The sequence below is a fragment of the Kitasatospora sp. NPDC059673 genome (assembly GCF_042734215.1).
Taxonomy (GTDB): Bacteria; Actinomycetota; Actinomycetes; order Streptomycetales; family Streptomycetaceae; genus Kitasatospora.
On record NZ_JBHWEN010000029.1, the window covers coordinates 1 to 56,062 of the forward strand.

Annotated in this window: 53 protein-coding genes (1 of these 53 cut by a window edge); 30 read left to right on the top strand and 23 right to left on the bottom strand. The window is 72.5% G+C overall.

Annotated features, from left to right (window positions below):
• Positions 1-180: 180 nt before the first annotated feature.
• Entirely contained in the window at positions 181-1,185 is a 1,005-nt protein-coding gene (locus tag ACFV18_RS27475; protein WP_380487676.1) for a GlxA family transcriptional regulator, read from the bottom strand.
• Between the two features lie 57 nt (positions 1,186-1,242).
• Here ACFV18_RS27475 and ACFV18_RS27480 point away from each other — a divergent pair, with 57 nt between their 5' ends.
• Positions 1,243-2,187: an NADP-dependent oxidoreductase gene (locus ACFV18_RS27480; RefSeq protein ID WP_380487678.1), complete on the top strand. Its 945-nt coding sequence runs from the start codon at positions 1,243-1,245 to the stop codon at positions 2,185-2,187.
• A gap of 52 nt (positions 2,188-2,239) precedes the next feature.
• On the opposite strand, the gene ACFV18_RS27485 is transcribed toward ACFV18_RS27480, so the two are convergent.
• Both ACFV18_RS27485 and ACFV18_RS27490 read right to left on the bottom strand, forming a co-directional pair.
• Entirely contained in the window at positions 2,240-2,896 is a 657-nt protein-coding gene (locus tag ACFV18_RS27485) for a TetR family transcriptional regulator (protein WP_380487680.1), read from the bottom strand.
• Complete coding sequence (locus ACFV18_RS27490) at positions 2,893-4,446, bottom strand: MFS transporter (protein WP_380487682.1); 1,554 nt, start codon at positions 4,444-4,446, stop codon at positions 2,893-2,895. Before ACFV18_RS27490 ends, ACFV18_RS27485 begins: the two co-directional genes overlap by 4 nt.
• A gap of 213 nt (positions 4,447-4,659) precedes the next feature.
• Here ACFV18_RS27490 and ACFV18_RS27495 point away from each other — a divergent pair, with 213 nt between their 5' ends.
• Positions 4,660-4,932: a hypothetical protein gene (locus ACFV18_RS27495; protein ID WP_380487684.1), complete on the top strand. Its 273-nt coding sequence runs from the start codon at positions 4,660-4,662 to the stop codon at positions 4,930-4,932.
• A gap of 30 nt (positions 4,933-4,962) precedes the next feature.
• On the opposite strand, the gene ACFV18_RS27500 is transcribed toward ACFV18_RS27495, so the two are convergent.
• Complete coding sequence (locus tag ACFV18_RS27500) at positions 4,963-5,631, bottom strand: hemolysin III family protein (RefSeq protein WP_380487686.1); 669 nt, start codon at positions 5,629-5,631, stop codon at positions 4,963-4,965.
• A 264-nt stretch (positions 5,632-5,895) separates the two neighbouring features.
• Between ACFV18_RS27500 and ACFV18_RS27505 the strand changes: the two genes are divergently transcribed.
• Entirely contained in the window at positions 5,896-7,725 is a 1,830-nt protein-coding gene (locus ACFV18_RS27505; RefSeq protein ID WP_380487688.1) for a phosphoenolpyruvate carboxykinase (GTP), read from the top strand.
• Between the two features lie 90 nt (positions 7,726-7,815).
• On the opposite strand, the gene ACFV18_RS27510 is transcribed toward ACFV18_RS27505, so the two are convergent.
• On the bottom strand, positions 7,816-9,030 hold the full coding sequence (locus ACFV18_RS27510) for a pyridoxal phosphate-dependent aminotransferase (RefSeq protein WP_380487690.1): 1,215 nt from the start codon (positions 9,028-9,030) through the stop codon (positions 7,816-7,818).
• A gap of 119 nt (positions 9,031-9,149) precedes the next feature.
• Between ACFV18_RS27510 and ACFV18_RS27515 the strand changes: the two genes are divergently transcribed.
• Positions 9,150-9,815: a prepilin peptidase gene (locus ACFV18_RS27515; RefSeq protein ID WP_380487691.1), complete on the top strand. Its 666-nt coding sequence runs from the start codon at positions 9,150-9,152 to the stop codon at positions 9,813-9,815.
• A gap of 90 nt (positions 9,816-9,905) precedes the next feature.
• Here ACFV18_RS27515 and ACFV18_RS27520 read toward each other — a convergent pair whose 3' ends face one another.
• On the bottom strand, positions 9,906-11,507 hold the full coding sequence (locus ACFV18_RS27520; RefSeq protein WP_380487693.1) for a chitinase: 1,602 nt from the start codon (positions 11,505-11,507) through the stop codon (positions 9,906-9,908).
• Positions 11,508-11,843: 336 nt separating this feature from the next.
• Here ACFV18_RS27520 and ACFV18_RS27525 point away from each other — a divergent pair, with 336 nt between their 5' ends.
• From ACFV18_RS27525 to ACFV18_RS27540, 4 genes are all read left to right on the top strand, one after another.
• Entirely contained in the window at positions 11,844-12,638 is a 795-nt protein-coding gene (locus ACFV18_RS27525; protein ID WP_380487695.1) for an isoprenyl transferase, read from the top strand.
• Between the two features lie 279 nt (positions 12,639-12,917).
• Positions 12,918-14,249: a PhoH family protein gene (locus ACFV18_RS27530; protein ID WP_380487697.1), complete on the top strand. Its 1,332-nt coding sequence runs from the start codon at positions 12,918-12,920 to the stop codon at positions 14,247-14,249.
• 405 nt (positions 14,250-14,654) lie between these two features.
• A complete protein-coding gene (locus tag ACFV18_RS27535) occupies positions 14,655-15,329 on the top strand; it encodes a transglycosylase SLT domain-containing protein (RefSeq protein ID WP_380487699.1) in 675 nt (224 codons plus the stop codon).
• A gap of 408 nt (positions 15,330-15,737) precedes the next feature.
• Complete coding sequence (locus tag ACFV18_RS27540; RefSeq protein ID WP_380487701.1) at positions 15,738-17,165, top strand: AI-2E family transporter; 1,428 nt, start codon at positions 15,738-15,740, stop codon at positions 17,163-17,165.
• Positions 17,166-17,240: 75 nt separating this feature from the next.
• Here ACFV18_RS27540 and ACFV18_RS27545 read toward each other — a convergent pair whose 3' ends face one another.
• Positions 17,241-17,771, bottom strand: coding sequence for an alkyl hydroperoxide reductase (locus tag ACFV18_RS27545; RefSeq protein ID WP_380487703.1), 531 nt, complete (start codon positions 17,769-17,771; stop codon positions 17,241-17,243).
• A gap of 5 nt (positions 17,772-17,776) precedes the next feature.
• On the bottom strand, positions 17,777-18,328 hold the full coding sequence (locus ACFV18_RS27550) for a peroxiredoxin (protein WP_380487704.1): 552 nt from the start codon (positions 18,326-18,328) through the stop codon (positions 17,777-17,779).
• 167 nt (positions 18,329-18,495) lie between these two features.
• Here ACFV18_RS27550 and ACFV18_RS27555 point away from each other — a divergent pair, with 167 nt between their 5' ends.
• The 3 genes from ACFV18_RS27555 (at position 18,496) to ACFV18_RS27565 (ending at position 21,171) form a co-directional block, all read left to right on the top strand.
• Positions 18,496-19,437, top strand: coding sequence for a LysR substrate-binding domain-containing protein (locus ACFV18_RS27555; protein WP_380487706.1), 942 nt, complete (start codon positions 18,496-18,498; stop codon positions 19,435-19,437).
• 91 nt (positions 19,438-19,528) lie between these two features.
• Positions 19,529-20,449, top strand: a complete 921-nt coding sequence (locus ACFV18_RS27560) for an AAA family ATPase (protein WP_380487708.1) — start codon at positions 19,529-19,531, stop codon at positions 20,447-20,449.
• Positions 20,446-21,171, top strand: a complete 726-nt coding sequence (locus tag ACFV18_RS27565; protein WP_380487710.1) for an HNH endonuclease — start codon at positions 20,446-20,448, stop codon at positions 21,169-21,171. The genes ACFV18_RS27560 and ACFV18_RS27565 overlap by 4 nt, the downstream gene beginning before the upstream one ends.
• A gap of 609 nt (positions 21,172-21,780) precedes the next feature.
• Here ACFV18_RS27565 and ACFV18_RS27570 read toward each other — a convergent pair.
• The 3 genes from ACFV18_RS27570 to ACFV18_RS27580 form a co-directional block, all read right to left on the bottom strand.
• Positions 21,781-23,499 carry a SpoIIE family protein phosphatase gene (locus ACFV18_RS27570; protein ID WP_380487712.1) on the bottom strand — a complete coding sequence of 573 codons (1,719 nt, stop codon included), beginning with the start codon at positions 23,497-23,499 and terminating at the stop codon, positions 21,781-21,783.
• A 57-nt stretch (positions 23,500-23,556) separates the two neighbouring features.
• Positions 23,557-24,294, bottom strand: a complete 738-nt coding sequence (locus ACFV18_RS27575) for a class I SAM-dependent methyltransferase (protein WP_380487714.1) — start codon at positions 24,292-24,294, stop codon at positions 23,557-23,559.
• A 427-nt stretch (positions 24,295-24,721) separates the two neighbouring features.
• Positions 24,722-27,694 carry a BTAD domain-containing putative transcriptional regulator gene (locus ACFV18_RS27580; RefSeq protein WP_380487716.1) on the bottom strand — a complete coding sequence of 991 codons (2,973 nt, stop codon included), beginning with the start codon at positions 27,692-27,694 and terminating at the stop codon, positions 24,722-24,724.
• Between the two features lie 211 nt (positions 27,695-27,905).
• Here ACFV18_RS27580 and ACFV18_RS27585 point away from each other — a divergent pair, with 211 nt between their 5' ends.
• On the top strand, positions 27,906-28,124 hold the full coding sequence (locus ACFV18_RS27585; protein ID WP_380487718.1) for a hypothetical protein: 219 nt from the start codon (positions 27,906-27,908) through the stop codon (positions 28,122-28,124).
• A 72-nt stretch (positions 28,125-28,196) separates the two neighbouring features.
• On the opposite strand, the gene ACFV18_RS27590 is transcribed toward ACFV18_RS27585, so the two are convergent.
• Positions 28,197-29,858 (bottom strand): fumarate hydratase, encoded by a 1,662-nt coding sequence (locus ACFV18_RS27590; RefSeq protein WP_380487720.1) that lies wholly within the window; start codon positions 29,856-29,858, stop codon positions 28,197-28,199.
• Positions 29,859-30,045: 187 nt separating this feature from the next.
• On the opposite strand from ACFV18_RS27590, the gene ACFV18_RS27595 reads away from it, so the two are divergent.
• Together ACFV18_RS27595 and ACFV18_RS27600 are read left to right on the top strand one after the other, a co-directional pair.
• Positions 30,046-30,789, top strand: a complete 744-nt coding sequence (locus ACFV18_RS27595; protein ID WP_380487722.1) for a DUF1707 domain-containing protein — start codon at positions 30,046-30,048, stop codon at positions 30,787-30,789.
• Positions 30,790-31,033: 244 nt separating this feature from the next.
• The gene (locus tag ACFV18_RS27600) at positions 31,034-31,387 is read left to right on the top strand and encodes a WhiB family transcriptional regulator (protein WP_380487819.1); all 354 of its coding nucleotides are present in this window, start codon (positions 31,034-31,036) and stop codon (positions 31,385-31,387) included.
• A gap of 64 nt (positions 31,388-31,451) precedes the next feature.
• On the opposite strand, the gene glpX is transcribed toward ACFV18_RS27600, so the two are convergent.
• The gene (gene glpX, locus ACFV18_RS27605) at positions 31,452-32,492 is read right to left on the bottom strand and encodes a class II fructose-bisphosphatase (protein ID WP_380487724.1); all 1,041 of its coding nucleotides are present in this window, start codon (positions 32,490-32,492) and stop codon (positions 31,452-31,454) included.
• Positions 32,493-32,675: 183 nt separating this feature from the next.
• Between glpX and ACFV18_RS27610 the strand changes: the two genes are divergently transcribed.
• The gene (locus ACFV18_RS27610; protein ID WP_380487726.1) at positions 32,676-33,203 is read left to right on the top strand and encodes a DUF4245 domain-containing protein; all 528 of its coding nucleotides are present in this window, start codon (positions 32,676-32,678) and stop codon (positions 33,201-33,203) included.
• Positions 33,204-33,275: 72 nt separating this feature from the next.
• On the opposite strand, the gene ACFV18_RS27615 is transcribed toward ACFV18_RS27610, so the two are convergent.
• Positions 33,276-33,869 (bottom strand): malonic semialdehyde reductase, encoded by a 594-nt coding sequence (locus tag ACFV18_RS27615; RefSeq protein WP_380487728.1) that lies wholly within the window; start codon positions 33,867-33,869, stop codon positions 33,276-33,278.
• A 126-nt stretch (positions 33,870-33,995) separates the two neighbouring features.
• Positions 33,996-34,226, bottom strand: coding sequence for an exodeoxyribonuclease VII small subunit (locus ACFV18_RS27620; protein ID WP_380487730.1), 231 nt, complete (start codon positions 34,224-34,226; stop codon positions 33,996-33,998).
• Positions 34,227-34,286: 60 nt separating this feature from the next.
• On the opposite strand from ACFV18_RS27620, the gene ACFV18_RS27625 reads away from it, so the two are divergent.
• A complete protein-coding gene (locus ACFV18_RS27625) occupies positions 34,287-34,766 on the top strand; it encodes a GNAT family N-acetyltransferase (RefSeq protein WP_380487732.1) in 480 nt (159 codons plus the stop codon).
• A 10-nt stretch (positions 34,767-34,776) separates the two neighbouring features.
• Here the strand turns inward: ACFV18_RS27625 and xseA are convergent, their stop codons facing one another.
• Together xseA and ACFV18_RS27635 are read right to left on the bottom strand one after the other, a co-directional pair.
• Complete coding sequence (xseA, locus tag ACFV18_RS27630) at positions 34,777-35,991, bottom strand: exodeoxyribonuclease VII large subunit (RefSeq protein WP_380487734.1); 1,215 nt, start codon at positions 35,989-35,991, stop codon at positions 34,777-34,779.
• Positions 35,992-36,219: 228 nt separating this feature from the next.
• Positions 36,220-37,551 (bottom strand): APC family permease, encoded by a 1,332-nt coding sequence (locus ACFV18_RS27635; protein ID WP_380487736.1) that lies wholly within the window; start codon positions 37,549-37,551, stop codon positions 36,220-36,222.
• 73 nt (positions 37,552-37,624) lie between these two features.
• On the opposite strand from ACFV18_RS27635, the gene ACFV18_RS27640 reads away from it, so the two are divergent.
• Together ACFV18_RS27640 and ppgK are read left to right on the top strand one after the other, a co-directional pair.
• Positions 37,625-38,599, top strand: a complete 975-nt coding sequence (locus ACFV18_RS27640) for a 4-hydroxy-3-methylbut-2-enyl diphosphate reductase (RefSeq protein WP_380487737.1) — start codon at positions 37,625-37,627, stop codon at positions 38,597-38,599.
• Between the two features lie 170 nt (positions 38,600-38,769).
• Positions 38,770-39,528 (top strand): polyphosphate--glucose phosphotransferase, encoded by a 759-nt coding sequence (gene ppgK / locus ACFV18_RS27645; protein ID WP_380487739.1) that lies wholly within the window; start codon positions 38,770-38,772, stop codon positions 39,526-39,528.
• 15 nt (positions 39,529-39,543) lie between these two features.
• Here ppgK and ACFV18_RS27650 read toward each other — a convergent pair whose 3' ends face one another.
• A complete protein-coding gene (locus tag ACFV18_RS27650; protein WP_380487741.1) occupies positions 39,544-39,984 on the bottom strand; it encodes a DUF6542 domain-containing protein in 441 nt (146 codons plus the stop codon).
• Positions 39,985-40,309: 325 nt separating this feature from the next.
• Between ACFV18_RS27650 and ychF the strand changes: the two genes are divergently transcribed.
• Positions 40,310-41,383: a redox-regulated ATPase YchF gene (gene ychF, locus ACFV18_RS27655; RefSeq protein ID WP_380487743.1), complete on the top strand. Its 1,074-nt coding sequence runs from the start codon at positions 40,310-40,312 to the stop codon at positions 41,381-41,383.
• A gap of 125 nt (positions 41,384-41,508) precedes the next feature.
• Here ychF and ACFV18_RS27660 read toward each other — a convergent pair whose 3' ends face one another.
• Positions 41,509-42,339, bottom strand: a complete 831-nt coding sequence (locus ACFV18_RS27660; protein WP_380487745.1) for an alpha/beta fold hydrolase — start codon at positions 42,337-42,339, stop codon at positions 41,509-41,511.
• Between the two features lie 122 nt (positions 42,340-42,461).
• On the opposite strand from ACFV18_RS27660, the gene ACFV18_RS27665 reads away from it, so the two are divergent.
• Complete coding sequence (locus ACFV18_RS27665) at positions 42,462-42,899, top strand: MarR family winged helix-turn-helix transcriptional regulator (protein ID WP_380487821.1); 438 nt, start codon at positions 42,462-42,464, stop codon at positions 42,897-42,899.
• Between the two features lie 22 nt (positions 42,900-42,921).
• Here the strand turns inward: ACFV18_RS27665 and ACFV18_RS27670 are convergent, their stop codons facing one another.
• Positions 42,922-43,497, bottom strand: coding sequence for a Uma2 family endonuclease (locus tag ACFV18_RS27670; RefSeq protein WP_380487747.1), 576 nt, complete (start codon positions 43,495-43,497; stop codon positions 42,922-42,924).
• Between the two features lie 54 nt (positions 43,498-43,551).
• Here ACFV18_RS27670 and ACFV18_RS27675 point away from each other — a divergent pair, with 54 nt between their 5' ends.
• The 4 genes from ACFV18_RS27675 to ACFV18_RS27690 all read left to right on the top strand — a co-directional run bounded on the left by ACFV18_RS27675 (position 43,552) and on the right by ACFV18_RS27690 (position 47,137).
• Positions 43,552-44,133, top strand: a complete 582-nt coding sequence (locus tag ACFV18_RS27675) for a TetR/AcrR family transcriptional regulator (protein ID WP_380487749.1) — start codon at positions 43,552-43,554, stop codon at positions 44,131-44,133.
• Positions 44,134-44,168: 35 nt separating this feature from the next.
• Positions 44,169-45,473: an MFS transporter gene (locus ACFV18_RS27680; RefSeq protein ID WP_380487823.1), complete on the top strand. Its 1,305-nt coding sequence runs from the start codon at positions 44,169-44,171 to the stop codon at positions 45,471-45,473.
• Positions 45,474-46,052: 579 nt separating this feature from the next.
• Positions 46,053-46,421 (top strand): VOC family protein, encoded by a 369-nt coding sequence (locus ACFV18_RS27685; RefSeq protein WP_380487750.1) that lies wholly within the window; start codon positions 46,053-46,055, stop codon positions 46,419-46,421.
• Positions 46,418-47,137 carry an alpha/beta hydrolase gene (locus ACFV18_RS27690; RefSeq protein WP_380487752.1) on the top strand — a complete coding sequence of 240 codons (720 nt, stop codon included), beginning with the start codon at positions 46,418-46,420 and terminating at the stop codon, positions 47,135-47,137. Before ACFV18_RS27685 ends, ACFV18_RS27690 begins: the two co-directional genes overlap by 4 nt.
• Positions 47,138-47,887: 750 nt before the next feature.
• On the opposite strand, the gene ACFV18_RS27695 is transcribed toward ACFV18_RS27690, so the two are convergent.
• From ACFV18_RS27695 to ACFV18_RS27705, 3 genes are all read right to left on the bottom strand, one after another.
• Positions 47,888-48,547: an HAD-IA family hydrolase gene (locus ACFV18_RS27695; protein ID WP_380487754.1), complete on the bottom strand. Its 660-nt coding sequence runs from the start codon at positions 48,545-48,547 to the stop codon at positions 47,888-47,890.
• A gap of 73 nt (positions 48,548-48,620) precedes the next feature.
• Entirely contained in the window at positions 48,621-49,070 is a 450-nt protein-coding gene (locus ACFV18_RS27700; protein ID WP_380487756.1) for a deaminase, read from the bottom strand.
• A 98-nt stretch (positions 49,071-49,168) separates the two neighbouring features.
• Positions 49,169-49,756: a pyridoxamine 5'-phosphate oxidase family protein gene (locus ACFV18_RS27705; protein WP_380487758.1), complete on the bottom strand. Its 588-nt coding sequence runs from the start codon at positions 49,754-49,756 to the stop codon at positions 49,169-49,171.
• An 84-nt stretch (positions 49,757-49,840) separates the two neighbouring features.
• On the opposite strand from ACFV18_RS27705, the gene ACFV18_RS27710 reads away from it, so the two are divergent.
• From ACFV18_RS27710 to ACFV18_RS27735, 6 genes are all read left to right on the top strand, one after another.
• The gene (locus ACFV18_RS27710; protein ID WP_380487760.1) at positions 49,841-50,695 is read left to right on the top strand and encodes a methyltransferase domain-containing protein; all 855 of its coding nucleotides are present in this window, start codon (positions 49,841-49,843) and stop codon (positions 50,693-50,695) included.
• A gap of 62 nt (positions 50,696-50,757) precedes the next feature.
• A complete protein-coding gene (locus tag ACFV18_RS27715) occupies positions 50,758-50,940 on the top strand; it encodes a hypothetical protein (RefSeq protein WP_380487762.1) in 183 nt (60 codons plus the stop codon).
• Between the two features lie 78 nt (positions 50,941-51,018).
• Positions 51,019-51,489 carry a CYTH domain-containing protein gene (locus ACFV18_RS27720; protein ID WP_380487763.1) on the top strand — a complete coding sequence of 157 codons (471 nt, stop codon included), beginning with the start codon at positions 51,019-51,021 and terminating at the stop codon, positions 51,487-51,489.
• 45 nt (positions 51,490-51,534) lie between these two features.
• Positions 51,535-51,930, top strand: a complete 396-nt coding sequence (locus ACFV18_RS27725) for an NUDIX domain-containing protein (protein WP_380487765.1) — start codon at positions 51,535-51,537, stop codon at positions 51,928-51,930.
• 215 nt (positions 51,931-52,145) lie between these two features.
• Positions 52,146-54,938 (top strand): SpoIIE family protein phosphatase, encoded by a 2,793-nt coding sequence (locus ACFV18_RS27730; protein ID WP_380487767.1) that lies wholly within the window; start codon positions 52,146-52,148, stop codon positions 54,936-54,938.
• A gap of 75 nt (positions 54,939-55,013) precedes the next feature.
• Positions 55,014-56,062: the start of a SpoIIE family protein phosphatase gene (locus ACFV18_RS27735; protein WP_380487769.1), read on the top strand. 1,492 nt of this gene lie beyond the right edge of the window; 1,049 of the gene's 2,541 nt are visible here — the first part of the coding sequence; it begins with the start codon at positions 55,014-55,016; its stop codon lies beyond the right edge, outside the window.

Below are 56,062 nucleotides of genomic sequence, written 5' to 3' on the forward strand. Positions count from 1 at the left end.
TCCGTGTGTGGTGTGGAGCCTAGACACCTCCACCACACCGGAGGTCTTCACTTTGATCAAGCCCTGCACCGTCAACAACGCTTGTGGTCAATACAACTAGCGGGCTGTCCCTCCCAGTCCCCCTCGGCCCACCGGTGCGCGCACCGTGCAGCGGTCGCAGTGGACGGGCAGGGCCCGGGCCTAGGGCGTCCCGGCGAAGGCCCGCCCCGCGAAGGTGCGACGGTAGGCGAGTGGTGAGACGCCGATGGCCGAGTGCAGGTGCTGACGCAGCGACACCGCGTTGGCGAAGCCGACCCGGCCGGCGATCTGGTCGACCGTCAGGTCGGTGGCTTCGAGCAGGTGACGGGCCAGGGCGAGGCGCTGCTGGGTGAGCCAGCGGCCGGGGCTCTGGCCCGTCTCGTCGTGGAAGCGGCGGGCGAAGGTGCGGGTGCTCATGGCGGCGTGCCCGGCCAGTTCGGCGAGGGTCAGCGGCAGGTGCAGCCGGGCCAGCGCCCACTCGCGGGTGGCGGCGGTGCCGGTGGCGCCGGCCGCCGGGACGGGCTGCTCGATGTACTGGGCCTGGCCGCCGTCGCGCCACGGCGGGACGACGGCCAGCCGGGCGGCGTGGTTGGCGAGGGCCGCGCCGTGGTCGTTGCGGAGCACGTGCAGGCACAGGTCGACGCCGGAGGCGGCGCCGGCCGAGGTGAGGACGTCGCCGTCGTCGACGAACAGCACGTCCGGGTCGAGCCGCACCTTGGGGAAGAGCTCGCGGAACCGGTCGGCGAGCGCCCAGTGGGTGGTGGCTGGCCGGCCGTCGAGCAGGCCGGCGGCGGCGAGTACGAAGGCGCCGGTGCAGATCGAGATCAGCCGGGTGCCGGGCCGGATCAGCGCCAGCGCCCCGGCCACGGCGGGGTCGAGTTCGCCGGTGGCGCGGGCGAGGTCGAAGGGCGGGATGACCACGCTGTCGGCCGTGCGGAGGATCTCCGGGCCGTGCGCGACGGTGATGGTGAAGTCGGCGTCCGAGCGCACCGGTTGGCCGTCAACGGTGCAGGTGGCCAGCTCGTAGCTGTCCCCGGCGGCGGCGAACACCCGCCGGGGGATGCCGAGTTCGAAGGGGTACACGCCCTCCAGGGCGAGCACCGCGATCCGGTGCGGCGACGTCTTCGCGGGCTTGGGCACGCTTCCACCCTCCTGGCAGGATCCCATCGGACAGTGACCATCATGCCACTGCCGCGGGCGCCCCGGGCGGGCCAGGCTGGAGACATGACGACGAACACGATGCGAGCGATCAGCCAGCACGCCCTGGGCGGCCCCGAAGTCCTCACGGTGGTGGAACTCCCGCGCCCGGAGCCCGGGTTGAGCGAGATCCTGGTGAAGGTCCGGGCGGCCGGCCTGAACCCGACGGACTGGAAGCACCGGGCCGGCGGCCTGTTCCTTGGCGAGCCCCCGTTCGTGCTCGGCTGGGACGTGGCCGGCACCGTGGAGGCGGTCGGCTTCGGCGTCACCCTGTTCAAGCCCGGCGACGAGGTCTTCGGCATGCTGCCCTACCCGCACGGCGCCGGCGCCCACGCCGACTACGTGACCGGCCCCGCCCGGGCGTTCGCGCACCGGCCCGCCGCTATCGACCCCGTCCAGGCCGGCGCGCTGCCGCTGGCCGCGCTGACCGCCTGGCAGGCGCTGGTGGACACCGCGCAGGTGAAGGCCGGCGACCGGGTGCTGGTGCACGCCGCGGCCGGCGGCGTCGGACACCTCGCCGTGCAGATCGCCAAGTCCCGCGGCGCGTACGTGATCGGCACCGCCGGCGCCGCCAAGCACGACTTCCTGCGTGGCATCGGCGTGGACGAGCCGGTCGACTACCGGAGCACCGACTTCGCCGAGGCAGTCCGCGACATCGACGTGGTGCTGGACACCATCGGCGGCGAGTACCAGCTGCGCTCGCTGCGCACCCTGCGCCCGGGCGGCCTGCTGGTGTCGATCCTGCCCGTCCCCTTCGAGGGGCTGGCCGAGGAGGCCGAGCGGCTCGGCGTGCGCACCGCGATGATGCTGGTGGAGGCAGACCACGCCGGCCTGGCCGCGATCGCGGACCTGGCCGAACGTGGCCTGCTGCGCGCCGAGATCGCCGAAACGTTCCCGCTGGAGGAAGCGGCGAAGGCGCACGCGCTGGGCGACACCGGCCGCACCACCGGCAAGCTGGTGCTGGTGAACTGACCGGCCCCCGGGTCAGCGCCGGCCGAGCACCTTCAGAGGCTCGGCCCCCGGGTCAGCGCCGGCCGAGCTCCTGAAGGTGCCGCAGCGCCCGGTCGAGCAGGTCGGCGAGGTCGTCCTGGCCCTGGTGGTCGGCCCAGTACAGCGAGGTCTCGGTGAGCGCGGCGGCGATCGCGGCGGCGGTGATCCGCAGTTCGAGGGTGGGGGCGTCCAGGCCGGCCCGTTCGGTGAGCAGGTCGAGCAGCATCCTGCTCGGCTGACCGGTGCCGTCGAGCATCCGGGTCCGCAGGGCCGGGACGGAGGCGGTCAGCCGCATCCGCTCGTACAGCTCGGCGCGTTCCTGCTCGGCGATCCGGCGGATCAGCCCGACCAGCACCTCCCGGGCGGAGGTGAGGAACGGCTCGTCCGCCGGCCGGGCCCGGATCGCGGCCGCCATCAGCGGGTCGTACTCGTCGCTGAGGACCAGGTCCTCCTTGGTCGGGAAGTACCGGAAGAAGGTGGCCGGGGAGACCTCCGCGGCGGCCGCGATCTGGTCGACGGTGGTGGCCTCCCAGCCCTGCTCCGCGAACAGCCGGAAGGCCTCCCGGCGCAGGGTCTGGCGGGTTTTCAGCTTCTTGCGTTCGCGCAGCGACATCGGGGCTTCGACCAGCTCCTCCAACGAACCGGAGGACGCGTCGGACGGGCGGGGCCGGGCGCTGCGCGGAGTGCTCATGCGGACGATTCTCCGGGATCGCCGACCGCCCCGGCCAGCGGCCGCAGCTCGGCGGTGTCCGTGGCCACGGGGTCGCCGCCGCCCGGCATCCGGGCCGCGACCAGTACGGCGGACAGCGCCGCGAGGATCCCGGCGGCCAGCATCACCAGGCCCATGCCGTGCACGTACGCGCTGTGCGCGGACGCGGCGAGCGCCGGATCGCCCAGCCGCTCGGCGACCGCGTCGGCGGCGATCACCGAACCGCGGACCCGGTGCGCGGCGTCCCCGGGGAGCGGCGGGAGGTGCAGCGCCGAGCGGTAGCCCGCCGCCAGCAGGCTGCCGAACACGGCGACGCCGACCGCGCCGCCGACCTGGCGGAGCGTCTGCACCAGGCCGGAGCCGACCCCGGCCTTGGCGGGCGGCAGCAGGAGCATCGCGGAGGCGGTGGCGGTGATCAGCACCAGGCCGAGCCCGGCGCCGAACAGCGGCAGCCACAGCGCCGTCCACCCGTAGCCGTCGCCCGGCGCGGTGCGGCTGCCGAGCAGCAGGGCGAGGGCGGTCAGCGCCAGCCCGGCCGCGATCACGCCGCGCGGGGCGAAGCGGCGCACCAGGCGTTCGCCGAGCCGGGCGGCGACCAGCAGGCCGCCCATCATCGGCATCAGCCGCAGGCCGCTGCCGAGCGCGTCGGTGCCCAGCACGCTCTGGAAGTAGGCGGGCAGCACGAAGAACCCGCCGAACAGCGCGACCGAGACCAGGGTGACGGCGATCGCGCACCAGCGGAACACCGGCTCGGCGAGCAGCCGCAGGTCGAGCATCGGGTGGTCCTGCTGCTTGCTGCGCAGCACCAGCGCGGTCAGCGCGCCGGCCGCGCCGAGCAGCGCGGTGAGCACCAGGGCGTCGCCCCAGCCGCGTTCGGCGCCCTCGATGATGCCCCAGGTGAGCGCGGCCAGGCCGCCCGCCGCGAGGCCCGCGGAGCGCAGGTCGATCCGGGGTGCGGCCGGGTCGGCGGACTCGGGGAGCAGCAGCAGGCAGGCCAGCACGCCGAGCACCACCAGCGGCACGTTGATCAGGAAGATCGAGCCCCACCAGTAGCCGCGCAGCAGCAGCCCGCCGATGATCGGCCCGAGCGGCACGCCGATCGCGGTCATGGTGGTCAGCAGCGCGGTGGCGCGGCGCTGTTCGGCGGGTGGGAAGACGGCGGGGATCACCGCCATCGACATCGGCATCACGAACGCGGCGGCCAGGCCCATCGCGGCGCGGGCCGCGATCAGCGTGGCGGGCCCGCCGGCCAGGGTGCCGATCACGGAGGCCGCGCCGAACAGCGCGAGGCCGGTCACCAGGGTGCGGCGGCGGCCGAACCGGTCGCCGAGCAGGCCGGCCGGGAGCAGGGCGGCGGCGAACACCACCGTGTAGGCGTCGACGATCCACTGCTGCTGCCCGGTGCCGGCGTCCAGCTGCCGGGCCAGGTCGGGCAGGGCGACGTTCAGCACGGTGGTGTCGAAGCCGATGACGAGCACGCTGAGTGCGACCGCGGTCAGTGCGATCCAGCGACGGGGGTGCGGAGCAGGCATGACGGATCTCCATCTGATGGCATCTCTCAAATGAGAGTAGCTCTCAAAAGATGCCGAGTGTCAACCGAAGCCCACGCTGCGGGATTCCCACTTCTGGAATTGACGCGCTGTTGATCCCCCGTTCGCCCGCGCTGCGTGCCGAACGTGTCACTGTAGGTGGGGAGTTCTCTGACGACTCGTCAGATGGCCTGTCGGGCGGTGGGAGGTTTGCCAATGGAGTACGGAGCGACCGGGTTCTGGAGCGGCGTGGTCGGTGTGCTGGCCGCGCTGGCCGTCATAGCCGGATACTTGATCGGCGGAGCCCGCCTGGTCTGGGTGGTCTCGGCGGTCGAGGTGCTGGCCGTGATGGCCTGGGTCGCGTACCGCTTCCGCGGCCGGGCCCACCAGCGGACGGCAGGCGAAGGGCCCGACGCGGCGCACTGCGAGCGCTGCCGTCGGGCCCGGGAGCGGCTGGAGGCGAGGGTGGCCCAGCCGGTGCGGTACTGACGTGCTGTGGGGGGATCGTTTCTGCCGGGATCAGCCGGCGGCGGTGTACGCCACCAGCGAGACCCCCACGTACTGCACGATGAACGCGCCGAGGGTGAAGGCGTGGAACACCTCGTGGAAGCCGAACCAGCGCGGTGACGGGTTCGGGCGCTTGAGGCCGTAGATCACCCCGCCGATGGTGTAGAGCGCGCCGCCGACCACGATCAGGGTCAGGACGGCCGCGCCGCCCTTGTGCAGGAAGTCCGGCAGGAAGAACACCGCCGCCCAGCCGAGCGCCACGTAGCACGGGGTGTACAGCCAGCGCGGGGCGCCGACCCAGAACACCCGGAACGCTATTCCCGCCAGCGCGCCGCCCCACACCAGCCACAGCAGCACCTGCTGCCGCGCGCCGTCCAGCAGCAGCATGGTGAACGGGGTGTACGTCCCGGCGATGATCAGAAAGATGTTGGCGTGGTCCAGCCGGCGCAGCACCGCCTCGCCGCGCGGTCCCCAGGTGAAGCGGTGGTACACCGCGCTCACCCCGAACAGCAGCCAGGCACTCACCGAGTAGACGGCGCAGGCGATCCGCGCCGCCGTCGACCCGGCCAGGCAGATCAACACGATTCCGGCGGCCAGCGAGGCCGGGAACATGCCGGCGTGCAGCCAGCCGCGCCACTTGGGCTTTGCGAGATCGAGGGCTTCCGCGGTCATGGACAGCATCTTACGGAACCGTAGGTTACCGGCGCGTAGGAAAGTGGCGATCCTCACTTTTAGACGTTCTGGAGTGTTCGGAGGATGTCATCGAGGGTCGAACGGGCCCCTCGGAGGGCGATCCGGGGCCACCGATTCAGACACTATGTAGTAAAGATCTCGTCAATGACGCCATTTCGACAAAGGAGGGGCGGGTCGGCGGGTCTACCGTGTAAGGACCCTCAACCCCCGCGACGCCGTCTCCTGGCCGAGATGGTGTGAAACGGAGCGATCGTGTCGCCTCAGATCTCTGCGCTCACCGAGTCCGCGCCCACCCGCCACCAGCGCCTGGTGGCATGGGTCAACGAGATTGCCGAGCTCACCCAGCCCGACCGCGTGGTGTGGTGCGACGGCTCCGAGGAGGAGTACCACCGCCTCGCCGAGCAGCTCGTCGCCCAGGGCACCTTCACCAAGCTCGACGAGACCAAGCGCCCCAACTCCTACTACGCGGCCTCCGACCCGTCCGACGTCGCCCGCGTCGAGGACCGCACCTTCATCTGCTCGGAGAAGGAAGAGGACGCCGGCCCGACCAACCACTGGAAGGCCCCCGCCGAGATGCGGGAGGTCTTCTCGGGTGAGAACGGCCTGTTCCGCGGCGCGATGAAGGGCCGCACCATGTACGTGGTGCCGTTCTCCATGGGCCCCGTCGGCTCCCCGCTGGCCGCGTACGGCGTCGAGATCACCGACTCCGCCTACGTCGCCGTCTCGATGCGCGTGATGACCCGCATGGGCCAGGCCGTGCTCGACCAGCTCGGCGAGGACGGCGAGTTCGTCAAGGCCGTGCACACCGTCGGCGCCCCGCTCGCCGAGGGCGAGGCGGACGTCGCCTGGCCGTGCAACACCACCAAGTACATCTCGCACTTCCCGGAGACCAAGGAGATCTGGTCCTTCGGCTCCGGCTACGGCGGCAACGCCCTGCTCGGCAAGAAGTGCTACGCGCTGCGCATCGCCTCCACCATGGCCCGCGACGAGGGCTGGCTGGCCGAGCACATGCTCGTCCTCAAGCTCACCCCGCCGTCCGGCGAGGCGAAGTACGTCACCGCCGCGTTCCCGTCCGCCTGCGGCAAGACCAACCTCGCCATGCTCCAGCCCACCATCCCGGGCTGGAAGGTCGAGACCATCGGCGACGACATCGCCTGGATGCGCTTCGGCGCCGACGGCCGGCTCTACGCCATCAACCCCGAGGCCGGCTTCTTCGGCGTCGCCCCCGGCACCGGCGAGGACACCAACGCCAACGCCATCAAGACCCTCTGGGGCAACACCGTCTTCACCAACGTCGCCCTCACCGACGACGGCGACGTGTGGTGGGAGGGCCTCACCAAGGACGCCCCCGCCCACCTCACCGACTGGCGCGGCAACGACTGGACCCCCGAGTCCGAGACCCCCGCCGCCCACCCGAACTCCCGGTTCGCCGTCCCGGCCGCGCAGTGCCCGACCATCGCCCCCGAGTGGGAGGACCCGGCCGGCGTCCCGATCTCGGCGATCCTGTTCGGCGGCCGCCGCGCCACCGCCGTCCCGCTGGTCACCGAGTCCTTCGACTGGCAGCACGGCGTCTTCCTCGGCGCCAACATCGCCTCCGAGAAGACGGCTGCCGCCGAGGGCACCGTCGGCGAGCTGCGCCGCGACCCGTTCGCGATGCTGCCGTTCTGCGGCTACAACATGGGCGACTACTTCGCGCACTGGCTGAAGGTCGGCGCCGAGGCCGACGCCACCAAGCTGCCGAAGATCTACTACGTCAACTGGTTCCGCAAGAACGCCGAAGGCAAGTTCGTGTGGCCCGGCTACGGCGAGAACAGCCGCGTCCTGAAGTGGATCGTCGAGCGTCTCGAAGGCACCGCGGAGGGCGTCGAGACCCCGATCGGCGTGCTGCCGACGGTCGAGAGCTTCGACCTCGACGGGCTGGAGATCCCGGCCGCCGACCAGGAGCTGCTGTTCTCGGTCGACAACGAGATCTGGAAGCAGGAGGCCGCGCTGGTCCCGGCCCACCTGGAGATGTTCGGCGAGCACACGCCGAAGGCGCTGTGGGACGAGTACCAGGCCCTGGTCAAGCGTCTGGGCGAGTGACGCCGCGCTAGCACCGAGCGCTTCAGCAAGGTCCGGACGAGGACGGGACTTCCGTCTTCGGCCGGACCTTGCTGTTCGTGGTCTCCCGCTTCAGGGCTGCACGTAGCCCGACAGGAAGTCGCCGATGCGGGTGACCGCGTCCGTGATGTCCGCCGGATGGGGGAGGGTGACCAGGCGGAAGTGGTCGGGGTCGGGCCAGTTGAAGCCGGTGCCCTGGACGATCAGGATCCGCTCCGCGCGCAGCAGGTCGAGGACCATCTGCGCGTCGTCCTTGATCTTGTACACCTGCGGGTCGAGCCGCGGGAACGCGTACAGCGCGCCCTTCGGCTTCACGCAGGAGACGCCGGGGATCTCGTTGAGCAGCCGGTACGCCGCGTCGCGCGAGGCGAGCAGCCGGCCGCCGGGCAGGATCAGCTCGCGGATGGACTGGCGTCCGCCGAGGGCCGCGGCGACGGCGTGCTGGGCGGGCATGTTGGCGCACAGGCGCATCGAGGCGAGCACGTTGAGGCCCTCGATGTAGGAACGGGCGCGCTGCCGGTCGCCGGAGAGCACCATCCAGCCGCTGCGGAAGCCGGCCACCCGGTAGGACTTGGACATGCCGTTGAAGGTGACGCAGAACAGGTCCGGGGCGAGGGTGGCGAGCGGGACGTGCTCCACGCCGTCGTAGAGGATCTTGTCGTAGATCTCGTCCGCGTACACCACCAGCCGGTGCTGCCGGGCGAGTTCGACGATCCCTTCCAGCAGCTCGCGCGGGTAGACCGCGCCGGTGGGGTTGTTGGGGTTGATCACGACGATCGCCCGGGTGCGGTCGGTGATCTTCGCGGCGATGTCGGCCAGGTCGGGGTACCACTCGGCCTGTTCGTCGCACCGGTAGTGGACGGCGGTGCCCCCGGCCAGCGAGACCGAGGCCGTCCACAGCGGGTAGTCGGGGGCGGGGACGAGAACCTCGTCGCCGTCGTCGAGCAGGGCGGTCATGGCGAGCTGGATCAGCTCGGAGACGCCGTTGCCCAGGTAGACGTCCTCGACGGACAGGCCGTGCAGGCCGCGGTCCTCGTAGTGCATGACCACGGCGCGGCGGGCCGACAGCAGGCCCTTGGAGTCGCCGTAGCCGTGCGCGGAGGACAGGTTGCGGAGGATGTCCTGGAGGATCTCGGGCGGGGCTTCGAAGCCGAACGCGGCCGGGTTGCCGGTGTTGAGCTTGAGGATGCGGTGGCCCTGCTCCTCCAGCCGCATCGCCTCGTCGAGCACCGGGCCGCGAATGTCGTAGCAGACATTGGCGAGTTTGCTGGACTGGATGACCTGCATGCCCGCTTACTTTACGGGCGCGCCGGGCCCATCCCCGCGTGGTGTTCGCCACCTGGACACGGACGGGCGAACGGTGGTGCGGCGGTAGGGTCACGGCGGGCCGTCAGGGGAGGCGTCGGATGCTGACAGCGCTGGGAGCGGTGCTGGGTCTGCTGGTGGGGGTGCCGCTGCGGTCGGCGGTGGTCCGGTACGCGGTGCCGGGCGGCGAGCCGTGGCGGGCCTGCGCGGTGACGCCGCTGGGCCGTTGCGTGCGCTGCGGCGAGCGGGCCGGACCGCCGCCGCTGGCCGTGGAGTTGACGGCCGGGGCGGTCGGCGCCGCGCTGGCCGCGTACCTGCCGGGACGGTGGCTGCCGCTGCTGGTGTGGGTGGCGCTGTTCGGTGTGGCGCTGGGGTTCGTGGACGCCGCGGTGAAGCGGCTGCCGGACGCCCTGACCCTGCCGCTGCTGGCGGGCACGGCCCTGCTGGTCCCGCTCGCCGACCACCGCCCGCAGGTGTGGCTGCGCTGCGCGCTCGCGGCGGGCGCCCTCGGGGGCCTGTTCCTGCTGCTGGCGCTGTTCGCGCCGATGGGCCTGGGCGACGTCAAACTCGCGCCCTCGCTCGGCGCGGTGCTCGGACTGGCCGGCTGGCGGGCGTTCTACGCCGGTCTCCTTTACATGTGGGTGATCGCCGCGCTGTGGGCGGTCGCCCTGCTGGTGCTGCGCCGGGCCGGCCGCCGCACCGAACTGGCCTTCGGCCCGGCGATGCTGCTGGGCACCCTGGTGGCCGTGGTGGTCACCACCCGCTGACATGGGCGGGGCCCGTCGTACCCCCAGTGGTACGACGGGCCCCTGGTGTGCACCTGCCCCACCCTCAAGGAGCGGTGCACCGGCGGAGAGTCACGGCATGCTGCGGACGAAGGCGCCGACGTTGGTGGAGAAGTCGTTGCCGTTGTTGGCGTCCCAGTTGGTGGACCAGGTCATCGCACCGCGAATGGTCGGCCACTTGGCCGGCGGGACGAAGCTGCCGCAGTGGTTGCCGGTGGCCAGGCAGTCCAGCGCGTTGTTGACCACGGTGGAGTTGACGTAGCCGCCGCCCGCCGCCCTGCTGGAGGCCGGGACGCCGATGCCGACCTGGTCGGGCCGCAGACCGCCCTGGATGTGGGTGCAGACCTGCGCGGTGATGAAGTCGACGGTGCCCTGGGTGTAGACCTTGCCGTCGCAGCCGTTCATGCCACCGGAGTTGTAGAACTGGGTGTTGACGACGGTCAGGATGTCCTTGGTGGCCAGCGCCAGCTGGAAGTACGCACCGGCGGTGGAGTACATCCCGATGGTCTCGGGGGCCATGGTCAGCACGAAGCCGGAGCCGACCCTGGCCTGCAGGGTGTGCAGCGCCTGCGCCAGGTAGGTGGCGTTGACGCCGTTCTCCAGATCGACGTCGATGCCGTCGAAGCCGTACTGCTGGATCAGCTGGTGGGCCGAGTCGGAGAACGCGGTCGCGGCGGCCGAACTGCCCACCGAGATCGCGCCGTTCTGGCCGCCGACGGAGAGCACGACCTTCTTGCCGGCCGCGTGCTTGGCGGCGATGTCGGCCTTGAAGTCGGCGTCGGTGTAGCCGCCGAGCTTGGTGGCCAGCGCCGGGTCCAGGGTGAAGGAGATCGCGCCCTGGGTGGTGGTCGCGTCGGCGAAGGAGACCGCGATGATGTCGTACGCGGACTGCACGTCACGCAGCTTCTGCACGGTCGAGCCGTTGTCGAAGTTCTGCCAGTAGCCGGTCAGCAGGTGCTTGGGCAGGCCGGTGTTCGGCGGCGGGGTGGTCGCCGAGCCGGACGGGCCGGGCGAGCTGGACGCCGACGGCGAGGCGCTCCGCGAGGGCGAGGCCGAGGCGGAGGGCGAGGCGCTCTGCGAGGCGGAGGCGGAGGTGGACGGCTTCGGGGAGACCGAGCTGGCGGACGGCGACGGGGAGGCGGTGCCGCCCGGGCCGATCAGCTGGATGTCGTCCGCGTAGTAGGTGGGCTGGCCGTACCAGCCGTGGATGTACAGCGTGACGCTGGTGGTGTTGGCGCCGGTGGTGAAGCCGGTGTTCAGCTGGTTCCAGCTGCTCTGCGCCGACCAGGTGGACGGGTCGGTGCCGCCGGTGCCGCGGGCGCCCAGGTAGACGTACGAGCCCTGGACCCAAGCGTTCAGCGAGTAGGCGGTGTTGGGGAGCACCGAGACGGTCTGGGTGCACTCCGCGGTGTCGCCGGCGCCCGGGGTGGCGGCCAGCGCGCCGGTGCCGGAGTGGACCGGGGTGGAGACCGCGGTGGCGTTGCCGGTGCAGGTCCAGCCGGACAGGCCGGAGTCGAAGCCGCCGTTGGTCACCAGGTTGCCGACCGCGGCGTTCGCGCCGCCGGCCGACAGGGCCAGGCCGGTGCCGGCCAGGGCCAGCGCGGTCGCGGTGGCCAGCACCGCCGGGAAGGTGTTGCGGCGCCGGTGGGACGGCTGCTGCAGGGTACGGGCCATGACAGGCTCCAGTGCAGGAGAGGGGGTGGGGGAGTGGGGGGAGAGCAGACGTGGCGGGGGAAGGGAGAGCCGCCGCGGTGGGGGGCGCGGCGGCTCCGCTGTGGGGGTGGGTCCGCTGTGGTGCTGACCACACGCTGGACTAGACCAATGGCAAGCGTCAAGACCCGGAATCCGGTTTAGGGACCGTTTAAGGATTCGGAGACCGTTCCGTATCCGGCCCCGGACGCGCACTGTGACAAGACCGGTACCTGCGGTTTTACGTCCGTAATGCCTGGCGGAGTAGGCTGCCGCAGGGATTTCGCACCCGGAGCAATCAGCACGGAGGGGCCGTTCACGATGGGTCTGCGCGATGTGGTCGAGCGCACGCCGGGGCTGCGTACCCTGCTGGACCGGGCCTACCGGCTGTACGGCCGCCGGGTCGAGGTGCACCTGGCCAACACCCCGCACCACATCGGCGTGATCCTGGACGGCAACCGGCGCTGGGCCAAGGCCACCGGCGGCACCACCGCCTACGGCCACCAGCGCGGCGCCGACAAGATCAGCGAGTTCCTGGGCTGGTGCGAGGAGACCGACGTCCGGGTGGTCACCCTGTGGATGCTCTCCACCGACAACCTGGCCCGCCCCGCCGAGGAACTCGTCCCGCTGCTCGGCATCATCGAGGACGCCGTCCAGGGCCTGGTCGACGCCGGCCGCTGGAAGGTCCACCCGGTCGGCGCGCTCGACCTGCTGCCCGCCCCCACCGCCGAGGTGCTCAAGCGCGCCGAGCAGCAGACCGCGCACATCGACGGACTGACCGTCAACGTCGCCATCGGCTACGGCGGCCGGCAGGAAATCGCCGACGCCGTCCGCTCGCTGCTCCAGGAGCACGCCGGCCGCGGCACCTCGATCGAGGAACTGGCCGAAATCCTCGACGTCGAGCACATCGCCGAGCACCTCTACACCAAGGGCCAGCCCGACCCCGACCTGGTGATCCGCACCTCCGGCGAACAGCGGCTGTCCGGCTTCCTGCTCTGGCAGTCCGCGCACAGCGAGTTCTACTTCTGCGAGGCCTACTGGCCGGCCTTCCGCAAGGTCGACTTCCTGCGGGCGCTGCGCGACTACCAACTGCGCAACCGGCGGATGGGGCGCTGACGCCCTGCCAGTTCGCCCGGGCGGCCGGTCGGTTCCTCATACCCGTGCCGCCCTGCGGGGCGGTGCTCATCTGTTGTGCGAGGCGTTGACGGCCGGTCGGTTCCCATACCCGGCCGCCCTGCGGGAAAACGTTCACCCGTTGTGATCCCGCCGTTCGTCCAGGCGCGAATGCGGGCCTCCTCGCCTGGGAAGACTCCCCTCAGACCGTCCCCCCGGCCAGCGGGGCCGCGGGGACCGGTGGGCCGCGGGTGACGTCGGGTCACCCGCTCTGGAGGGCTAGTGGTCAGTACCAAGAGCCGCCGGACACCAGACCGGCGCACGTACGTCCTCGACACCAGCGTGCTCCTGGCCGACCCTCTCGCCATGACGCGCTTCGAGGAGCACGAGGTGGTCCTCCCGGTGGTCGTGGTGACCGAGTTGGAGGCCAAGCGGCACCATCCGGAGCTCGGCTACTTCGCCCGCCAGGCGCTGCGCCTGCTGGACGACTACCGGATCCGCCACGGCCGGCTCGACGAGCCGATCCCGGTGGGCGAGTTGGGCGGCACCATCCGGGTCGAGCTGAACCACTCCGACCTGTCGATCCTGCCGGCCGGCTACCGGGCCGGCGGCGGCGAGGCGGACACCCGGATCCTCGCGGTCGCCCGCAACCTGCAGGCCGAGGGCTACGACGTCACCGTGGTCTCCAAGGACCTGCCGCTGCGGATCAAGGCGAGCTCGGTCGGGCTGCTGGCCGAGGAGTACCGGGCCGAGCTGGCGATCACCTCCGGCTGGACGGGCATGACCGAACTGCACGTCCCCGCCGACCAGGTGGACGAGTTGTTCGCCGGCCAGGAGCACGCCCTCTCCGTCGAGGGCGCCGAGCAACTCCCGGTCCACACCGGCCTGGTGCTGCACTCCGAGCGCGGCCGCGCGCTGGGCCGGGTGGCCCCCGACGGCCGGGTGCGGCTGGTCCGCGGCGACCGCGAGGCGTTCGGCCTGCGTGGCCGCAGCGCCGAGCAGCGGATCGCCCTCGACCTGCTGCTCGACCCGGAGATCGGGATCATCTCGATGGGCGGCCGGGCCGGCACCGGCAAGTCCGCGCTCGCCCTGTGCGCCGGCCTGGAGGCCGTCCTGGAGCGCCGCCAGCACCGCAAGGTGATGGTGTTCCGCCCGCTGTACGCGGTCGGCGGCCAGGAACTCGGCTACCTGCCCGGCAGCGAGGCCGAGAAGATGGGCCCCTGGGCGCAGGCGGTGTTCGACACCCTCTCCGCCGTCACCACCCAGGACGTGATCGAAGAGGTCATCTCCCGCGGCATGTTGGAGGTGCTGCCGCTCACCCACATCCGCGGGCGCTCGCTGCACGACGCCTTCGTGATCGTGGACGAGGCGCAGTCCCTGGAGCGGAACGTGCTGCTCACGGTGCTCTCCCGGATCGGCCAGAACTCCCGCGTGGTGCTCACCCATGACGTCGCCCAGCGGGACAACCTGCGGGTCGGTCGGTACGACGGAGTGGTCGCGGTGGTGGAGAAGTTGAAGGGCCATCCGCTGTTCGCCCATGTCACGCTCACGCGTTCGGAGCGTTCGCCGATCGCCGCACTGGTGACCGAGATGCTGGAGGACATCCAGCCGTAGGCATAACCGGACACACCGGGGCAAAGGGGTCTGACGCTTACCGTCAGGCCCCTTCGCTGTCAGCCCTGTTGACGCCCCCTCGATCGTTCGTCCGCCAAACGCCCAGGTGGCGAAGTTTGTGAGATCCGCCACGGCACAGGGAATTGCGTAGACACCGTCGCGTGCGGCATGGTGAGGGTTCTGTCAGGCCCCGCGTACGGCCCTTCCTCGCCCGGCAACTTCGGTCGGCGGGCGGAAAACTGAACACCGTAAGGCCGTACGCCGCTCGATTCCACCGCCGCTCCGGGCTCGCCCGGGGGGACGGCCGAGCCAGCGCCTCCCGTGACCAGAGCTCGACGGAGGCCAGTGACCAGGGGCATGTTGCGCCCGGAGGTCACACGCCGGGCGACGCTGGAAGGAAACCATGTGACTCGGATCTCGGTCCGGGGAGTCGCTGTCGCCTCCGCCACCGCGGTGACCGCCGTCGGTGCTGTCGTAGGTGCGGCCTCTGGCAGTGAGGGCAAGACCGTCCAGACGGTCGACGTCGCGAGCGCCACCCTGCTCGCCGACGCGCCCACCGGTGCACAGGCCCAGAACGTCAGCGACGGCATCAGCCGCCAGGCCAACGCCCAGCAGGTCTCCGCCGACGCCGCCGCCAAGAAGGCCGCGGAAGAGGCCGCCCGGCAGAAGGCCGCCGCCGACGCCCAGGCGAAGGCCGACGCGGAGAAGGCCGCCAAGGCGGCCGAGGAGAAGCGGGCGAAGGAGGAGGCCAACCGCGCCTCCGCCCGCAGCGCACTCGCCACCGTCAGCCCCGGCTCGGTCCAGGACATGGCGCTGCAGATCGTCGGCGACGCCAACCAGTTCCAGTGCTTCAGCCAGATCGTCAAGCGCGAGAGCGGCTGGGACTACACCGCCACCAACGCCTCCTCCGGTGCCTACGGCCTGGTCCAGGCGCTGCCGGGCTCCAAGATGGCCTCGGCCGGCGCGGACTGGCGCACCAACCCCGCCACCCAGATCAAGTGGGGCCTCAACTACATGAACAGCCGCTACGGCAGCCCCTGTGGCGCCTGGTCGTTCTGGCAGTCGCACCACTGGTACTAGGCCGACAGCCCGGTACCGGCTCGAAGTCGTACCGAAGGGCCCCGTTTCTCGCACGGCCGAGAACGGGGCCCTTCGTGCTGCCGCGAGACAGCGGCCTCTGGCGGGCCGTGCCGCCCGGGCGGCGCTGACCAGTGCGCTGCGGGCGGCGACGGCTCGGTGCGGACGCGGGGGAGCGGAGCGGGTCCTGGTTCCACCACTCCCGACCGGTCCGCCGACAGAAGGTCCGTTGAGGCCCCTTCCCACCTTCGGCCGGACGAAACGGGCAGATTGGTGATGATTTGCCCGGAACCTCCTGGAACCGGTCGTGTTACCCCCGAGACCCGGGGCCCCGCCGACCGGTAGCGTTTCTCGCCGACGGCCGCGCGACCCGCGGCCGCGCAGCAGACGAACGCGGGGGAGACCGGGGCAGTGACGGAAGAGACGAACGGCGGCCGCTGGCGCGGCGTCGCCAAAATAGGGGCACTGGCGGCCGGCCTGTTCGCGGCCGCCGAACGCCGCCGCCGTGCGGCCATCACCGCCGAGGCGCAGGCCCTCGCCACCGAGCAGGCCGTCGAACTCGCCGCCGAGCGGGCCGCCCGCCGCACCGTCGAGCAGAGCGCCCGCCAACTCGCCGAGCACGACGCCGCATCGGCCGACAGCCGGGCCCTTGCCGTCGCATCCCCGGAACCGGCGGCCGACCCGACCGTCCCCGCCCCGCGCAGCGCCGAACACCAGGTCGGCGCGCCCCCGCTCGGCCGGCCCGCCACCCCGGCGGACGCGGTGCCGTGGACGCTGCGGGTCGCCGCCGAGTCCACCTGGCGGCTGCTGCTGATCGGCGTCGCCCTCTACGTGGTCTTCCGGGTCATCGACACGCTGCGGCTGGTCGCCTTCTCGGCCCTCGCCGCGGTGCTGATCGCCGCGCTGCTGGAGCCCACCGTCTCCTGGCTGCGCCGGCACGGCGTCCCGCGCTCGGTGGCCGCGGCCGGTACCTTCCTGTCCGGTCTGGCGGGCATCGGCCTGGTCGGCTGGTTCGTGTTCTGGCAGGTGTCCACCAACCTCGACCGGGTCACCGTCAAGGCGCAGGACGGTGTCCGGCAGCTGCGGGACTGGCTGCTCAACGGCCCGTTCCACCTGACCCAGGACCAGCTGGACAACTTCACCAACCAGATCACCACGTCCATCGGCAAGAACTCCGACCAGCTGACCTCGGCCGGTTTCACCGGCGTCAGCATCGCCGTCGAACTGCTCACCGGCATCGCGCTGGCCGCCTTCACCGTCTTCTTCCTGCTCTACGACGGCGCCCGGATCTGGACCTGGACCCTGCGCGGCCTGCCCCGCCACTCCCGCTACGCGATGGCCGGCGCCGGACCCAAGGCCTGGGCCACGCTGACCGCGTACGTCCGCGGCACCGTCACCGTCGCCTTCATCGACGCGCTGTGCATCGGGATCGGGCTCCAGTTGCTCGGGGTGCCGATGGCGATGCCGCTCGCGGTGATCATCTTCCTGGGCGCGTTCGTGCCGCTGGTCGGCGCGCTGGTCACCGGCACCATCGCGGTGCTGATCGCGCTGGTCACCGTCGGACCGTTCAAGGCGCTGATGGCGCTGGTCGTGCTGGTCGCCGTCCAGCAGCTGGAGGGCCACATCCTGCAGCCGCTGATCCTCGGCCGGGCCGTGCGGGTCCACCCGCTGGCCGTGGTGCTCGGCGTCGCCGCTGGCTCGATCGTCGGCGGCATCGCCGGTGCGATCGTGGCGGTTCCGCTGATCGCGGTGACCAACACCGTCACCGGGCACCTGCGGCAGCGCAACGCGGCCGGGCAGGAGGTCTTCCAGGCGATAGCGGCGGCCCGCAAGCAGTAGCGGGCATGCGGAAAGGTCCGCCCGGGGAGGGGATTTCCTCCGCGGACGGACCTTTCCGTTGTTCGTTGCGCGTTGTTACGCCAGCTGCGCTTCGGCGTCCAGCACCGAGGCGACGGCCTGGACGGTGGCGGCGACTTTCACGGAGGCCTGGATGACCTCGCGCTCGACGCCGGCCTTGCGCAGCACGCCCTCGTGCGAGTCGAGGCACTGGCCGCAGCCGTTGATCGCGGAGACCGCGAAGCACCACAGCTCGAAGTCGACCTTGTCGACGCCGGGGTTGCCGATGATGTTCATCCGCAGACCGGCCCGCATCGTCCCGTACTCCTTGTCGGAGAGCAGGTGCAGCGTCCGGTAGTAGACGTTGTTCATCGCCATGATCGCGGCGGCACCCTTGGCGGCCTGGTAGGCCTCGGGCGACAGGTGCGACTTGGCCTCCGGCTCCAGCTCGCGCAGCACGGCCGGCGAACCGGTCGCCATCGCGCAGGCCAGCACGGTGCCCCAGAGCTGCTGCTCCGGCAGGTCCGAGTTGCCGATGACCGAACCCAGGTTGAGCTTCAGATCCTTGGCGTAGTCCGGCAGGGCTGCCTTGAGTTCGTCGAGAGCCATCGGGGTCAGCCGGCCAGCAGGGCCTGGGCGTCGAGGGTGTCCTCGCCCTTGTTCCAGTTGCACGGGCACAGCTCGTCGGTCTGCAGGGCGTCCAGCACCCGCAGGACCTCCTTGGGGTTACGGCCGACGGAGCCGGCGGTCACCATGACGAACTGGATCTCGTTGTTCGGGTCCACGATGAACACCGCGCGCTGGGCGGTGCCGTCCGCGCCCTCGACGCCGCAGGCGCGCATCAGGTCGTGCTTGACGTCGGCCAGCATCGGGAAGGGCAGGTCGCGCAGGTCCTTGTGGTCCTTGCGCCAGGCGTGGTGGACGTACTCCGAGTCACCGGACACGCCGAGGACCTGGGCGTCACGGTCGGCGAACTCCTCGTTCAGCTTGCCGAACGCGGCGATCTCGGTCGGGCAGACGAAGGTGAAGTCCATCGGCCAGAAGAACACGACCTTCCACTTGCCCTCGTAGGACTTGTGGTTGATCTCGGCGAAGGCGTTCGCGGCGTCGAGGTCCACGCAGGCGTTGAGTTCGAACTCGGGGAACTTGTCACCGATCGTCAGCACGTCGCTTCTCCAGGGGTTGAGATGAGGGTTGTCCGAATTGCGGACTTGTCCAGCGTCGCACAAGGGCTACTGATCAGTGAAATCGGATCTGCTGCTTTGCCTGATAGGCAATTCCGATCAGTGAGGCACACTGGTGGCAGCATCGGACCCACGCAGGAAGCGCAGTCGTGAAGCACCCTACGCAACGCACCCCCACCATCTCCCAGCTGCGGGCCTTCGCCGCCGTCGCCGAACACCTGCACTTCCGGGAGGCCGCCGCCGCGATCGGCACCAGCCAGCCCGCACTGTCCGGCGCCGTCGCCGCACTGGAGGAGACCCTCGGCGCACAACTGGTCGAACGCACCACCCGGCGCGTCATGATCACCCCGCTCGGGGAACGGGTCGCCGTCCACGCCCGGCAGGTGCTGTCCGCGTTGCACGCCCTCACCGAGGAGGTCGAGGCCGCCCGCCGGCCGTTCACCGGGCCGCTGCACCTCGGTGTGATCCCCACCGTCGCGCCCTACCTGCTGCCGACCGTGCTGCGACTCGTCCGCGACGCCTACCCCGACCTCGAACTGCACGTCCACGAGGAACGCACCCCCTCCCTGCTGGACGGCCTCGCCGCCGGACGCCTCGACCTCCTGCTGCTCGCCCTGCCCGCCGGCGGGAGCGCACCGGTGGCCGAAATCCCGCTGTTCGACGAGGACTTCGTGCTGATCGTGCCGCCCGAACACGAACTCGCCGGGCAGCGCGACGTCCCGCGCGACGTGCTGCTCGACCTCGACGTGCTGCTGCTCGAGGAAGGCCACTGCCTGCGCGACCAGGCCCTCGACATCTGCCGCGAGGTCGGCGCGGACGTGTCCGGCGGGAGCACCCGCGCCGCCGGACTCTCCACCCTCGTCCAGCTGGTGGCCGGCGGCCTCGGCGTCACCCTGCTCCCCGCCACCGCACTCGATGTCGAGACCGGCCGCACCGACCGCCTCGCCAGCGTCCGCTTCGCCTCCCCCACCCCCGGCCGCCGCATCGGCCTCGCCCACCGCCCCGGCTCCGCCCGCACCGCCGAGTACGACCGCTTCGCCGCCGCCCTCCGCGACGCCCTCCGGGACCTGCCGGTGCGCATCGCGCCCTGACGGGGCCCCTGGGCGGGCCGGTGCATGGGCAACCACCAGCCGTGGGCATAACCGAGGTGGTGGGAACGAGGCAGGGGGTGGCCGGGTGTACGTGTCACGGATCAGGATTTCCGGCGTGAAGTGCTTCGACGGGGCGCGCGAGGTGGATCTGACGCTCCCCCCGGGGCCGGGATGGAACGTCGTGGCGGGCCCGAACGGGAGCGGGAAGAGCACCCTGCTGCGAGCTGTCGCGATGGCGCTCGGGGCGCTGCCCGGCGGCCCGGTGGCGCTGTGGGGCGACGGCTGGGTGGAGGCCGAACCCGCGCCCCGCTGGCGGGTCGGTCAGCGGCAGGGCCCGCCGCAGGCACGCTTCGTGGAGCACACCGAGAGCCGTGCCGCCACCCCGCTGGACGCCGAACTGGTGGCCGAGGTGCTGCCCCCTGGCTGGCGGCTCAGCGACCCGGAGCGGCAGTACGTGGCGCACGGCGCGCTGGAGCTGCCGCTGGACGAACTCGGCGACGGCGTCGCGGCGTTGGCCCGCCTGGCCGGCCTCCTCGCGCACACCCCGCACCCCGGCCCGGTGCTGATCGACGACGTGGACCGCCACCTGCACCCGGTGTGGCAGCAACGGATCGGCACCTGGCTGACCGAGCACTTCCCGCGCACCCAGTTCCTGGTCGCCACCCACAGCCCGTACGTCTGCCAGGCCGCCGACCCGGGCGCGCTGATCCGCCTGCCCGGCCCCCACGAGGAGTTCGCGCCGCACCGGCTGGACGAGGACCTGCGCCAGCGGGTGCTGTACGGCAGCGGCGAGGACACCGTCCTGTCGGAGCTGTTCGGACTGCCGAGCGCCTACTCGCCGGCCGCCGAGGCCGAACGCCGACTGCTGGTACGGCTGGAACGCAAGATGTACGCGGGCCGGGCCACCGACGCGGAACTCGCCGAATACCGGGAACTCGGGGCGAAGCTGAACAGCTCGCTGACCGCCCGGGTCGACGAGGTCACCGCGCGGCTGCTCGGCCGGGGCCAGTGATCCCGCTCCAGCGGCCCGCCCTGCAACCGCGGCTGGCCGCCGACCTCGACCGGGCCACCGCCGGGATCCGGGCGGCGGGCCCCAGCACCGCGTCCGGCCGTGCGGCGTGGCGCAAAGCCGTCCGCCCCAAGGCCCAACTACGGCTGATGCTGCGGCAGATGGCACCCGGACTGGAACGCTGCATGTACTGCGGGGACAACCTGGGCACCGACATCGACCACTTCGAGCCGATCGCCCAGGCACCACTGCGCACCTTCGACTGGCAGAACCACCTGCTGGCGTGCGCGCACTGCAACAGCAACCGCAAACGCGACCGCTTCCCGCGCGACCCGGGCACCGGCGAGGCCCTGCTGGTCGACCCGTGCCGCGAGGACCCGGCCGACCACCTGCGGCTCTACCTGGACTCCGGCGCCTACGACCCGCTGACCGCCCGCGGCGAGGCCACCATCGAGGTGTTCGGCCTCAACGAGCGGCCCGAACTGGTGCGCGGCCGACGGCTGATGTTCGCCGTGGTCAAAGCGCTGCTGCTGACCTGGCGGGCCGCCGACCAGGCCGCGGCCGAGGAGTACGTGGCGGCGCTGCGCGAGATCCACCACGCCGACGTGCTGCGCACCGTCCTCGGCCTGCGCCGCAGCCGCCCGCTGGCACTCGCCGTGCTCGGCCCCGACGTCCTCGCCGCCCTCGACCAACTGGCCGCCGCCGACCCGAGGTTCGCCGCCTGACGGCCGGTCGGGGGCAGCGCTGCGTGTCTCGGCCGGTCTGCTGCCGCAGGCGAGGGGTTCGCCGCCCGGTGGTCGGTTCGGGACGGTGACCGGCGCGTCGGCGCGTTCGCCCGGGGTGGTGATTGGTGTTTCGACCGGCCCGCCGCCGCAGGCCGGGGTCTCACCGTCCGGCCGGTCTGCTGCCGCAGGCGGGCTCTCGCCGCCCGGTGGCCGGTTCAGGATGGTGACCGGCGCGTCGGCGCGTTCGCCCGGGGGTGGTTGGTGTCTTCGACCGGCCCGCCGCCACCGGCCGGGCTCTCACCGTCCGGCGGCCGCTCGGGGCAGCGCTGCCCACCTCGGCCGGCTTGCTGCCGCAGGCGAGGGGTTCGCCGCCCGGTGGCCGGTTCAGGATGGTGACCGGCGCGTCGGCGCGTTCGCCCGGTGGTGGTGCCCGGTGTCTTCGACCGGCCCGCCGCCACCGGCCGGGCTCTCACCGTCCGGCGGCCGCTCGGGGCAGCGCTGCCCACCTCGGCCGGTCTTCCGCCGCAGGCAGGCTCTCGCCGCCCGGTGGCCGGCCGGGCGTGGTGACCGGCGTCCGTGCCCTGCCCGCTGCCGCAGGCCGACCGCAGGTCACAGCCGTTGCTCGAACCAGACCACCTTGCCCGCCCCCAGCCGGGTCGCACCCCAGCGGTCCGCGCACCGGGCGACTATCTGGAGGCCGCGCCCGCGCTCCTCGTCGGGCCCGGCCCGGCGGGTGCGGGGCAGCGCCGCCGAGTCGTCGCCGACCTCGCAGCGCAGCCGCGAGGTGCGCACCAGGCGGAGCGTCACCGGGCGGGTGGCGTGCCGGATCGCGTTGGTGACCAGCTCGCTGACCATCAGCTCGCAGTTCTCCCGCAGATGGTCCAGGCCCCAGTTGTGCAGCGCGTGCCCGGCCAGCCGGCGCGCCCGGCCCGGCGTCTCGTGTCGCGGCTGGAGGTACCAGTAGGCGACGTCGGAGGCCGGGATTCCGTCGAACGCGGCGGCCAGCAGCGCGATGTCGTCGGCCCGGTCGCCCGGTGGCAGGATCCGCAGCGCCTCCTGGCACAGCTGCTCGGGGCTGAGCCGGTGCGCCCCCTCCAGCCGGGCCCGCAGCAGTTCGAGTCCGGTGCCCAGCGGGCGGCGGCGGGTCTCCACCAGGCCGTCGGTGAACAGCAGCAGCGAGGAACCGGGCGGGGCGGCCAGCTCCACCGAGGTGAAGTCCACCCCGCCGACGCCGATCGGCGCGCCCGGTGGCAGGTCCAGCAGCTCACTGGTGCCGTCCGGGCCGACCAGCACCGGTGGCACGTGTCCGGCGTTGGCGATCACCACCCGGCCCGCGATCGGGTCGTACACCGCGTACACGCAGGTCGCCAAGTGGTGCTCGCGGCCCAGGCGTTGGGCCTGCTCGTCGAGGTGGTACAGCACCTCGTGCGGCGGCAGGTCCAGGCCCGCCAGGGTCTGTGCGGAGGTGCGCAGCTGGCCCATCACGGCGGCCGAGGTCAGCGAGTGGCCCATCACGTCGCCGACGATCAGCGCCACCCGGTTGCCCGGCAGCGGGATCGAGTCGTACCAGTCGCCGCCGACCTGCGCCCCGCGCTCGCCCGGCAGGTAACGGTGCGCCAGGCGCACGCCGTGCGGTTGCGGCAGGTGCGCGGGCAGCATCGAGCGCTGCAACTCGTCGGCGATCTCCCACTCGCGGGTGTAGCGCAGCGCGGTGTCCACGGCCAGGCCCGCGTGGGTCGCCAGGTGCGCGGCCGTCGCGGTGTCCGCCGGGTCGAACGACACCGGCTGCCCGTCCGCGGCGGGGCGCCGGATCAGCAGCAGCATGCCGAGCGCGGCCTGCCGCCCGTGCAGTGGCAGCGCCAGCAGCGCCGTCCCGGCCGGCAGCCGGCCCAGCGCCCGGGCACCGAGCAGCTCGGCGGGCAGGCCGCCGCGCCGCTCGTCCAGCACCGTCGGGCCGTGCGGGGCGCGCCGCTCCAGGGCACGCTCCAGCGCGCTGCCGGGCGGCACCGGACGCAGCCCGCCGCGCCGGCCCAGCTTCGTCCCGCTGGTGTGCAGCACCCGCAGCGCGCGCGGACGCCCGAGGTCGCGCTCGACGTCCGGCAGCGGGTCGCGGACCAGCACCACCAGGGCGTCCGCGATCTCGGGCACCAGCACCCGGCCCAGGTTGCGCAGGGTGGCCGTCAGGTCGAGCGAACTGTTGATCCGCCGGGCCGCACCGTCCAGGTACGCCAGGCGCTCGGCAAGCCGGGGCAGCCCGTCGGGCGGCGGATGCCGCTGGACGGGGACGGCGGGCTGCTGCCCCGCCAGGGGCTCCAGTTGGTCGCGCACGGGCTGCCCGATTCTGTGCAGATGTGGAGGACGTCGAAGGCGGCGGCTGACTCCCGGTCAGCCGGTGCGCCGACAGCGCAGGTACAGCTGGGTCTCGGGCGGCAGCGCGGACCCGGCCGGGGCGTAGGACTGGCTGTCCACCGCCTCCACGGCGAAACCGGACCGCTCCAGCAGGCCGGTCAGCTCCTCCCGCGGATAGCCGCTGACCCGGATCTGCTGGTCCAGGAACGGCAGCGGCACGTCGTCCAGGTCCGCCTCCACCATGCCCAGCGCCAACAGGCCGCCCGGGCGCAGCAGTTCACGGATCCGGCCGAGCGCCTCGGCGATCTCCGGGCGAGGCAGCATCAGCAAGGAGAAGAACGCCGCTGCACCGTCCAGCGTCCCCGCCCCGGCCGGCCCCAACTCGGGCACGCCCCAGAGCGCTTCGGCGTTCCCGGTGGCCAGATCGATGACGTCGAACCGGTGGAACACCGCCTCCGGCGCCGCCTTGCGGGCCTGCTCCAGCATGCCCGCCGAGAGGTCCACGCCGATCACCCGCAGCCCGCCGTCCGCCAGCTGACGCGCGGTCGGCTCACCCGCGCCGCAGCCCACGTCCAGCACCAGGGCCCCGGCCGGAAGCTGCTCCACCAGCCACCCGGCACAGGTCAACTGGCCCGACCTGGCCGGAAACACCTCCTGGTACCGCGCCCCCATCGCATCGAAGGCGGCGGCCTGGCCGGCCCGTTCGGCCCGGCGGCCCTCCCCGGCGGACGCCCGCTCGGCGTCGGCGGGGACTTCGGTCTGTTCGTCCGTCACGTGATCTGGGCACCTCTCCCGCGCGCGTCCTGCCCCACCCGTCGTGGTCCGCACACCACTCCCGACCCTGGCCTATGAGAATAAACGCGATCACCGCACTGTGGAGTCCGTTTCCGGCCAACTCGTGCGCCGTTGGGCGATTATCGCCCGCCGCCGGAAGCACACCGTCGCCCGCAAGGGAGCACGCCAGCCAACTCGTGCGCCGCCCGCCACCCTCGCACCACGCCCCTGACCAGCCCAAATACCCCGTCAACCGTGCAGCCGCCGACGTTTATCGAACGTCAATCGCGGCCTGGCAGAGTCTTCCTCAGCGCCGGGGAAGCGTCAAAGCGTTCCCGCAGCCGGGGGGCTGCGGGGGCGCTGACGCCCCGGGGGGACAGGCCTTCGCCAGGGGGGACCAGGGGGGTACCAGGGGGGAGCGAAGGCCTTACGGCGCGGGGGGAGGGGAAGGCTCGGTGTGCCGCGAGTCGATGAGGTCCTGCACGGGCTGGGCCTCGGGCACACCGAGCCGGGTGAACACCGTCAACGCCTCCTGAAGACACGCCAACCCACGTGAGGGCTGCCCGAGTTCGAGCAACGCCTCACCGAGCGCCGCGTTGGCCATGCCCTGGCAGTACGCCGCCTCGATCTCCTGCGCGATCGACAACGACTCCTCGGCGGCCTCGGCGGCGGCGGCGAGCTGACCGTCCGCGAGCAGGCAGGCTGCGAGCCTGGCGAGCGAGTAGCCCTCCCAGATCGGATGCTGATGGGCGCGGTACAGCTGGTGCGCCTCGCGGAGGTGTATGGCTGCCTCACCGGGCTCGCCGGTCGAGCTCAGGACGACGCCCAGTTGGTAGAGGGTGTCCGCCAGGCACGGCACGTTCCCGGACGCCCGGGCCGCCGTCACCGCCGCGCGGGCGGCCTCCACCGCCTCCTCGTGCCGGTTCAGGCCGACGTAGGAACGGGCCATGTTGCCGAGGAGACGGGCCTCGACGATGGGTGCGTCGAACTGGGACACCATCTGGAGCGCCTGTTCGTGGAACGGCAGGGCCGCGGCCGGTCGGCCCGCCATGATCAGGACGATTGCCAGCGTATAGGCCGTGATCACTCGCAGCATGGTGGCCTGCTCGGCCGGCTGGAGGGCCAGACTGGCTGTCAGTGCCTCCTCCGCCTCGGCGAGCTCGGCCGCCACCTGGTGCATGTGGCCGAGCGCGTAGTGCACCCGGGCCAGCGTCCCCGCGTGACGCCGGGCCGCCGGATTCGCCGCGGCAGCGTGCAGGACGCTGCGGATACGCGGGGCGAGCGACGGGTCCTCGACCACGCTGGACATGCTCTGCAGGATCTCCACCACGGGCTGCACCAGGTCCAGCGGGGCGCTGGCCGCCGCCTCGACCGAGCTGAGCAGAACCGCGATCTCCGACCGGAGCCACTCACGGGCGGTGGCCGTGTCGGAGAACGACAGTCCGGCCGACTGCGCGACGCACAGCGGCTCCATCGGGGTGTCGTCGGGTTCGAGTACCTGCTCGGCGTTCCGCATGGTGGCGTGGAGCAGGTCCAACAGCCGCAGCAGCGCCGCCTGCTGGTTCTCCGCGTCACCGGTCTTGACGTTCTGCCGCTGGGCGTACAGCCGCAGCAGGTCGTGGTAGCGGTACCGGCCGGGAGTGAAGCACTCCAGCATGTTCGCTTCGACCAGTGCCTCCGCCAGGTCCTCCGCTTCCTGCTCGGCGGTGCCGAGCAGCGCGGCGACGGCCGGCAGTGGCAGGTCCGGCGAGTCCACCAGCGCGAGCAGCCGGAACGCCCGGGCCTCCTCGGGCTGGAGCTGGGCGTAACCGAGCCCCAGGGTGGTCTCCACGGCCAGATTGCCGAGCTGGAGCTCCTGGAGCCGGTTGCGCTGGTCCGCTAACCGGCGCGCGAGGTCCGAAACGCTCCAACGCGGCCGGCTGGCCAGCCGGGCGGCGGCGATGCGGACCGCCAGCGGCAGGAAGCCGCAGGAAGTCACCACCTGGAGCGCGGCCTCGGGCTCGGCGCCCACCCGCTCGACGCCGACGATCGCCGAGAACAGCGCCAGCGCTTCGTCCGGGGTCAGCTCCTCGATGTCCACCAGGTGCGCGCCGGGGATCTCCGCCAGCCGCGAACGGCTGGTCACCATCACGGCGTTGCCGGAGACACCGGGAATCAGCGGCCGCAACTGCTGGGCGTCGCGGGCGTTGTCGAGCAGGATCAGCATCCGCTTGTCGGCGAGCAACGAGCGGTACATCGCGGCGCGCTGGTCCAGTGAGTCGGGGGCGTCGGGCACGCCGAGCGCGTGCAGGAAGTCACCGAGCACGACAGCCGGGTCGGCCGGGGACGCACCCGCGCCGCGCAGGTCCACGTACAGCTGCCCGTCCGGGAAGTCCGGCCGCACCAGGTGTGCCACGTGCACCGCGAGGGTGGTCTTCCCCACACCGCCGATACCGGCCAGCGAGGTGACGACCACGGCTTGGCCGGAACCCGCCCTCAGCACGTCCCGGAGCTCGTTGACGACCTTGCAGCGACCGCTGAAGTCCGATACATCGGCCGGGAGTTGGGCCGGGGGAACGAACGAGGTCGACTCTTCCGCGAGGGCCTTGGGAGGTGCGGCGAGCACCGCCATCAACTCCGGGTCGCCGGCCAGGATGCGGGCGTGCATCGCGGCCAGCGCGGTGCCCGGCTCCACACCCAGTTCCTCGATCAGCAGCTTCCGGGTGTCCGCGTACACACCAAGGGACTCGGCCTGTCGGCCGCTGCGGTACAGCGCCAGCATCAGCAGCTCGCGCAGCCGCTCGCGCAGCGGATGGGCGGCGGACAGCGAGTTGAGCTCGGCCACCACGTCGGCGTGCAGGCCGATCTCCAGCGCCATCGCGCAGCGTTCCTCGGCGACGGCGAGTCGACGCTCCGTCAACCGGTTGCGCTGCGCCTCGGCGTATGGCCCGGGAACTCCCGGCATCGGGCGCCCGCTCCACAGGTCCAGCGCCGAGACCAGTCCGTCGTGCGCGGCACGGAATGATCCCTCGGACCGCGCGCTCGCGGCCTCCGCGACCCGCTGCTCGAAGACCGCCAGGTCCACGGACTCCGCCGGAATCCTCAGGGCGTAGCCGTCGCTCACCGAGACCAGCACCTCGGCGGGCTTTCGGACTTCGCGGTTCGGTTCCAGCACCGAGCGCAGCCGGGAGATGTACGTGCGCAGTGCGGCGACCGCCTGCGGCGGGGTTCGGTCACCCCAGATGCCGTCCACCAGGTCATCGGTGGTCACCGGGCGGCCCTCGCCGAGCAGCAGGGCGACCAGGACCGCCTGCTGTTGCGGCGATCCGAGCGCCAACGGAGCACCGCCGCGCCATGCCTGGACAGGGCCGAGCACCTGGAAGCGCAACGCCTCGGCGGAGCGCGTGCCCTGAAGCTCCATGTCCTCCCCTGTGGCCGATGAACCGTCTGTCCCTCACGCTGACGCCGCTCGTGTGGGGGCGTCAGCTTATGAGGGTGCGAGCAAACGTCCACCAAGCGGATGCAAGGTGCGACGTTTATGAGACATTTAGCGGCCCCTACGATACTGGCCGCGTGCCCGGGGCGAGTCGTCCGGGTGATCCGTACCCTTGAAATGAAAGGCGGCCCACCCCATGGCCGACGAGACCACCACCCTCGTTCCCAAGACCGCGCCGGCCGCGGCCCCGGTCGAGCACGTCGCCGGACCCACCGACCAGAACGCGATCGAGCGCGCCTTCGAGGCGCTGGCCGGGCAGTCGGCGGCCCCGGCCGTTGAGCGGATCGAGAAGCCGGAAGCGCCGGAGGACGACGAGATCTTCGAGCCGCTCGGCACCGCCCCGAACACCCCGTGATCGACGCCCGCACCCACCTCACCAGAACGAGCCCCGACCCTCACCGGCCGGGGCTCGTCCCGTTTCAGCGGGTCACTGCGCCGAGCGCACCCGCAGGTTGGTGATCAGCGGGCCGTCGGTCACCTCGGCGAAGAAGTCGTTGCCCTTGTCGTCCACCACGATGAACGCCGGGAAGTCCTCGACCTCGATGCGCCAGACGGCCTCCATGCCGAGCTCGGGGTACTCCAGCACCTCGACCTTCTTGATGCAGTCCTGCGCCAGCCGGGCCGCCGGGCCGCCGATCGAGCCGAGGTAGAAGCCGCCGTGCTCGTTGCAGGCCTTGGTGACCTGCTTGGAGCGGTTGCCCTTGGCGAGCATGACCATCGAGCCGCCCGCGGCCTGGAACTGGTCGACGTAGGAGTCCATCCGGCCGGCCGTGGTGGGGCCGAAGGAGCCGGACGCGTAGCCCTCGGGGGTCTTCGCGGGGCCGGCGTAGTAGACCGGGTGGTCCTTCATGTACTGCGGCATGCCCTCGCCGCGGTCCAGCCGCTCCTTGATCTTGGCGTGCGCGATGTCGCGGGCGACGACCAGCGTGCCGGAGAGCGAAAGCCGGGTCTTCACGGGGTACTTGGAGAGCTGCTCGCGGATCTCGGCCATCGGGCGGTTGAGGTCGACCCGGACCACGTCGCCGTCCAGGTGGGCGTCCGTGGTCTCCGGGAGGTACTTCGCCGGCTCGGTCTCCAGCTGCTCCAGGAACACGCCCTCGGCCGTGATCTTGCCGAGTGCCTGGCGGTCGGCCGAGCAGGAGACGGCCATCGCGACCGGCAGCGAGGCGCCGTGCCGGGGGAGGCGGATGACGCGGACGTCGTGGCAGAAGTACTTGCCGCCGAACTGGGCGCCGATGCCGATCTTCTGGGTGAGTTCGAAGACCTTCTGCTCCAGCTCCAGGTCGCGGAAGCCGTGGCCGGTCTTGGCGTCGCCGCCGGTCGGCAGGTTGTCCAGGTAGTGCGCGGAGGCGTACTTCGCGGTCTTCAGGGCGAATTCGGCGCTGGTGCCGCCGACCACGATCGCCAGGTGGTACGGCGGGCAGGCCGCGGTGCCGAGCGAGCGGATCTTCTGCTCCAGGAAGGTGAGCATCGACGACTCGTTGAGGATCGCCTTGGTCTCCTGGTACAGGTACGACTTGTTCGCCGAGCCGCCGCCCTTGGCCATGAACAGGAACTTGTAGGCGTCCCCGTCGGTGGCGTACAGCTCGATCTGGGCCGGCAGGTTGTTGCCGGTGTTCTTCTCGTCCCACATGGTCACGGGGGCCATCTGGGAGTAGCGCAGGTTCAGCTTGGTGTACGCGTCGTACACGCCGCGGGCGATCGCCGACTCGTCCTGACCGGAGGTCAGCACGTTCTGGCCGCGCTTGCCCATCACGATCGCGGTGCCGGTGTCCTGGCACATCGGGAGGATGCCGCCGGCCGAGATGTTGACGTTCTTCAGCAGGTCCAGCGCCACGAAGCGGTCGTTGGGGCTGGCCTCCGGGTCGTCCAGGATGCGGCGCAGCTGGGCCAGGTGGGCCGGGCGCAGGTAGTGCGAGATGTCGTGCATCGCCTCGGCGGTGAGCAGCCGCAGGGCCTCCGGCTCGACCTGCAGGAAGGTGCGGCCGCCGGCCTCGAAGGTGGAGACGCCCTCGGAGGTGAGCTTGCGGTACGGGGTGGTGTCCGCACCGAGCGGGAGCAGGTCGCGGTAGGCGAACTCTGAAGCCATGGGGGAGATCCTTCAGTTCTTTCGGCGTCGTCGACGAGGCATCCTCCAGGTTAGGCGTACGGCGCACGACCCCGGCGCTCAGGTCGGCCTGCGTGACGCGGGTCACTCGCGCACCACCCCACGCGGTACCACCCGCATTGCGTCGAACCGGCGTTCGGGCCGGGAGCGGGCTCGCTAGGCTTGTGACGTGGACAACTCTCCCGAGCAGCAGCAGCCGCAGGGCCAGCCGCCCGCCCCGATGAAGAAGAACGAGCCGGCACCGGCTCCCGCCCCCGGTACCGACCTGGCCGCCGAGCTCCGGGCCGCCGACGCCGATCGCGAACGCGTCGCCGACCTGCTGCGCGACGCCTACGCGGAGGGCCGGCTCACCGTCGACGAGCACGCCGAACGGATCGAGGCCGCCTACAACGCCCGCACCTTCGGCGAACTGGAGCCGCTCACCCGCGATCTGCCCAGCCACCCGGGGCCGATCCGGCACAACCTGACCAAGCCGCCGCTGGACGCCCCGGCCCCCGCCCCGCAGCAGCAGCCGCCGCTGCCGCCGGCCCGGGCCGAATCGCCCACGATGATCGCGGTGTTCGGTGCCGCCGCCCGCAAGGGCCGCTGGCGGGTGGGTTCGCACCTGAAGGCCGTCGCGGTGTTCGGCGGCGTCGAGATCGACCTGACCGACGCGGTGTTCGAGTCGCCCGAGGTGGTCATCGAGGTGGTCGCGGTCTTCGGCGGCGTCGAGGTCCGGGTCCCGGAGAACGTCACCCTGCAGGGCAGCGGCGCGGGCATCTTCGGCGGTTTCGACGTCCGCGAGCAGACCTCGCCGGACCCGTACGCGCCGGTGGTGCGGATCAAGGGCGCGGCGGTGTTCGGCGGTTGCGAGGCCAAGCCGAAGCGCGGCAAGAAGCTCAAGGAGTGGGTGCGCCGGCAGCTGGAGGGCTGACCTGCGGCGATCTCACTGATCGTCAACTGGCTTGGCGGCACTCGCCGTTGTTCCGAGTGCAGTGGGTAGTCGATTGCGTGCGGTGTGCATGAATCCGGGGGCGGCGGGGTAGTTCCAATCGCACATCGTTCCTGTACGGCTGTGACCCCGCGGGTCGGCGACGGTGCCACGGCGAGGGAGCACGGGGCAGTCGGGCAGGAGGCGACCGATCCCCGAGCCTTGAGCCTGGTCAGGAGTCACCGTGCTGCATCCGATCGAGTCCACCGCCGCCGCCCGCCGCCCCGCGGCCCCGCCGGATCAGGACGACAACCCCTGGCACACCTCCGCCGCCTGTCGCAGCGACGAGGCCGGGCTGTTCTTCGCTCCCTCCAAGGAGCCGACGGCCACCCGGCTCTCCCGCGAGGAGCAGGCCAAGCGGGTCTGCGCCCGCTGCCCGGTGCTGCTCGAATGCCGCGAGCACGCGCTCGCCCAGCCCGAGCCGTACGGCGTCTGGGGCGGGCTGACGGCCGCCGAGCGCCGCGTGATGCTCGCCCGCCGGCGCCGCCGGGAGGCCGAGCTGCGGGACGCCAGGCGCCTGGCGGGTCGGATAGCCGGCTGAGAACGGATGCGGGGCCGCCGGGGAGGTTCTCCCCGGCGGCCCCTGAACACCCGCTCGTCGAGCCTCAGCGGGCCCGGTCGAAGTCGATCGCGCTGTACGCCCGCAGCTTGGCCAGCTTGTGGGTGGAGTCGATCTGCCGGATCGTCCCGCTCTTGGAGCGCATCACCAGCGAGGAGGTGGTGGCGGTCTCCGAGCGGTAGTGGACACCGCGCAGCAGCTCGCCGTCGGTGATGCCGGTGGCGACGAAGAACACGTTCTCGCCGCTGACCAGGTCGTCGGTGTGCAGCACCCGGTCCAGGTCGTGGCCGGCGTCCAGCGCCTTGCGCTTCTCCGCCTCGTCCTTGGGCCACAGCCGGCCCTGGATGACGCCGCCCATGCACTTCATCGCGCAGGCCGCGATGATGCCCTCGGGGGTGCCGCCGACGCCCATCAGCAGGTCCACGCCGGTGCCCTCGCGGGCCGCCATGATCGCGCCGGCCACGTCGCCGTCGGAGATGAACTTGATCCGGGCGCCGGCCTCGCGGATCTCCTTGACCAGGTCGTTGTGGCGGGGCCGGTCGAGGACGACGACGGTGACGTCCTCGACGGCGGCGCCCTTGGCCTTGGCGACCCGGCGGATGTTGACGGCCGCGGGGGCGGTGATGTCCACGAAGTCGGCGGCCTCGGGGCCGCAGACCAGCTTGTCCATGTAGAACACCGCGCTGGGGTCGAACATGGTGCCCCGGTCGGCGACCGCGAGGACCGCGACGGCGTTGTTCATGCCCTTCGCGGTCAGCGTGGTGCCGTCCACCGGGTCGACCGCCACGTCGCACTCGGCGCCGGTGCCGTCGCCGACCCGCTCGCCGTTGTACAGCATCGGGGCTTCGTCCTTCTCGCCCTCGCCGATGACGACGACACCGTTCATCGAGACGGTGGACACCAGGGTGCGCATTGCCTTCACGGCCGCGCCGTCGGCGCCGTTCTTGTCTCCCCGGCCGACCCAGCGGCCGGCGGCCATCGCGGCGGCCTCGGTGACCCGGACCAGTTCGAGGGCCAGGTTGCGGTCGGGGGCTTCCGGCGCGACCTCCAGGGCGCTGGGAAGGTGGTGCGGGTACTGCGTGGTCATCGTCGTTACCTCTCTGTACGCGACGGCCAGTCAGCGTCGGGTCGCGGAGGGTCACCGGCGCTGCTACGAGGGCTGCTGCGATCGTATCGGCAGGTGGGACGGGAGTCTGCGGCGCACTCCGCGCACACCGTGACGGGGCGGCCGGTGCACCGGTGTTCCGTAAGCGCCGCCTACCATGGGCGGGTGGCAGGCAACAGCAGCAAGAGGGGCCGTCAGACGGTACGGGACATGGTCCTGTCGATGGCGGCGGTCGGCGTCGTGGTGGCGGTCGCGTACTTCAGCATCCCCAGTGCGGACGGCAAGGGCGGCGTGCACGCCGTGCCGTACCAGGCGGAGGTGGCATCGGCGAAGCGCGCCGCGCCGTACCCGCTGCTCGGCCCGCAGGCCCTGCCGGACGGCTGGAAGGCCACCTCGGTGAGCTACAGCCCGAACGACAAGGGCCACGCCGTCTGGCACCTGGGCCTCAGCACCGCCTCCGGCCAGTACGCGGCGATCGAGCAGAGCAACGACAAGCCCGACGACGTGGTCTCCCGGAACGTGCCCGGCGCCAAGCCGGACGGCACCTCCACGGTGGCCGGCCAGGAGTGGCAGCGGGTGCAGGGCGACCGCTACCGGGCCCTGACCCGCCCGGCCGGCGACACCGGCACCACGGTGCTCACCGGCACCGCCTCGTACGAGGAACTCGCGCAGCTCGCCGAGGCGCTGAAGTAGTCACCACAGCCACGCGGAAGGCCCCCGCCGGGGAACGGCGGGGGCCTTCGCTGTCACAGTGCCGAGTGGGACTCAGACGGTGGTGACGACCTGGTCGTAGGCCAGGCGCGGGCTGCGCGGGAACCAGGCGTCCTCGCCCGGCTTGCCGATGTTGACGACCGCCAGCACCGAGTGCTCGCCGTCGCCGAAGAACTCCTTGTTGATGGCCTCGCCGTCGAAGCCGGTCATCGGGCCGGCGGCCAGGCCGGCGGCGCGCACGCCGATGATGAAGTACGCGGCCTGCAGGGCGCCGTTCAGGGCGGCCGAGGACTCGCGGACCGAGCGCTCGCTGAAGAACATGTCCTTGGCCTGCGGGAAGTGCGGCAGCTGCGAGGGGAGCTCCTCGTGGAACTCGTTGTCGGCGGCCAGGATGGCGACCAGCGGCGCGCTGGAGGTCTTGGCCTGGTTGCCCTCGGCCATGTGCTGCACCAGGCGGGCGCGGCCCTCCTCGGAGCGGACCAGGACGATGCGCAGCGGCTGCTGGTTGAAGGCGGTCGGGCCGAACTTCACCAGCTCGTAGATCGCCTGGATCTGCTCGTCGCTGACCGGCTCGGCCGAGAAGGTGTTGGCGGTGCGGGCCTCGCGGAAGAGCAGGTCCTGGGCGGCGGCGTCGAGGGCCAGGGTCATGACAGTGTCCTACCTCAAAGCGTGGGGCGGTCGGGTACGGCGGGCGCCGTACACACCGGACCAACTTCGATGAAAGTTAAACCATTCCCCGAGCTGCCTGTGATGTACGCCACAACTCCGGCGCGGCTACTCGCCCGCGGACTCCTCGGCCGCCAGCGCCGCGTCCAGCCGGGCCCGGGCGCCGTCCAGCCAGCGCTGGCACACCTTCGCCAGCTGCTCGCCGCGCTCCCACAGCGCCAGCGACTCCTCGAGCGTCGTCCCACCGGTCTCCAGCCGCCGGACCACCTCCAGCAGCTCGTCCCGCGCCTGCTCGTACCCGAGCACCTGCTCGACACCCGCACCCTGCTGATCAGCCATGCCGCCAGCGTAGGCGCTGCCCCGGACAAACCCCTTGCACCCCCGCCTTACGCTGCGGACATGAGCACTCCACGCCCGGCCCGGCCCGAGGACGCCGCCGAACTCGTCCGCCTCCGCACCCTGATGTTCGCGTCCATGCAGGGCGAACCGCGCCCCGGCCACTGGCAGCACACCGCACAGGACCTGGTGGCCCGTCAGCTCGCCGAGCCCGACCGGCGCCTCCAGGCGTACGTGATCGACGACCCGAAGAGCCCCGGCCGACTGGCCAGCTGCGCCGTCGGCACCCTGGAACAGCGACTGCCCGCCCCCGGCCACCCCGACGGCCTGTTCGGCTTCGTCTTCAACATCTGCACCGACCCCGACCAGCGCGGCCGGGGCCACGCCAGGGCCTGCACCGAAGCACTGCTCGCCTGGTTCGACGAACGCCGCGCCACCAGGATCGACCTGCACGCCACCGAGGGCGGCGAGGCGCTCTACCGCAGCCTCGGCTTCCACGAGCACTCCACCGCGCTCTCCCGCGAGCGGCTGCTCACCGACTGAACCCGCGCCCTCAGCCCTCCCCGGGCACCCGCACCTCGAACGCGCCGCCCGCCACCCGGGCGCGCAGCGCCTCGCCGCCCGCGACCTGCGCCGGGTCCGTCACCACCGCGCCGTCCTCGCGCTGCAGCACCGCGTACCCGCGCTCCAGGGTGGCCAGCGGCGACAGTGCCACCACCCGGGCCAAGGCGTGCCCGAGGTCGGTCTGCGCATGGTCCAGCCGGTGCCCCAGCACCCGGCGGGCCCGCTCCGCCAGCGCCGTCACCTCCGCGCCGCGCGCCGCCACCGCCTCGGTCGGCGCCGCCAGCGCCGGCCGGCTGCGCACCGACGCCAGGCCCGCCGCCTCCCGCTCCACCCGGTGCACCACGTACCGCCGCGCCCGGTCCCGCAACTGCCGCACCCGGGCCAGCTCCTCGCCCACGTCCGGCACCACCCGCTTCGCCGCGTCGGTCGGCGTGGACGCCCGCAGGTCCGCGACGAAGTCCAGCAGCGGTTGGTCCGGCTCGTGGCCGATCGCACTCACCACCGGCGTCCGGGCCGCCGCCACCGTCCGCACCAACTCCTCGTCGGAGAACGGCAGCAGATCCTCCACACTGCCGCCACCGCGGGCCACCACGATCACCTCGACATCCGGATGCGCGTCCAACTCGCGCACCGCGGCACTCACCTGCGACACCGCCTGCGGCCCCTGCACCAACACGTTCCGCACCTCGAACCGCACCGCCGGCCAGCGCCGCCGGGCGTTCTCCAGCACGTCCCGCTCGGCCGCCGAACCGCGGCCGGTCACCAGACCCACGCACCCCGGCAGGAACGGCAACGGCTTCTTCCGGGCCTCCTCGAACAGGCCCTCGGCAACCAGCTTGCGCTTCAACTGCTCCAGCCGGGCCAGCAGTTCACCCAGCCCGACGAGCCGGATCTCCGACGCCCGGAGCGACAGCGTGCCGCGCGCCGTGTACCACTCCGGCTTCGCCAGCACGATCACCCGCGAACCCTCCTGCACGGCATCCGCGACCTGCTCGAACACCGACCGGAAGCACGTCACCGTCAACGAGACGTCCCGATCGGGGTCGCGCAGCGTCAGGAACACCATCCCCGCCCCCGGCCGCCGCGAGAGCTGCGCGATCTGCCCCTCCACCCACACCTCGCCCAGCCGATCGACCCACCCGCCGATCAGCGCCGAGACCTTCGCCACGGGCAGGGGTGCTTCGGGACTGCTCGCATTAGCCATTCCCAGAGGCTAGCCCTTCGGGCCGACGGGAAGCCGGGGGCACGGGGAGACCTGCGCGAGCGGTTGGGTGCCAAATCAGGGGCGCGGGGAACTGCGCGAAGCGGGAGGAACCTGTCCGCAAGATCGCGAAACAGTGCAACTCGCCGTCCTGCATCGCGATCTGGCCGGCGGTGCCTGGCCGGCCGCGCCGTTCCCCGCGCCCCTGTGTTCGCGCCCGCCTGCGCCCCGCTACCTCCGCTGCGTCACCAGAACCACCAACCCCACCGCCAGCCAGATCCCGCCCACGATCAGCGCCGTGTGCGACGCCTCCACCAGCACCGCGACGATCACCGCGATGCCCAGCAGTGGAACGACGCCGTGGCGCAGCCAGTCGCGGGAGTGGCCGCGCACCACGTACCAGCCCACCACCGAGGCGTGCAGCAGCACGAACGCGGTGAGCGCGCCGACGTTGACCACCGAGGTGAGGCGGTCGAGTCCGTCGTCGCGGCGGGCGGCCCAGACCGCGGCCACCAGCGTGATGACGGCGGCCGTCAGCAGCGCCCGCCGAGGGATCGCGGAGCGTTCCTCGACCACGCCCAGCCGCCGGGGCAGCCGCCCCTCCCGCCCCATCGCGAACACCAGCCGCCCGGCCGCGGCCTGCCCGGCCAGCGCGGCGAACGCGGCGCCGATCGCCTTGGACGCGGCGATCAGCACATGCAGCCAGTGCCCGACGGCGGCCTCGACGGTGTCGTAGAACGCCGACCCCTGCGCGGCCGGGTCGGCGGCCAGTTGATCGGGCGTCATGGGTTCCAGCACCGCCGCCAGGTACGTCTGGACGACGAACAGCAGGCCGGCCAGCGCCAGGCACCACAGCACCGCCCGGGCGACCGCGGCCGACGCGCCCACGGCCTCCTCGACGAAGGAGGCGATCGCGTCGAAGCCGAGGTAGGAGAGCACCGCGACGGACACCGCCGACAGCACCGCCGTCAACGAGAAGCCGCCGATTCCCCCGAACGGGGAGCCCAAGTCCCGGGCCGCCCCGTGCAGCGCCAGTTCCACCGAGGCCGCGACCACGAACACCGCCAGCACCACGACCTCCATGGCCAGCACCGCGAAGCCGACCACGGCCGCCGTCCGCACCCCGATCAGGTTGAGCGCGGTGGTGACCAGTACCGCCAGCGTGGTCCACACCCACCGCGAGACGCCCGGCACCAGCGAGTGCAGCGCGATGCCGGAGAACAGGTACGCGACCGCCGGGATCAGCAGGTAGTCGAGCATCGCCATCCACCCGGCGATGAACCCGGGCCCCTCGCCCAGCCCGGCTCGCGCGTACGCGAACACCGAGCCGGCCCGGGGCACCGCCCGCACCATCTCGGCGTACGACACGGCGGTGAACCCCATCGCCACGGTGGCCACCAAGTAGACGGCGGCCACCGCTCCGTGGCTCTTCGCGTCCAGGACGCCGAACACGCCGACCGGTGCCATCGGGGCGATGAACAGCAGCCCGTACACCATCAGATCGCGCACCCCGAGAGTGCGCCGCAGTTCCGTCGAAGCCGCCTTCGTGCTCACCCTCGCCATTCCACCGGCCGCGCCCGCCCCGGCAGCGGCGACGCGCGTCCACGCGGGCGGGACTCGCCCGTACGATGGAGCCATGTCCGCCAGTGCTCAGCGCCGTGTCCTGCTCGCCGCCCCCCGTGGCTACTGCGCGGGTGTCGACCGCGCCGTGATCGCCGTGGAGAAGGCCCTGGAGCAGTACGGGGCGCCCATCTACGTCCGTAAGCAGATCGTCCACAACAAGTACGTCGTGCAGACCCTGGAGAAGCAGGGCGCGATCTTCGTCGACGAGACGGAGGAGGTGCCCCAGGGCGCGATCGTGGTGTTCTCCGCGCACGGCGTCGCCCCGTCGGTGCACGACGAGGCCGAAGCCGGCAAGCTCGCCACCATCGACGCGACCTGCCCGCTGGTCACCAAGGTGCACAAGGAGGCCCGCCGGTTCGCCGACGAGGACTACGACATCCTGCTGATCGGCCACGAGGGCCACGAGGAGGTCGTCGGCACCATGGGCGAGGCCCCGGACCGGATCCACCTGGTGGACGGTGCCGAGGACGTCGCCAACGTGAAGATCCGCGACGAGTCCAAGCTGGTCTGGCTCTCCCAGACCACCCTCTCCGTGGACGAGACCATGGAGACCGTCGGCGCCCTCAAGGAGCGCTTCCCGCTGCTGGTCTCGCCGCCCAGCGACGACATCTGCTACGCCACCCAGAACCGCCAGGTCGCCGTCAAGCAGCTGGCCCCCGAGGCGGACCTGCTGATCGTGGTCGGCTCGAAGAACTCCTCCAACTCGGTCCGCCTGGTCGAGGTCGGCCTGGAGTACGGCGCCAAGGCCGCCCACCTGGTCGACTTCGCCGAGGAGATCGACCTCGCCTGGCTGGAGGGCGTGCAGACGGTCGGCCTGACCAGCGGCGCCTCCGTGCCGGAGATCCTGGTCGAGGGCGTGCTGCAACTGCTCGCCGCCCACGGCTTCGAGGACGTGCAGATCGTCAAGACCGCCGAGGAGCACCTGACCTTCTCGCTCCCCAAGGAGCTCCGCCGCGACCTGCGCGCCGAGGCCGCCGGCAAGCTCTGACCGCCCGCAGGTCACCTCGGCCGTCCGACGCCCGGATCCCTCTCCCGAGAGGTCCGGGCGTCGCCCGTGCGGGCGGCGACCGTCCGGGAACGGCTGCGCCCGCCCCCGCGCCCCCGTACGTTGGTGCGAGAGCGGGCAGCGGATGCCCCTGCGGACGGAAGGCGACGGCAGTGACGACGGTCTTCGGCGTGGACATCGGCGGCTCGGGCATCAAGGGCGCACCGGTCGACCTCGACAAGGGCGTGCTCGCGCAGGAGCGGCACAAGGTGCTCACCCCGCAGCCGTCCGGCCCCGACGCGGTGATCGACGCGGTGTGCGAGGTCGTCCGGCACTTCGGCCACCACGGGCCGGTCGGCCTGACCTTCCCCGGCGTGGTCGTCGACGGGCAGACCCGCACCGCCGCCAACGTCGACAAGAGCTGGATCGGACTGGACGCCGCCACCCGGTTCACCGAGGCGCTCGGCATGCCCGCCACCGTGGTCAACGACGCCGACGCGGCCGGCCTCGCCGAAGTCACCCACGGCGCCGGCCGCGGCCGCTCCGGCGTGGTCCTGCTGCTCACCTTCGGCACCGGCATCGGCAGCGCGCTGTTCTCCGACGGCGTGCTCGTCCCCAACACCGAACTCGGCCACCTCGAACTGCGCGGCAAGGACGCCGAGCGGCGTGCCTCCTCCGCCGCCAAGGAACGCCACGACCTCAGCTGGCCGCAGTGGGCCGGGCGGGTCGACGAGTACCTCGACCTGGTCGAGATGCTCTTCTCCCCGCACCTGGTGATCGTCGGCGGCGGTGTCAGCCGCAAGCACGAGAAGTTCCTGCCCCTGCTCAAGGACCGCCGTGCCGAGGTCGTCCCCGCCGAGCTCCGCAACAACGCGGGCATCGTCGGCGCGGCGATGGCCGCCGGCCGGCAGCCGCTGACCGCCGGGCGCTGACCGGCGGCCTTCGGCTCACCTGGCCCGGTGGCGGCGGCGCTGGGCGATGTAACGCGCGGTGACGATCGCGGCGGCCAGGCCGGTGCCCGTGAACAACCAGCCCGCGCGCAGCGCCAGTCCGCCGGCCAGCGCCACCACCTGACCGGTGACGCCGTTCGCGGCGCCCGGCTGCAGCAGCACCAGCGCCGCCGCGAACGCGATCGGTCCGCAGATCGGGGCCGCCGGGAGGTCCGGGTACCGCACCCGCACGGCCAGCTGGAAGCAGACCACCAGATAGCCGAGCCCGAACAGCACCCCGAGTCCCCCGAACATCAGCCGGTCCACCGCCGCGGCCACCAGCGTCCCGGCCACCGCGACCACCCCGGTGCCCACCGCCGTCAGCCGGGCCGGCGGCTTGCCGCCCCGCCTCCGACGGGCCGTCAGCAGCCGGCGCGGCAGGCGCTGCAGCCACCGCACGGCGGGTGGTCCGGTCCGGCCGCCGGCGGACGCCCGCGAGCGGGACTCTGGGGACCGGATCTGCCCCGGAACGGCGGCCTCATCGGCGCCGCGCCCCGGCGCTCGTCTTCTCGGCCCTGGCGGCTGGGTACGGATGCTCTGCTCCACCCGACCAACGTACGGTCCGATCATCGACACCCTGTGTAATGGCTCCCGAGCAATTGGTCCGTGTCCGGCCGGTGCACGCCCCACCACGCTGCTTCGGGCCCTCGCACGCCCCGTAGACTGGGGGATCGGCCCGCACGGGCCACCTCGACGCCCTCCAAGCCACGGGACACCACTCTCCATGTCGCTCACGATCGGAATCGTCGGCCTGCCGAACGTCGGCAAGTCGACCCTGTTCAACGCCCTGACCAAGAACGACGTGCTGGCGGCCAACTACCCGTTCGCCACCATCGAGCCCAACGTGGGCGTCGTCGGCGTCCCGGACCCGCGGCTGGACAAGCTCGCCGAGATCTTCGGCTCGCAGCGCATCCTGCCCGCCACCGTCGACTTCGTGGACATCGCCGGCATTGTCCGCGGTGCCAGCGAGGGCGAAGGACTGGGCAACAAGTTCCTCGCCAACATCCGCGAGGCCAATGCGATCTGCCAGGTCGTCCGTGCCTTCACCGACCCCGATGTGGTCCACGTCGATGGCAAGGTGTCGCCCAAGGACGACATCGACACCATCCACACCGAGCTGATCCTCGCGGACCTGCAGACCATCGAGAAGGCGCTGCCCCGGCTCCAGAAGGAAGCCCGGCTCAAGAAGGACACCGCCCCCGTCCTCGCCGCCGCCGAGGCCGCCCAGGCGATCCTGGAGACCGGCAAGACCCTCTTCGAGGCCGGCTTCGACACCACCCTCGTCCGCGACCTCCACCTGATGACCGCGAAGCCGTTCCTCTACGTCTTCAACGTCGACGAGGACGCCCTCTCCGACGAGGGCTTCAAGAGTGCCCAGCGCGCCCTGGTCGCCCCCGCCGAGGCCATCTTCCTCAACGCCAAGATCGAGTCCGAGCTCATCGAACTCGACGACGACGAGGCCCTCGAACTCCTCCAGTCCATGGGCCAGGACGAGCCCGGTCTCGCCACCCTCGCCCGCGTCGGCTTCGCCACCCTCGGCCTCCAGACCTACCTCACCGCCGGCCCCAAGGAAGCCCGCGCCTGGACCATCAGGCAGGGCGCCACCGCCCCCGAAGCCGCCGGCGTCATCCACACCGACTTCCAGAAGGGCTTCATCAAGGCCGAGGTCACCTCCTTCGAGGACCTCGTCGCCACCGGCTCCATCGCCGAAGCCCGCGCCAAGGGCAAGGCCCGCATCGAAGGCAAGGACTACGTCATGCACGACGGCGACGTGGTGGAGTTCCGCTTCAACGTCTGAGGTCCCGCCAGGAATGCTGCTCGGCCCGCTCGGTGGCCGAGCAGCATTTTTGGTTGGGCGCCGGTCGGGTCGGCTCGAAGGTTCTGCTCCGCGCGGCGCGATGGTTCCGGGCCGGGGCGGTGGCCTCAGGTGGCGTCGGTCTCCCGGAGGAAGTCGACCAGTGCGCGGGTGAACTCCTGTGGGGCCTCCTGTGTCGTGTAGTGGCCGACACCCGGCAGCAGCACGGTGCGGCCGTTCGGGACCGCCCGGATCAGCTCGTCCGCCGTGGCGAGGAGGTTGGGGGCGTCGAGTGCGCCGTTGATCGCGAGGACCGGCACGGTGATCTCCTTGGCGCGCGTGGCGAGGTCCTCGACCGGGACGCGGTGGTCCGGCTCGTCCGGGGTGTGCTTCATGAGGGTGCGCAGCGCCATCTCGCGCACCTGGGCCACGATGGCCGGAGCGACCTCGTCGAGGCTGCGTGCGGGGCCGGCGATCCACTGGAGGAAACCGTCGAGATAGCCCGGCAGGTCGCCGGCCGCCAGTGCCGCGCTCTGCCGCTCGGCGATCCCGGCGGACCAGGCGTCGGTCAGGTCCGGCTCGCCGAGCCCGCGACCGCTGACCACCAGGGCCCGCACCAGCTCGGGGTGCTCGATCACCGTTTCGACCGCGATCATCGCGCCCATCGACACACCCACCAGCGTGACCTGACGCAGCCCCAGATGCCGCAGCAGCTCCGCGAGATCGTCCGCGTTCCGGAACGGCCCGCTCGCATTCGCCGACCGGCCGTGTCCTCGAGCGTCCGGCGCAACGACCCGGTAGCCGAGCGCGACCAGGCCGGGAACCAGGTTGTCGAACTGGGTGTGGTCAACGAACACGCTGTGCAGCAGCACCAGGGTCTCGCCTTGGCGCGGACCCTCGTCGCGGTAGGCGAGCAGGCCGTCGGAGGACTGGAAGGTCTCGAACCCGAACTCAATCATGACAACCAAGTTGTCACAGCTCCCCAATAATGGCAACTGGGTTGTCATGTCATAGTGGTGTGGTGACCGATTCCCCCGCCCCGTCCGTTCCGCTGTCCCCCGAAGAGCTGCCGGGGCGCCTCATGGAGGTCTTCGCCCTCGTCGGCCCGCTGTACCGCCGCGTCCAGCGCCGGATCGAGCTGGACGCCGCCCAAGGCCTCTCCGTCGGCGTGCGCGCCGTGCTGGACCTGCTGTGCCAGCACGGACCCATGACGGTGCCGCAGATGGGCCGGGCCCAGTCGCTCAGCCGACAGTTCGTCCAGCGCATGGTGAACGACGCCGCGGCGTCCGGGCTGGTCGAGGCCGTCCCCAACCCGGCCCACGCGCGCTCCTCGCTGATCCGGCTCACCGACGCCGGCCAGGCCGCCATCACGGCCGTGACGGCCCGCGAACACGCGCTGCTGCGCCAGGCCGACGGCGACCTCACCGACGCCGACCTGGCGACCACCGTTCGCGTGCTCGGCCGGATGCTGGAGCTGTTCGAGGACGTGGACCTGACCGGCGCGGAACCGCCCTGCTAGCCGGTCCCTTGTGTCATGTCGGTCAGAGGCCGGCCACGAGTTGTTCGAGGTCGAGGTCGATCGTGAACGGCACCGGGCGCTTGAGCGTGCCCCGGAAGATGCCGGCCGGGGCGTAGGTCCGGGTCGGGACGTCGAGTTCGTAGACGTGCACGGCGGGGTGGCCGTCCTCGTCCTCGATGCGCCAGTAATGCGGGATCCCGGCCTCCGCGTACTTGCGGAGCTTGACGGTGCGGTCGCGGTGGGCGGATTCGGGGGAGACCACTTCGACGGCCAGCGCGACCTCTTCGGGGGCGAGCCAGGTGCGGTCGCGGTCGATCGGAGCGTCGGTCACCAGCAGATCCGGCTCGGGCCGGTTGCGGGAGTCGAGCCTGATGGTCATTTCCCTGCCCACTTTGAACCCCTGCGGGCACTGGCCCATGAGCGCGACGGTGAGCATGGTGACGAGGTGGCCGTGCCACCACCGCTGCGGCGACATCATGAAGACGAGTGCTCCGTCGATGAGTTCGGTGTGCCGAGGCGCCTCGGGGAGGCGGTCGAGATCCTCCGCGAACCAGCCCTCCGCGCGCGGCGGGCGCATCCAGTCGGGCAGTGAGGTCATGCTCCTCAGGGTAGTGGGTAGACACTGTCTGCGCTCCGCTGGTAGACAGTGTCTATGGATGATGAGCGGACGTCCCTGCGTGAGCGCCTGGTGGATGCCGGGGTGGAGTTGGTGCTGGCGGAGGGGTCGGGGGCGGTGGGATTGCGGGAGATCGCGCGGCGGGCGGGGGTGTCGCACGGGGCGCCGCGGCGGTACTTCGCCACCCATCGGGATTTGTTGTCGGCGGTGGCGCGGCGGGGGTTCGAGGAGCTGGGGCGGCGGTTCGCGGGGGTGCGGGCGGAGGGGGCCCGGGGGCGCTTGGAGGGGGTGGCTCGGGAGTACCTGGCGTTCGCGGCGGAGCGGCGCGGGATGTTCGAGCTGATGTTCCGTCACGACCTGCTGAGCAGTGACGGGCGGGAGGCGGACGGGCCGAGGCTGCGGGAGTCGACGGGTCCGCTGTTCGGGGGGATGGTCGGGCTGGTGGCGGAGTGCACGGGGGACGGGGAGCGGGCGCCGGTGGTGGCGGCGGCACTGTGGGCGAACCTGCACGGGCTGGCGCAGTTGCAGGGGTGGGGGAGCGTCGAGTTGATGCTGGGGGCGGGGCGGGAGGACGCGCTGCTGGAGGCCGTCCTGACGGCGCACCTGGGCGCGCGGTGAGCCGGTTCGCGCTGCCGGTGAGCGTCACGGCCGCGATGCTGGTGGCGCTGGACGGCACCGTGCTGCTGATCGCCCAGCCGAGCATGCGACGCGAACTCGGCGCGGACGCGGCCGCGTTGCAGTGGACCAGCACCGGCTACCTGGTCGCGGTCGCCGCCCTGCTGGTGGTGGCCGGCCGGCTCGGCGACCGGTACGGGCACCGGGGAACGCTGCTGGCCGGGGTGCTGGGGTTCGGCGCGGCCTCGGCCGGGATCGCGCTCGCCCCCACCGTGGGCTGGGTGATCGGACTGCGGGTCGCCCAGGGCGCGTTCGGGGCGCTGCTGCAGCCCGGGACGCTCGCGCTGCTGCGACTGTGCTGTCCGCCGGAACGGCTCGGCCGGGCGGTCGCGGTGCGGACGGGCGCGATCGCGCTCGCGGCCGGCGCGGGCCCGCTGCTCGGCGGCGCGCTGGTGGCGCAGTTCGGCTGGCGGGCGGTGTTCTGGATCAACGTGCCGGTCGCCGTCCTGATCGCGGCGATGACGCTCGCACTGCGGCCACCCGAGGTCGAACGGGGCCGCCAGCGGCTCGACCTGGCGGGTGCCGCGCTGCTCGCCGCCACGCTCGCCGTCCTGGTGCACGCCCTCGCAGAGATCCCCGACCGGGGCTGGACGGCCACCGGCACCGTCGTCGAACTGGCCGCCACCGCAGGCCTGTTGGCGGCTCTGCTCGGCCACGAGCGGCGCACCCCCGCGCCGGTGGTGCCACGCCCGGTGGCCCGGTCGCGGCCGGTGATCGGCTCGCTGGCGCTGCTCCTGACGTCCTCCGCCGGACTGTTCGGCACCCTGTTCAGCACCACCTTCCGCCTCCAGGACGCGTTGCGCCTCGGCCCGGTGGACACCGCGCTGCGGATGCTGCCGCTGACCGCGCTGATGGTCCTGGGCGCCCCCGCCGCCGAACGGGCGCTGCGCCGGTACGGCCCGCGTCGCACCGCGCTCGGCGGAACGCTGCTGCTGGTGACGGGAATTGCCGCACTGGCCGGCCCGGGCGGCGGCGGGGCGGCGCCCACCGCGACAGCGATGGCCTCGGCGCTACTGGGGGCGGGGTTCGCCGCGGTGATGGTGACGGCCACCGGCAGCGTGGTCGGCGACGCCCCGCCGGGATACGCGGGCGCGGTCGGCGGCCTGAAACAGACCGCCATGAACGTCGGCCCCACCCTGGGCATCGCCACCGCCTCCGGCGCCGGCCCGCACGGCGCCCTCCCGGCCCTGGCCTTGCTCGCCACGATCGGGCTGCTCCCGGCCACCACACTGCCTGCCGCACGGCACCGGCCGGGCAAGGGAGTTGCTGCCGCGGGTGGGTGACGCGCCGGGGTGATGCGGCAGTGCGGTAGGTGTCGGGTTGCGGGGCTCGGTGAGGTCGGCTGCCCTTGGCGTGCTTGCGGTGATTGGGGAGTCGTTGCTCGGGCAGGTGAGGTGCCGGGCCGGTGGTGGAGGTGCTGGGGGTAGTGCGGCAGGTCGTCGCCAGGGTGTCCGCCAGGCCTGGTTGTGGTGCCGCACTCGCAGTGTCGGGAGTTGCTGTCGCGGGTGGGGGACGCGTCGGGTGGCAGGTGTCAGGTCGTTGCCTGGGGCCTCCGTCCGCCCTGGTCGCTGCGCCGCACTCGCAGTGTTGGGAGTCGGCGTCCGCGGCGGTGACGTGTCGGGGCAGTGGCAGTGCGGCAATTGTCGGGTTCGGCGGTGCAGGCTGCCTGCGGTCTCCCGCCCGCCTGCTGCGCCGCACGTGCCGCGCCGGGGACTTGCTGCCCCTGGGGAGGTGCCAGGCAGAGCATCCGCCGCTTGCGGTGGGGCCGGCCGTCCCTCGCCGCGTCGGTCGTCCGACGCCTGTCGTGTCGGGAAGCCGCTGTCGGTGGCGCGTGACACGCTGGGCCGGTGACGGAAGAGCAGATGGCAGAGCGCCGGGCGGTCGGGGCGCTGAGTTCGACGGTGCTGGACTGCCCGGACCCGGAGCGACTGGCGGCGTTCTACCGCCTGTTGACGGGCTGGGAGGTGACGTACCGCAGCGAGGCGTACCTGTTCATCGGGGACGGCCCGGTGCGGATCGGCTTTCAGCGGGTCGGCGGGTTCCGGCCGCCGGCCTGGCCCTCCGACGGGGCCCGTGCCCATCTCGACTTCACCGTGCCCGAGTTGGCGCCGGCGGTGGCCGAACTGCTGGCGGCGGGCGCGACGAAGCCGGAGCACCAGGCGGGCGGTGACCACTGGGTGACGCTGCTCGACCCGGACGGGCACCCGTTCTGCCTGGCGATCCCCGAATGACGACGGCCGGTACACCCACGCTGGCGGCGGACGGCGAACGCCTGGCCTGCACCGTGGTCGAACCCGCCGTCCCGGCCCGCCCCGGTACGGCGCTGCTGATGCACGGCGCGGGGAACAGCGGCAGGCATCGATGCCTGCCGCTGGCCCGGGAGTTGGCGGCTGCGGGCTGTCGCTCGGTGGTGTTCGACTTCGCGGGGCACGGCGAGAGCACCGGCGAGCTCGGGCAGCTCTCGCTGGCCCGCCGCGCGCGTCAGGCCCGTGCGGTGCTGGAGCGCCACGCGCCGGACGGGCCGCTGCTGCTGGTCGGGTTCTCGATGAGCGGCCAGACCGTCGCCGACCTGCTGGGTGAGCCCGACATCGGCGACCGGGTACGGGCGATCGCCCTCGGGGCCCCGGCCGCGTACGCCCGCGACGTGGGGGAACTCCCGTTCGCCGCACCAGAGTTCACGGCCACCTTGCGCAGCCCGGGCAGTTGGCGCAGCAGCACGGCGTTCGAGACCTTCGCGGCGTTCGACGGCCGGGCGGTGCTGGTGCTGCCGGAGACGGACGAGGTGATCCCGGCCGAGGTGACGAACGCCCTGGACGCCGCCCTGCGCACCCGTGCCGCGTACACCCGGCTCGTCCTGCCGGGCGCCGATCACATGCTCGGCACCTGGCTGAGCGGCCACCCGGAGCACCGCGCCCAGGTGGCTGCCGCGCTTCTCGGCGATGCTTGATCGGCTGTTGGGGCAGTTGCACGGCCGGTCCGCCGCCGGTCGGGTCGGCACAGACCTGGGCAGCTTGGAGCGTCGTGCCCAAGTGGTTGCCGTGCTTCTCGCCGGCGCTTGATCGGCTGTTGGGTCAGTGCGGCCGGTCCGCAGACGCCTGAACAGCCATCAGGTCAGCCGCACGGCCAGTCCGCCGCCGACCGGGTCGGCACAGACCTGGGCGGTCCGGAGCGTCGTGCCAGGTGCCCGCCGTGCTTCTCGCCGGGGCCTGAACGGCCGTCGGGGCAGCCGCTCGGCCAATCCGCCACCGAGCGGGTCGGCACAGGCCTGAGCGACCACCGGAGCATCGCGCCCAGGTGGCCACCGCGTCTCTCGCCGACGCCTGAACGGCCGTCGCGCCCAGCCGCACGGCCGGTCCGCCCCGCCGACGCCTGAACGGTCGCAGGGGGCGCATGGTGGGCCCGCCGCTGCCTGGTTGGGCGTCAGGGAGGCCGTACTGCCGGCGGGCCGCCGCCTGAACGGCCGCCAGGGAGGTCGCACGGCCAGCCCGTCGACCACATGCTCGGCACCTGGCTGAGCGGCCACCCGGAGTGTCGCGTCCAAGTGGTTGCCGCGTTCCTCCCCCGATGCCCGAGCGTCCGCCAGAGCAGCCCCGCGACAGTCCGCCGACGCCTGAACGGCCGCTCGGCCAGCCCGCCCAGCGCCTGAGTGCCCGTCAGGGACGTCGTACGGCCAGCCCGCCCAGCGCCCGAGCGCCTGTCAGGGCAGTCGTACGACCAGTTCGCCGCCGGTCGGGGCGGCTGTGATGGTGACGCCGGTGAGGTCGTCCACCCAGTGGTCAGGCCGGTGGGCGGCGGCGCGGGGGCCGATGCCGAGGACGGGCATCCTGGCGGCGCGGGCGGCGGTGATGCCGGCCTCGGAGTCTTCCAGGACGAGGCATTCGGCGGGGGCGACGCCGAGTTCGGCGGCGGCCTTCAGGAAGCCTTCGGGGTCGGGCTTGCTGGCGCCGACATGTTCGGCGGTGATCATCAGCGGTGGCAGCGGGACGCCGGCGGCGGCCATCCGGACCCGGGCGAGGCGGTCGTCGGCGGAGGTGACCAGGGCGTGCGGCAGTCCGGCCAGTGACTCCAGCAGCCGTCGGGCGCCCGGGACTTCGACCACGCCGTCGGTGTCGGCGGTCTCCTCGGCGAGCATCTGCCGGTTCTCCGCGAGGTTCTGTTCCATCGGGCGGTCGGGCAGCAGCAGCGCCATGGTCAGGTGGCCCTGCCGGCCGTGGACGGTCTTCATCGCCTCGTCGGCGTCGAGCCCGTTCCGTTCCGCCCAGCGGCGCCAGCAGCGTTCGACCACGGCGTCGGAGTTGACCAGGGTGCCGTCCATGTCGAGCAGGACGGCCCGGACCGGCGGGGTGAGGACGGGCATCGGGGCTCCTCGGGGGCCTCGGGCGAGTGTTTGTTTCGCAATCGTACAAAACTAGCGCCGAGGGCTGCCGGGCTCACCCCAGCAGGTGCGCGTTGACCGCCCGGGCCTCCTCGGCCAGCTCCGGCAGCTCCACCACCTCGATGCCCGCCCCGGCGAGCACGGCGCTGCCCCGGCCCTCGGAGACGAACAGCGCGGGCTCCAGCCAGGCCACCACCACCCGCGGCACCCCGGCTGCGACGATCAACTCGGCGCACGGGTGCGGCCGGGAGGCCCGCTGCCCGCACGGCTCCAAGGTGCTGTACATGGTGGCGGTGCGCAGTCGCGGATCGCCGGGCGCGAGCCTGCCGAGCGCGGCCTCCTCGGCGTGGTTCACCGCGTCGACCTCTCGGCTGAAGCCCTCGGCCAGCACCTCGCCGTCCGCGCCGACGATCACCGCGCCCACCGAGAACGCCGTGCGGGACGGCGGGCAGCGTCGGGACAGCTCGATCGCGCGGCGCAGCCACTCCTGGTCGGAGGTGGTCATGGGGGACTCCTTCAGTACGGGACGGCGCCCCCCACGGTACGGGCCGCGACGGAACGGGCCGCGACGGAACGGGCCGCGACGGTACGGCCCGCGACGCTTCAGCCGGCGGGGCGCGGCGGCAGCGGGAGCGGCAGCGCGGGCAGGCCGTCGATGCTGACGGCGACGTGGTCCTTGCCCTCGCAGTAGGCGCTGAAGTTCTCCTCGCCCTTGCGGGTGAAGTACTGCTCGTGCAGGCCTCGTTCGGAGCGGTAGTCCATGAACGGGACGGCGTACCCGCAGGAGTCGCTCACCAGTTCCGCCCGCACCAGGACGATCGCGCGCAGGCCGACGCCGTCCGCGGACGGGTCGAAGTGCCCGAGGAGCTCGGCGAACCGCGGGTCGTCGCGGAACACCGGCTCGCCCCGGCCGTGCACCCGCAGCACCGTCGGCGGACCGTCGAAGGCGCACCACATCAGGGTGATCCGGCCGTTCTCCCGCAGGTGGGCGATGGTTTCGGCGTGTGAACCACCGAAGTCCAGGTAGGCGAGGGTGAGTTCGTCGAGGACGGCCAGGGTGCCGGCGCGGCCCTTGGGGGAGAGGTTGACGTGTCCGTCGCCGGAGAGCGGGGCGGTGGCCACGAAGAACACGGGCTGCCTGTCGATGAACGCGCGCAGCCGGTCGTCGATGCGTTCGTAGGTCTTTCCCATACCGGTGATTCTGCGCCCGGCCCGGCCCGGCGGGCGAGGAGATTTCGCAGTCGTCTCGTAGTGCGAGACGAGATTGTCCGGCCCATGGAACATTTTCCTATCCTGGGAGGCGCCTTCGAGGAGAGGGGAACCAACGTGGCCGGCTACACCCATGGGCACCACGCCGCCGTCCTGCGCTCGCACCGCACCCGCACCGCCGCCAACTCCGCGGCCTACCTGCTGCCCGAACTGCGGCCCGGGCAGCGGCTGTTGGACGTCGGCTGCGGGCCCGGCACGATCACCGCCGACCTCGCCGCCCGGCTCGGCCCGACCGGCCGGGTGATCGGCATCGACCCGTCCGCCGAGGTGCTCGCCCAGGCCGCCGCGTCGGCCGCCGAACGCGGCCTGGAGCAGCTGGCCTTCGAGGTCGCCGACGTGTACCGGCTCCCGTACGCCGACGCCTCGTTCGACGTGGTGCATGCCCACCAGGTGCTCCAGCACCTCGCCGACCCGGTCGCCGCGCTGCGCGAGATGCGCCGGGTCGCCGCCCCCGGCGGGGTGATCGCGGTGCGCGACGCCGACTACGCCGCGATGGCCTGGTACCCCCAACTGCCCGAACTGGACGACTGGTTGGCGCTCTACCGAAAGACCGCCCGGGCCAGTGGCGGCGAACCCGACGCCGGTCGCCGCCTGCTGTCCTGGGCGCACGCCGCCGGGCTGACCGACGTCCGGCCGTCCTCCAGCACCTGGACGTACGCCACCGGGGCCGAACGTGCCTGGTGGTCGGAGAGCTGGGCCGAGCGGACGGTGCACTCCAACACCGCCGCCACCGCCCTGGCCGAGGGCCTCGCCACCACCGCCGACCTGGACCGGATCGCCGCCGGCTGGCTTCGCTGGGCCGACCGCCCGGATGCCTGGTTCGCCGTTCTGCACGGCGAACTCCTGGTGAGCGTAAGCTAGTTGGCCCCATCGGCCCGGTCCGGCCCGCCCCCCATCGGGCCGGACCGCTACCGTGTGACGCCATGGGGAACCCGGATCGCACGCCCGCCATGCACCGCGTCATGCGGCAGGACGACAACGGCAATCGCTTCCTGCTCGCCCGCGGACTCACCCGCCCCGCCGCCGAGGCCCTGGCCGCCGAGTTCGAGGCCCGCGGCCACAAGCAGCTCTACTGGGTCGAAGCCGAGGAGGACCGCGCCCCGTAGGTCCGGTTCGGATCGCTCGCGGGCGCGTAGCGTGGCGGCAGGCGGGGGAGCGGGAATGCCGAGCGAGGAGGACCTCAGATGGCGGTGGAGATCGAGCGCAAGTTCCTGGTCCCGGACGGTGAAACCGTCCCCGAGGGGCGGGAGTTCGAAGTCCGGCAGGGGTACCTGGTGATCGGCCCGGAGGGGGCCGAGGCCCGGGTCCGCGACCAGGGCGGGGCGTGCTCGCTGACGGTCAAGCGCGGCACCGGACTGGTCCGCGGCGAGTGGGAGACCCCGCTCACCGCCGAGCAGTTCGAGGCACTGTGGCCCGCCACCGAGCAGGCCCGGGTCGCCAAGACCCGCCGGCTGGTGCAGCTCGGCCGGTACGAGGCCGTGGTCGACACCTTCCACGGCCGGCTGGCCGGACTGCGCACCGTCGAGGTCGAGTTCACCGACCAGCAGGACGCCGCCGCCTTCACCCCGCCGCCCTGGTTCGGAGCCGAGGTCACCGACCGCCCCGACCTGAAGAATCAGCACCTCGCCACCGCCGCCGCCCCACCCCGCCCCTGACATAGGGTCGGGAGCCGACGAGCGGTACGAGCGGCAAGGGCGGCAATGGCAGAGCTGATCGACACGGTGGCGTGGGTCCGGCTGGAGGGCGGCCGGATCCTCTGCGCGCGCCCCCGCGGCAAGGACGTCTTCTACATCCCCGGCGGCAAGCGCGAGGGAGACGAGACCGACCTGCAGACGCTGACCCGCGAGGTCGCCGAGGAACTCACCGTCGCCATCCGCCCCGACACCGTCACCCACGCCGGTACCTACGAGGCCGACGCCCATCCGGGCGGCCCCACCGTCCGGATGGCCTGCTACCGCGCCGAGTACACCGGCACCCTCGCCGCCAGCAGCGAGATCGAGGACGTCGAGTGGTTCGGCTATGCCGACCGCGACCGCGTCCCCCCGGTCGACCAGTTGCTCTTCGACGACCTGCACCGCGACGGCCACCTGCACTGAGCACGGGAGATCCCGGCCGCGCAAGGAAATGCCCGTTCTGTACGCCAATCGGACAGACGACCCGTATGCCGGGATAGCTGGGCGTTTCCCTGGGTATGGCAGTGTTCGGCTTGATTCGTCACGATCAGTGAGCCGCGCACGGCGCGACGTGGCGACGGCCCACGCCCCGGCGGCCCGTCGGCAGCGTGTTCCAGCGACGGCCGGAGGCCCCGTAGGTGGCGAAGCCGGGTGACGGCGGGGAAGAGCCCGAGGCGTCGGGCCTGCCCCCGCGCGGGCCGCGGCGGCCGAGCGGCTCCGCGCGGCCCAAGGGCACCGGCCGGTCCGGCGGAGCGGCCGCCCGGGCCCGTCTGCGCCGCCACCCCGGCCACGACCAGCCGGCGCCGCCCCCCGGGCCGTCCGCCGGACCGGCCGGCCCCGGGTCGTCGGCCCAGGGCGCCGGATCGTCCCGCGGCCGCCCCATCCGGGCGTTCCCCGGGGGGCCCGGCCCGCACCCGGCCGCGCGCCCCGACACCGCGCCGACCACGCTGCACCCCAGCCGCCGCACCGAGGGCGGCAGCCTGCTGGACGTGGTGCGGGTGGCGATCGTCATCCTGGACACCGCGGGCCGGGTGGTGCTGTGGAGCCCCACCGCCGAGGAGATGCTCGGCTGGCCCAGCGAGGTACTGGTCGGCCGGTCGATCGAGGAACTGCTCGCCGACCCGGAGGACCAGCAGCGGGCCAGGGCCGCCCTCCAGGAGACGCTTCGCCACGGCTCCTGGCACGGCTTCACCGGCATCAGCGACCGCGACGGCGTGCCGGTCGAGGTGGAGGTCCGGCTGTCGCTGCTGGTGGACGGCGACGGCGCCCCGTACGTGCAGGCCGCGCTCACCGAGGCCGCCGCGCTGCGCGCCGTCGAACGCGACCTCGCGGTCCGCGACGCGCTGTTCGAACAGTCCCCGCTGGGCATCGCCGTGCTGGACACCGACCTGCGCTACACCGCCGTCAACCGCACGCTGGCCGAGATGGACGGCCTGCCCGCCGAGGCACACATCGGCCGCACCGCCGGCGAGACCCTGCCGGAGCGCTCCACCGACGAGATCACCGCGCTGCAGCGCCAGGTGCTGGCCACCGGCGAGCCCGTCATCGACGTCACGCTGGCCGCGCCGAACAGCGGCCGGGGCGGCTACCGGTCGATCTCGTTCAGCCGGATGACCGACCGGGCCGGCCGGGTGCTCGGCATCTCCGGCACCGCGATGGACGTCACCGAGCGCTACCGGGCAGTGGCCAAGGTGGAGGGCGCCCGGCGGCGGCTGTCGCTGCTCAACGAGTTCGGCTCCCGGGTCGGCGACCTGCTGGACGCCTCGATGATCGCCCAGGAACTGGCCGGCGCGGTGGTCCCGCGGCTGGCCGACTACGCCGCGGTGATCCTGCTGCAGGCCGTCGCGCACGGTGACGACCTGCCCCGGCACGGCCACGACCGGCGCACCTCGCTGCTGCAGCTCGGCGTGGCCGGCGTCCAGGACGGCCCGGCGGTGGAGACCATGCTCCGGCACAGCGCCCGGATCACCTTCGAGGACGACTCGGTGTTCGGCCGGGTGCTGCGCCGCGGCGTCCCCGAACTGCTCACCGGCGCCGAACTGGAGGCGTTGTCCTTCCCCGGCGACCCCAAGGTGGAGGCCGCCCGCGACCTCGGCATCCACTCCCGCCTGGTGGTGCCGCTGCGGGCCCGCGGCATCGTGATCGGCCTGCTGGTGGTCAGCCGGGCCGGCTACCGCGAGGGCTTCGACCGCGACGACCTGGCCTTCACCGTCGAACTCGCCGACCGGGCCGGCAGCTCGCTGGACAACGCCCGCCTGTACGCCCGCGAGCGGACGGCCGCGCTCACCCTGCAGCGCACCCTGCTGCCCCAGCAGGTGCCGCAGCCGGCCGGCGTCGAGGTGGCCTACCGGTACGTGCCCGGCTCCAGCGGCACCGAGGTCGGCGGCGACTGGTTCGACGTCATCCCGCTGCCCGGCGACCGCACCGCGCTGGTGGTCGGCGACGTGATGGGCCACGGCCTGCGGGCCGCCGCCACGATGGGCCGGCTGCGCACCGCGGTGCGGGTGCTGGCCGCCCTCGACCTGGCGCCCGAGGTGGTCCTGCGGCACGTCCACGAGCTCGCCGACGACCTCGCCCAGGGCCCCGACGAGGCCCTGCTCGCCACCTGCGTCTACGCGGTGTTCGACCCCGCGCGGCGCAACCTGACCGTCACCAAGGCCGGCCACATCCCGCCGGTCCTGGTGGTGCCCGGCGCCGACGCCGAGCCGGCCCGCTCCGGCGGCCCGCTGCCCGGCGGCGCCGGCCAGGTGCTCGACCTGCCCTCCGGTGCGCCGCTCGGCGTCGGCGGGGTGCCGTTCGAGTCCATCGAGATGGAGATCCCCGACGGCAGCCTGCTCGCCCTGTGCACGGACGGGCTGGTGGAGTCCCGGGACAAGGATCTGGACGTGGGACTCGGGAGGTTGATCAGCGTGCTCGAACAGCCGTACGCCTCGATCCAGCAGGCGTGCGAGGCCGTCCTCGACACCATGGAGCAGGGCCGCGAGCCCGACGACGTGGCGCTGCTGCTGGCCCGGCTGGGCCGGGAACGGGACGACGCCCCCACCGCCGGCTGGACACTGCCGGCCGAGCCGACCGCGGTCTCCCGGGCCCGCCGGCTGGTGCGCCACACGCTCGCCGACTGGGGCGTCGAAGCCCTCACCGACACCGCCGAACTGCTGGTCAGCGAACTGGTCACGAACGCCGTCCGGTACGCCAGCGCCCCGATCGGGGTCCGCCTCACCCTCGGCGAGCTGCTGCTGGTGGAGATCTCCGACCCGCTGCCCGACCCGCCCCGGGAACGGCACGCGAGCGCCGGCGACGAGGGCGGGCGCGGCCTCGAACTGGTCCGCCGGCTCGCCCTGCGCTGGGGCACCAGGGCGGAGGGGCTGGGCAAGGTCGTCTGGTTCGAACTGGCAGACTCGGACGTTCAACCACCCGAGTCGATGTTGTGACGTTGAAGGGCGTGTGCGCCCACGCCCGGATGATGAATACTCGGACATCGAAATACTCGGTCGTCTCGACACCGGATGGGCGCGCGGGTTGGAGGGGTCGGTCCGTTGAACAGCTTCCCGGCACGGAACACGACGCACGGCAGCAGCGGCCGAGCCGCACTGCCGGAGCAGCCGGGTGCCCCCACGGTGCCCGCCACGCTCCCGGACGGCTGGGAACAGGCCTCGTCGGGCACCATCTACGACTACATCCGGGTCGCCACCTTCGCGATCGGCCCCGACGGGCGGATCGCGCAGTGGAGCGACCGGGCCGCCCAGTTCTTCGGCGTGCCCGCCGCCGAGGCGGTCGGCGCGGACCCGATCACCGCGTTCGTCCCGCGCGAACTGTGGCAGCGCGGCCGGGCCCGGCTGGAGCGCATCCTGTCCGGCGAGGAATGGGTCGGCACCGCCCCCTACCGGGACCTGTCCGGCGCGGAGAGCCTCGCCGAGGTCTACGCGATGCCCGACAGCGCCGACGGCTCGGCCACCTGCCTGGCCGTCGACCTCGGCCGGCTGCGCGCCATCGAGACCGACCTGGCCGCCTCCGAGGCGGTCATCGGCCAGACCCCCACCGGCTTCTTCCTGTTCGACACCGACCTGAAGCTGCAGCGCGTCAACGCCGCCTTCGCCACCGGCGTCGGCCGCAGCCCCGCCGCCCTGCAGGGCCTCGCCCCAGGCGACGTGTTCCGCCCCTCCGACGCGGACCGGCTGCTGCTCGCCCTGCGCAAGGTCCTCACCGGCCAGGATCCCGTCCTCGACCTGCGGCTGTCCGGCCCCGCCCGCCCCGGCCGCCCGGCCGGCCGCGACGACGAACGCACCTGGGCGGTCTCGCTGTACCGCCTCACCGCCGCCGGCGGACGCCCGATCGGCGTCGCCGGGCAGGTCCAGGACGTCACCAGCCGGCACATCGCCGAACGCGAGGCCGCCGGCGTGCGCCGCAGCCTCGCCCTGCTCAACGAGGCGTCCACCCACATCGGCTCCACCCTCGACCTGGAGACCACCGCCAAGGAACTGCTCGACGTGATCGTCCCGCAGTTCTGCGACGTCGCCACCGTCGACCTGTACACCGCGCTGCTCACAGGCGACTC

Coding starts and splice junctions, on each gene's coding strand:
- ACFV18_RS27475 (WP_380487676.1), bottom strand. CDS start 1,185: ATGGGATCCTGCCAGGAGGGTGGAAGCGTGCCCAAGCCCGCGAAGACG.
- ACFV18_RS27480 (WP_380487678.1), top strand. CDS start 1,243: ATGACGACGAACACGATGCGAGCGATCAGCCAGCACGCCCTGGGCGGC.
- ACFV18_RS27485 (WP_380487680.1), bottom strand. CDS start 2,896: ATGAGCACTCCGCGCAGCGCCCGGCCCCGCCCGTCCGACGCGTCCTCC.
- ACFV18_RS27490 (WP_380487682.1), bottom strand. CDS start 4,446: ATGCCTGCTCCGCACCCCCGTCGCTGGATCGCACTGACCGCGGTCGCA.
- ACFV18_RS27495 (WP_380487684.1), top strand. CDS start 4,660: ATGGAGTACGGAGCGACCGGGTTCTGGAGCGGCGTGGTCGGTGTGCTG.
- ACFV18_RS27500 (WP_380487686.1), bottom strand. CDS start 5,631: ATGCTGTCCATGACCGCGGAAGCCCTCGATCTCGCAAAGCCCAAGTGG.
- ACFV18_RS27510 (WP_380487690.1), bottom strand. CDS start 9,030: ATGCAGGTCATCCAGTCCAGCAAACTCGCCAATGTCTGCTACGACATT.
- ACFV18_RS27515 (WP_380487691.1), top strand. CDS start 9,150: ATGCTGACAGCGCTGGGAGCGGTGCTGGGTCTGCTGGTGGGGGTGCCG.
- ACFV18_RS27520 (WP_380487693.1), bottom strand. CDS start 11,507: ATGGCCCGTACCCTGCAGCAGCCGTCCCACCGGCGCCGCAACACCTTC.
- ACFV18_RS27525 (WP_380487695.1), top strand. CDS start 11,844: ATGGGTCTGCGCGATGTGGTCGAGCGCACGCCGGGGCTGCGTACCCTG.
- ACFV18_RS27545 (WP_380487703.1), bottom strand. CDS start 17,771: ATGGCTCTCGACGAACTCAAGGCAGCCCTGCCGGACTACGCCAAGGAT.
- ACFV18_RS27580 (WP_380487716.1), bottom strand. CDS start 27,694: ATGGAGCTTCAGGGCACGCGCTCCGCCGAGGCGTTGCGCTTCCAGGTG.
- ACFV18_RS27585 (WP_380487718.1), top strand. CDS start 27,906: ATGGCCGACGAGACCACCACCCTCGTTCCCAAGACCGCGCCGGCCGCG.
- ACFV18_RS27590 (WP_380487720.1), bottom strand. CDS start 29,858: ATGGCTTCAGAGTTCGCCTACCGCGACCTGCTCCCGCTCGGTGCGGAC.
- glpX (WP_380487724.1), bottom strand. CDS start 32,492: ATGACCACGCAGTACCCGCACCACCTTCCCAGCGCCCTGGAGGTCGCG.
- ACFV18_RS27615 (WP_380487728.1), bottom strand. CDS start 33,869: ATGACCCTGGCCCTCGACGCCGCCGCCCAGGACCTGCTCTTCCGCGAG.
- ACFV18_RS27620 (WP_380487730.1), bottom strand. CDS start 34,226: ATGGCTGATCAGCAGGGTGCGGGTGTCGAGCAGGTGCTCGGGTACGAG.
- ACFV18_RS27625 (WP_380487732.1), top strand. CDS start 34,287: ATGAGCACTCCACGCCCGGCCCGGCCCGAGGACGCCGCCGAACTCGTC.
- xseA (WP_380487734.1), bottom strand. CDS start 35,991: ATGGCTAATGCGAGCAGTCCCGAAGCACCCCTGCCCGTGGCGAAGGTC.
- ACFV18_RS27635 (WP_380487736.1), bottom strand. CDS start 37,551: ATGGCGAGGGTGAGCACGAAGGCGGCTTCGACGGAACTGCGGCGCACT.
- ACFV18_RS27640 (WP_380487737.1), top strand. CDS start 37,625: ATGTCCGCCAGTGCTCAGCGCCGTGTCCTGCTCGCCGCCCCCCGTGGC.
- ychF (WP_380487743.1), top strand. CDS start 40,310: ATGTCGCTCACGATCGGAATCGTCGGCCTGCCGAACGTCGGCAAGTCG.
- ACFV18_RS27660 (WP_380487745.1), bottom strand. CDS start 42,339: ATGATTGAGTTCGGGTTCGAGACCTTCCAGTCCTCCGACGGCCTGCTC.
- ACFV18_RS27665 (WP_380487821.1), top strand. CDS start 42,462: ATGGAGGTCTTCGCCCTCGTCGGCCCGCTGTACCGCCGCGTCCAGCGC.
- ACFV18_RS27670 (WP_380487747.1), bottom strand. CDS start 43,497: ATGACCTCACTGCCCGACTGGATGCGCCCGCCGCGCGCGGAGGGCTGG.
- ACFV18_RS27675 (WP_380487749.1), top strand. CDS start 43,552: ATGGATGATGAGCGGACGTCCCTGCGTGAGCGCCTGGTGGATGCCGGG.
- ACFV18_RS27680 (WP_380487823.1), top strand. CDS start 44,169: ATGCTGGTGGCGCTGGACGGCACCGTGCTGCTGATCGCCCAGCCGAGC.
- ACFV18_RS27685 (WP_380487750.1), top strand. CDS start 46,053: ATGGCAGAGCGCCGGGCGGTCGGGGCGCTGAGTTCGACGGTGCTGGAC.
- ACFV18_RS27690 (WP_380487752.1), top strand. CDS start 46,418: ATGACGACGGCCGGTACACCCACGCTGGCGGCGGACGGCGAACGCCTG.
- ACFV18_RS27695 (WP_380487754.1), bottom strand. CDS start 48,547: ATGCCCGTCCTCACCCCGCCGGTCCGGGCCGTCCTGCTCGACATGGAC.
- ACFV18_RS27700 (WP_380487756.1), bottom strand. CDS start 49,070: ATGACCACCTCCGACCAGGAGTGGCTGCGCCGCGCGATCGAGCTGTCC.
- ACFV18_RS27705 (WP_380487758.1), bottom strand. CDS start 49,756: ATGGGAAAGACCTACGAACGCATCGACGACCGGCTGCGCGCGTTCATC.
- ACFV18_RS27710 (WP_380487760.1), top strand. CDS start 49,841: ATGGAACATTTTCCTATCCTGGGAGGCGCCTTCGAGGAGAGGGGAACC.
- ACFV18_RS27715 (WP_380487762.1), top strand. CDS start 50,758: ATGGGGAACCCGGATCGCACGCCCGCCATGCACCGCGTCATGCGGCAG.
- ACFV18_RS27720 (WP_380487763.1), top strand. CDS start 51,019: ATGGCGGTGGAGATCGAGCGCAAGTTCCTGGTCCCGGACGGTGAAACC.
- ACFV18_RS27725 (WP_380487765.1), top strand. CDS start 51,535: ATGGCAGAGCTGATCGACACGGTGGCGTGGGTCCGGCTGGAGGGCGGC.